Below are 52,842 nucleotides of genomic sequence, written 5' to 3'. Positions count from 1 at the left end.
GCGATGGACTCAAGAGCGCCGCGTTTAGTCAGTAAACACGCGGCATCGTTAACGACCATCGCGAGCAAGCTCGCTCCTACAGTGGATCATTCTCGCTTAACTGAACAGCATTACGGCTGTACCGGGCTTTGTGTCCGGGCAGGCCTCAGGCTGCCATATGGGTTGCGGCCCATTCCTTTTTGCAACTGGCTTTCATCGCTTCCATTTGCTCGCCGAGGTCGTCGAGCCTGGATTTTCCCAATAGTTTTTTCGCCTGAGGAAACATTTCGGTTTCCTCCTCTTCAATGTGGTGCTCCAGCAGCTCTTTGACGACCTTCACTCGCCCGGCAAATTCCGGTGTGCCCGGATCAGTCTGCTTCAGATCCGGTAATACCAGCGAGTCGACGGTGCGATGTTCTTCCTTCGCTTCGAAGTACAAGACGTCCTGCTCCTTGGTCCCTGCCGCCTTGAAGGCTGGGTAGAGGATTTCTTCTTCCAGTTTTGTATGGATGGAAATCTCCATCTCCAGCTTATCCAGGAGGTCAGTGCGTTTCTTGATCGCTTTATCAGTCGACTCGCTCAATTGAGCAAGAATGGCTTTCACGGTTTGATGATCGGCTTTGAGAAGGTCAATCGCGTTCATGTTGGCTGCCTCAGCTAGCGTGGAATTGAGCCTCAACGGGGTGTGGCATTGAGGCGTGCCGATAGCTATCGCATTTCCTGTGCCAAGGGCATCGGCCAGCCAATACGCCGGTAAACAAGGACTTGCGATCCGTGTTCTTCCACTGGGGCGTGCAGTCTGCAAGAAAGGGCGATTTGAGCATTGCAGATAGCAGAGGCGATTCACTGTAGGGGCGGGTGCAAAAGGTAGAGCGGTCTGATGACCACGCAGTTACGCGTGGTATCTGTGAGGTTATTGCTGCAAGCTGTGCATTAATGATCTGCAATCAACCTACCTTGTTCGTCAGGAGATCAGTACTCACACTGGCGGCACTTGTGTGAAGGCAGCTTCCGATTGAAGGGGAAATGACCATGGTCTCTGCGATTCGATTCAACCAGTCTGGCAATCCTGAAGTACTGAACCTGGAGTCACTGAGCGAACAATCGCCAGGACCCGGCGAAGTCTGGCTTGAGCAGGCAGCCATTGGGGTCAACTTCCTCGACGTGACTCAACGCAAGGGCGCGGTGCCCGTTGCGTTGCCATCCGGACTTGGGTTGGAGGGCGCTGGGCGTGTCGCCGTTGTGGGGGCCGGTGTCAGCAACGTGCGGGTTGGAGATCGCGTCGCTTATGCCACCGGCCCTGTTGGCTCCTATGCTTCGGCCCGGCTTTTTCCGGCTGAGCGGCTGGTCAGGATTCCGGATGCATTGTCGTTTGCTGATGCAGCAGCCGTCATGTTCAAGGGCATCACTGCGCAGTACCTGTTGAAGGCCACCTATCCCGTGGGGCAGGGCACAACCATTCTTCTCTACGGTGTAGCGGGTGGGCTGGGGGAAATTATGGTGCCGTGGGCCAAGCACTTGGGGGCGACTGTAATCGGCGTCGTTTCAAAGCCGGCCAGTGTCGAAAAAGCTCAAGCGTTGGGCTGCGATGAAGTCCTGGTGTTTGACGCTGACAACCTGGCATCGCAGGTCGCTCGTTTCACCGAGGGCAGAAAGGTCGACGTTGTCTATGACCCCATAGGGCGCGCTTCCTTCCAGGCTTCTCTGGACTGTCTGCGACCACGGGGCCTGATGGTGTCGTTTGGCGCTTCCTCCGGGGCGCCTTCAGCCGTGGAACTGTCCACGCTCAACGCCAAAGGCTCGTTGTTCCTGACACGTCCTTCGTTGGCCGCCCATACGGCGAGCGCCTCTGAGTACCAGGAGCGCGCACAGGATGTGTTGGCCGCCATAGGTGCGGGTATCATCAAGCCCCGGATCTGGGCAAGCTACTCGCTGGCTGACGCAGCACGGGCACATACCGACCTGGAGTCGGGGCGTTCATCGGGAGCGATCATTCTAAAACCATGAATATTGATGTTCTGACCAGTCAGTCCAGTGACGAGATCGCTGCGTTTCTGGCCGTTGCTTCGCAAGGCTCGTTTGTCGGGGCGGGTCGGCTATTGCAGCGACACCCGACTGTCGTCTCGAAACGACTCGCCGCCATGGAAAAGCGCCTCGGCGTTCGGCTCGTGGAGCGTTCGACCCGGCAGGTGCGAATCACTGAAGCCGGTGCCCAACTGGAGCAGCGTCTGCGCTCTGCCATCGAGCTGATGAATGAAGCGCAGCAGCAAGCGGCGAAGGGCGCCAGCGAAGTTCGAGGTACTTTGCGCCTTGCATTACCGGCAGCGATGGGACGGCGTTGGCTAGGTCCGATGCTGCCGGAGTTTCTCGAGCTTTATCCGCATGTCTCGATCCTCGCCGATTACAGTGAGCGTCTGGTGGACATCATTGATGAGGGTTTTGACGCTGCCATACGGATCGGCGAGTTGGAAGACAGCCGGTTGATCGCCAAAAAGCTGAGCGACCATCGCCGGATTCTGTGCGCTTCGCCGGCTTACATCCGAAAGCACGGAATGCCCCAAACGCCACAGGATCTGATCAAGCACAATTGCCTGCGCTTCAGTGGCCTTGCGTCTTTTCCGCAGTGGCGACTCCATCGCGGCAACGAACTTCAGACGATTACACCGAAAGGCAACCTGACAGCCAATGACAGTGAATCCTTGCTGGCGGCCGCCCGTGCTGATGCGGGAATACTAGGGGCCGGTGACTGGTTGATGAGTCGTGATATCGCGGCCGGAAGGTTGTTGCGTGTCCTTGCGGATTGGCAATTGGACACTGCCGGTGGGGTCTATCTGGTCAGGCCATCGGCCAAATTTCCCACGGCCGTGGTTGTTGCCTTCAAGCAATGGATCGAATCAAGGTTTGTTCCTGCACCGCCGTGGAGTATTTGAATCGGCTGTAGCGGTGCATATCGTACTCGAACCTCCAGCCTCGGCCTTACAGCGAAGCGTTGAGTTCGTCGATCAGGCTTTCACGATGTTTCAACGCTGAAACGGACGCCTCGCCCAGCTTGCTGGCAACGGCACTCAACAACGCCTGCGCCAGCAACATGAAGGCGCACATGCTGTTGCTGAAAAACAGGCTGTGGTTCGGCACATAGAAGCTGTGCAATGCAACCTTGGCCAGCGGCGAGCTGGATGAGTCGGTCAGCGCAATGACCCTGATCCCGTGGCGGGCAGCCACTTCGGCAGTGGCGAGCACGCTGGGGGTGTAGGGGAAGCAGCTGGACACCACCAGCACATCGCCCACATCCAGTTGCGCAAGGGCATCCGCCACACCCTGGCGACTGGAATCGAGCGCCGCCACATCCGGGCGCAACATGCCCAGGCCGTAGGACATGAAAAGCGCGAGCGAATTGAATTGGCGCATACCGTGGATCCGTACCCGGTGGGCACTGGCAAGCAATTCGACGGTCTGGACAAACACCTCGGGATCGACCTGCTCGATCATGCTGGCGATGTTTGCGCTTTCCTGGCGACCCAGGCGAGTCAACTGATTGAGGATGTCCTTGTCACCGGCATTGACCACCAGTTGCGAGGCCTGGTCACTGTAGAAATGCTTGCCTTCGGTAATCTCCCGGCGAAAGACGTCCTGCAATTTGCTGAAGCCGCCATAGCCCAGGCGTTGTGCCAGCCGGGACAGTGTCGAGGCGTTGACGTCCAGTTGCTCCGCCAGTTCACTGATCGAAGATACAGCGGTGCGTTGCGGCGACTCTATCAGTGCCATCAATACGCGTCTGGAGCTGCTGCCCAGGGCGATATCCACCTCGCGCCGTTCGATGGCTTCGAGCAATTGCTTGAGGCCATTCAAAGTGTCAGGTAATTCTGCCGGGGCAATAGTCATCAGGGGCATCCATAAGCTGTTGGGCGGTCGCCACTCGACCTTGAGTGCTTGGGAAATCGGTGTTGCGACGCGTGAAACTGGCCATTCTACCGCGCCAGGGGGCATCGCGAAGACTACCCCTGGCGTGGTTTTCACCAGAGTGCCCGGGACAGCTTTTCTCCGGGGCATCCCTGTTTTCTCATAGCGCTAACTTTTGCCGAGAGGGTTGAGTACCAAGCCCTCGATATCGGGTCGGCCGGTGCCTGGCCTGGTATGAATCCGCCACTTTACCGCGCTGGCGCTGATCAGGAAAACCCCGGTGGCCAAGGTGTTTTCATCGTCCGGATCATCGGCGGCGGTGCGGTATACAGGCAGGTGCCCGCCCGAAGTGTCGCGCAGTATACCCAAAGACAAATCGGCATCCAGATCGCCGGGTACCTGCTGCAGCTGCTGGTCAACGCATCGTTGCCGGGCGCCCGAGCTGGCGGTGATGCGTTGAGGGACCCGGTTCAGCGACGGCGCGATCAGGTGGTTGGAATGCCCGCCCGGCCTGCGCACTTCCCTGATGGCACTGCCTTCGGCGCTGGCCTCGACGCTGACGACCCGATGGCTCCCGGCCTGGCCGAACGTATGGTGAAACGCACCGGCGCGGTCGGTTCGGGTCACTATCGCAATCGCTTCCTGGAGGGTGTGGGCGTCAAGCGTCGCGCGACCCAGGATCTGTCGAGGGATACCGGCTGGAATGCTGGCTGGGCGAATGTTGTTGACGGTCGCCACCAGTCCGCGCTCGTTGACGGCCAGGGTGTGTCCAGGCAAAGAACCCGGATAGACAAAACTGCTGAACGCCAGGCCTGACTCGGGTTTGACATGGGCGAATGCGCAGCTTCCCCTGAGTTGTGGCAAGCCGTCCTCATTGTGAGCGATCAGCGTGCCGCCGCCGGCAGGACCGAACACCGTAGTGCAGCCATCCACGCTTTGCGGGTGAACGAAGTCACCCCGGCAGTTCCACATGAACACTTCATTGAACGGCAGCTGCAAGCCAGCGGCCAGTCCTTCGATTTCCCGCCAGTAACGAGGAAACGCTGTTTGCACGGCTTGACGCATCTGCGCGGCGGCTGGCGTTTGCGCCAGCGAAGCCAGGTGTTGCCAGAGTGCCAGTGGACGCAAGTGCCGATGCACGGCATCACGACCGAAGACACCGAGGCCATGACCTATCGCATGCGCGTCTCCTTCAATATGAATTTGGGGCAACGTCATGACGTCTCCTCAGGATACGTGCTGTAGAAATTCCCGCAGGCGCGGGCTGGGAGGGTTGGCGATCAGCGTGGCGGGTGGCCCGTCCTCGGCGATACGGCCCTTGTCGATAAAGATCAGTCGAGTGGCGACCTTGCGGGCAAAGTCCACTTCATGGGTGACGATCACCATGGTCATGCCTTCCTCGGCCAGCGACTTCATGACGGTGAGCACTTCATGACGCAACTCCGGGTCCAGTGCCGAAGTCGGCTCGTCGAACAGCATCAGCTTGGGCTTGACCGCCAGCGCACGGGCAATGGCCACTCGCTGTTGCTGGCCACCGGACAGTTCGGACGGGTAGTGATTGGCCCGCTCGGCGAGGCCGACTTTTGCCAGAAGCCCGGCGGCGATCGCCTCGGCTTCCGCACGGCTGGCGCCACGCACCCGCACCGGGCCGAAGGCCACGTTCTGCAGTGCGGTCATCTGCGGGAACAGGTGAAACTGCTGGAAAACCATTCCGGCTTCCTGGCGAATCAGCCGCTCATCGACCTTGGGGTTGTTGACCTCCAGCCCATCGACGATCAACTGGCCCGCGCTGATCTCCTCGAGCTTGTTGATGCAGCGCAACAGCGTCGATTTGCCTGATCCAGACGGGCCAATGATCACGACCACTTCGCCGCTGGAAATCTTCAGGTTGATGTCATGCAGCACTTGAGTACTGCCAAAGTGCTTGGAGACACCTTTGAACTCGATCATAGGATTTTCAACCTCGATTCCATGCGCCGCAGCACGTAACTCAATACCAGGGTGATGATCAGATAGATGATGGCCACCGCTGACCAGATTTCCATCGCGCGGAAATTGCCGGCAATGACTTCCTGCCCCTGGCGGGTCAGTTCAGCGACACCAATGACAATGAACAGTGAAGTGTCCTTGATGCTGACGATCCACTGGTTGCCCAGCGCCGGGATCATCCGCCGGAAGGCCAGCGGCGCAATGACGTAGCGCAGCGTGTCTCTGCCGGATAATCCCAGCGCCAGCCCGGCCTCGCGAAATCCACGGTTTATCGACAGCACCGCACCGCGGGTGATTTCGGCAATGTAGGCGCCGGAGTTGAGCATGATGGTCACCACCGCCGCGCTGAACGGATCGATGCGCACCGGCACCATCATTGGCAGGGCGAAGTAGATGAACATGACTTGCACCATGATCGGAGTGCCACGAATCAGTTCGATGAAAACGAGCGCAACACGGCTGCTGAGAAAACCGCCGTAGGCGCGGGCAAAGCCCGCGACTACGCCGATGATGGCGCCACCGATCAGACCCAGGATCGAGATCCACAAGGTCAGCTTGGCGCCCTCGAGCAGTACCGGCAGCGCATCCCAGATGGCGCTCCATTGGAAATGCATGCTGAATTCTCTTTTTTAATGAGGGGCAGGGGAGTTACTGCGGATCGGTGCCGAACCACTTGCGGTAGATCTGCGCATAGGTGCCGTTGTCACGGACCTTCTTCAGTGCCCCATTGACCTGTTCGCGCAACTCGCTGCCCTTGGGAAACGCAATGCCATATTGCTGGGCCATCATCTGTTGGCCGACGGCTTTGACCTGGCCTTCACCCGCCGTCTTGATGTAGTACAAAACGTTTGGCGTGTCGTGCATGGCGGCGTCGACGCGACCAGTGCGCAGTTCCAGGTAGGCATTGTCGATATTGGGGAACTGTCGCAGATCGCTGGCCTTCAGATTGGCCTTGGCATAGTCGGCTGCCGAGGTGCCGCTTTTCACCGCCAGGGTCTTGCCGGCGATATCCGCTTCACCCTTGATCGCGGCATTGTCGCTTTTGACCATCAGCAGGAAGCCGCTGTCGTAGTAGCCGTCGCTGAAATCGATGGCCTGTTTGCGTTCTTCCTTGATGGTGATGCCGGCCAGCGCCACATCGACGTTGTGGGTCTGCAGGGCGGGAATGATGCCGTTGAAATCCATCGGTTTGAGCTTGTAGGTGACGCCCATTTCCTTGGCGATCGCTGCCCACAGGTCGATATCGAAACCGACGTATTCGTTACCCTGTTTGAACTCGAAAGGTACGAACGCCGTGTCCGTTGCCACGAGCAGTTCCTTGCCAGCGGCAAAGCAGCCCGATGCGCCGACCAGTGCCATTACAGCCAGTGATGCCTTCAGAAGGTTTCTCATGCGTGTTTTCTCTTCAGGTGAGTACAAACCCCAGGGCAAGCCCGGGGCGGTTGGGGTAGCGGCAGTTTGTTTTTCGAGTGATCCAAGGCGATTCACTCCACTGTTTTTGTTGTAGGCCCGGCTAGCCACCTGGAGAGGAGGCGCACGAAACGTATGCTTTGATGCAAAATATACGTGCAAAAAAGATAAATGCAAATAAATTTTGCGGATGACTTTCCGCCTGCAATTGCAGGCATGTGTCCGTATTAATTGGACTTGACGGCTGAATTGGCAGCGAATGATCGGATTTGCAAGAGCAAAAAAATATTGCAATTGAATTTTATGCACATATTATTTGCGAAAATAATCCGGAGGGGATCATGAGCCACGTCTTTCATCGCAGCCTTACACAAAGCTATCCAACGGCCGTTCAAGGCGATGGCCCCTACTTGATCGACAGCGATGGTCGTCGCTACCTCGATGCCAGCGGCGGTGCCGCTGTGTCGTGCCTTGGCCATAGCGATCCCGAAGTGATTGCCGCCATTCGCAACCAGGTCGGTCAATTGGCCTATGCGCACACGTCATTTTTCACCACGCAGGTGATGGAGGACCTGGCGGATTTCCTGGTAGCGCGGGCACCTGAAGGGATTGAGTCGGTGTACTTCGTCTCGGGTGGTTCCGAAGCCGTGGAAGCGGCATTGAAACTGGCCCGCCAGTATTTCATCGAGATCGGTCAGCCGCAGCGCAAGCACTTGATCGCACGCCGCCAGAGCTATCACGGCAATACGCTCGGTGCGCTGGCCACGGGTGGTAACGCATGGCGGCGCAAGCAGTTCGAACCCTTGCTGATCAACGTCAGTCATGTCAGCCCTTGCTACGCCTACCGCGAACAGAAAACCGGAGAAACGGCCGAGGCAATGGGCATGCGCCTGGCCGCCGAACTTGAAGATGAAATTCTGCGCCTGGGTACCGAAAACGTCATGGCATTCGTCGCCGAGCCGGTGGTCGGCGCGACCTTGGGCGCCGTCGCCGCCGTGCCTGGCTATTTCAAACGCGTCCGTGATGTGTGCGACCGCCACGGCGTGTTGTTGATCCTCGATGAGGTCATGTGCGGCATGGGCCGGACCGGGACTTTGTTCGCGGCAGAGCAGGAAGGGATCACCGCGGACCTGATCACCATTGCCAAAGGGTTGGGCGCAGGTTACCAGCCGATCGGAGCTACGCTGGTGAGCAAGAAAATCCGCGATGCCATCGCCCAGGGCTCGGGGTTCTTTCAACACGGTCATACCTACATTGGCCATGCCACGGCATGCGCAGCCGCGCTGGCGGTGCAGCAGGCCATCGAGTCGCGCAACTTGTTGGCTCGCGTCAATCAGCTGGGCGAGGGACTGCGCACCCGGTTGCTCGACCGGTTGGGTAACCATCCCCATGTGGGTGACATTCGCGGGCGTGGCCTGTTCCAGGGCGTCGAACTGGTAGCTGATCGCGGCAACAAGGCGCCGTTCGATCCAGCGCTCAAGTTACACGCCAGGCTCAAGAAAGCCGCCATGGCACAAGGACTGATGTGTTACCCGATGGGTGGAACCGTCGACGGTCAGTACGGTGATCACATCCTCCTGGCCCCGCCATTCATTCTGCAAGACCATCATCTGGACGAGGTCGCCGACAAGCTCCTGCGTGCCCTGAACATTACGCTCAAAGGTCTCTGAGGAATCATCGCCATGGCTATTCAATCGCGCCTGACACCCCTTGACGAAGCACAAATGAACGAGGCCCAGCGCGCCGTTCTCAACGAAATCCTCACCGGCCCGCGCGGCAACCTCGACGGGCCTTTTCTGGCCTGGATTCACAGTCCCGAACTGGCCAACCACGCACAGCGACTGGGCGCATTCTGCCGTTATGGGACTCGCCTGGAACTGCGTTTGACCGAGCTGGCGATCCTCTACACCGCGGCATGGTGGCAATCCCAGGCCGAGTGGCAGATCCATGAACCCATCGCACGTTCTGCCGGCCTGGCCGATCCGATCATCGAAGCATTGCGTCAGCAAAGGTTCCCACCCTTCACCCGAGCAGATGAACTGCTGGTTTATCGAGTGGGCAAGTCGCTGTACGAGACACGGCGTATCGACGACCTGCTTTACGCCGACGCTGTAAAAGCGTTTGGCGAGCCGGCTGTCGTCGAACTCATTGGGGTCTTCGGTTATTACGCACTGGTGGCGATGACCCTGAACGTCTTCGCCGTACGCCGCGATAGCGATGCACCGCTTCCATTTAATGAGCCTGCAGAGGGCAGAAGTGCAGAGCAAAAAACATCGCAATGAGCCCCTCAACAACCGACCGAAGAGGCCGCCAGGTGAACGCTTTTAAGTGTCGAGCAGTATCAAGCCCGAAGCCTTTCATCGACGGTTGCCGAAGTCTGCAGCAGCGAAAACAGGTTCTTCGGATCCTGCAGCTCCGGTACCAGCTGAATATCGCTGCCAATGTTGAGCGTTCGTGCAACATCCAGCACATAGCGCAAGGCGGAATAGTCCTCGATGGCGAAGCCGACCGAGTCGAACAGGGTGACTTGCTCGGCATGCTGGCGACCTTGAGTCTGACCATCGATGACCTTCCAGAACTCGATAACCGGAGAGTCGGCGGGCACCTGCTGAATTTCCCCTTCAATTCGGCTTTGCGGCTCGTACTCAACCATGACCCGCGCACGCTCCACGATGTCCCGGTGCAGTTCAGTCTTGCCGGGGCAGTCGCCCCCCACGGCGTTGAGGTGCATCCCGGGCTCGATCATCTCAGGGGTTAAAATGGTTGCGTAGGCCTTGTCGGCCGTGACCGTGGTCACGATATCGGCACCCCGTACCGCTTCTGCGACGGTTTTGGCAACGCTCACCTGTATGGCAGGGTAGGCCCGCAGGTTGGCTACCAGTTTCGCCGTTGCCGCTGGATCGATGTCGTAGAGACTGATTTCAGTAATGCCGAGCAATGTATGAAATGCCAGAGCCTGGAACTCGCTCTGTGAGCCATTGCCGATGAGCGCCATTCGGCGACTGTCCGGTCGGGCGAGGTAGCGGGCCGCGAGCGCAGAAGTAGCAGCGGTGCGAATGGCGGTCGTCAGCGTCATTTCACTCAGTAACACAGGCTTGCCGGTGTCGACGTCTCCCAGGGCGCCGAACGCCATGACCGTCAGCATGCCATTGTGAGTGTTCTTCGGGTGTCCATTGACATACTTGAAGGCGTAGAGCGCCGCATCAGACACGGGCATCAGCTCGATGACACCCTCCGGCGAGTGGTTCGCCAGGCGCGCGCATTTTTCGAAATCCGGCCAGCGTACGTAGTCTTGACGGATGTATTCGGCCATTTCTATCAGGCAGCGAGGCAAGCCTTTTTCCCGGACGAGGAGGCTCAGATCATTGACGTCAATGTAACGGGTCATATTGGGTTCCTTTGCGCGTCTTTTTAGTGGGCCGGTCTGGACGACCTGTGGGTGGTCCATGTAGTTGCAACGGACTTATTGTCGAGGCAATGGCGAGAAGATTTCGGCCAATACCGACCCTGGATACAGCCAGAGAAGTCGAAAAACAGGGCGCGCACAGCGGAATCGGTCAGGCACCCTTTACGACTCAGCGTTATGCAGATGGAGCCTGCTTCAAAGGCATCCGCATTGACTGTGGTGCTCCCATCAAGCGGAGAAACAGTCACTTGCAGCAGACGACAGAATCGGCTGTGAAACCCCTTCGTTCAGCACAGGCACGCTGTTTGAACAGGGGGTTACGACACCAGCACCCTCCCGGCAATTGGCATTCTGGCGGTCCGTTTCAAGCACTTGTCGTTCACCGCTTGAGATGGCGTGCAACTGCGACGACTGGCTGCTTCCAGTCGATAACAACAAAAACGGCTGCGGTGAAGACCGCAAAGACTCTCTGCCCCTGTCAAAAAGTGTGGTCCGACGCAGGCGCCGGATCGCGATAAATCCAAATAATCCGGGACTCAAGAACATGAACATCAAATGGCTGACTTTGCCGGCACTCGCGTTGCTGTGCTGCACCACGGGCGCCAGTGCCAAGGAATGGAAGGAGCTGCGATTTGGCGTCAACCCAAGCTACCCACCCTTTGAATCCACCACGGCCGATGGCGGTGTACAGGGTTTTGGCGTGGATCTGGGCAATGCAATCTGTGCCGAGCTGAAGCTCACCTGCGTGTGGGTCAGCAATGATTTCGACGGGCTGATTCCGGGGCTCAAGGCCGGCAAGTTCGATGCCATCGAATCGTCGATGACCGTGACCGACGCGCGCAAAAAACAGATCGACTTTACCGATCGCCTGTACGCCGGACCGACTGCCATCGTTACCCGCAAGGATTCCGGTCTGCTGCCGACTGCCGAGTCGCTGCGCGGCAAGACCATCGGTTACATGCAGGGCACGATTCAGGAAACCTACGCCAAGGCCAAACTGGCGCCGGGCGGGGTGAAACTGCGGGCCTATCAGAATCAGGATCAGGTCTATGCCGACCTGGTGTTTGGCCGTCTCGATGCGTCGATCCAGGACAAGCTGCAAGCGCAGATGAGTTTCCTGACCTCGCCACAAGGGGCGGACTTCCAGAACAGCGAAGGCATCAGTGACCCGCTGGTACCGTCGGAAATCGCCATAGGTGTGCGCAAGGACAACGAAGAGCTCAAGGGCATGCTCAATGCCGCCATCAAGGCCCTGCACGACAAGGGCATCTACGCGCAGATCCAGCAGAAACACTTCGGTGACCTGGACCTCTACAACAACTGATCCTCGCGCCCCGGTCGCTGTGTTGCAGCGAGCGGGGCGCATCAAGACAGGTGACTGGCGTGAATTCCTTCCTGAATATTCCGGGGCTCGATCTTTCGGCCCTGCAAGGCTATGGCCCTTTGTTGCTGCACGGCACCTGGGTCACCCTCAAACTGTCGGCGCTCGCACTTGTGGTGAGCATGGCGCTGGGGCTGCTCGGCGCGGCGGCCAAGCTGTCGCCGCTGAAGCTGTTGAATCTGCCGGCGACCTTTTACACGACACTGATCCGTGGCGTGCCCGACCTGGTGTTGATGCTGCTGATCTTTTACAGCCTGCAAGGCTGGCTCAGCGCCCTGACCGAAGCCATGGGCTGGCCCTACATGGAAATCGACCCATTCGTGGCCGGCATCATCACCCTGGGTTTTATCTACGGGGCGTATTTCACCGAGACCTTTCGCGGGGCGATTCTCAGTGTGCCGCGCGGTCAGCAGGAAGCCGCCGCGTGCTTTGGCCTGAGCCGTTGGCAGCGTTTTCGTTTCGTGGTGTTCCCGCAAATGATGCGTTTCGCCTTGCCGAGCCTTGGCAACAACTGGCTGGTGCTGCTCAAGGCCACGGCGCTGGTATCGATCATCGGTTTGTCGGACCTGGTCAAAGTCGCGCAGGAGGCCGGCAAAAGTACCTTCAACATGCTTGATTTTCTGCTGTTGGCCGCCGCGCTTTACCTGCTGATCACCAGCGCTTCGAACTGTGTCTTGCGCGTGCTGGAACGGCGCTACAACCAGGGTGTACGGGGGATGGCGCGATGATCGAGTTGATTGCCGAATACTGGAAACCCTTTCTGTTCAGCGACGGCGAGACCCTCACCGGGTTGGCCATGACCCTTTGGCTGCTGGTGGCGAGCATTGCCATGGGCTTTTTCCTGTCGTTGCCCCTGGCGATCTTGCGCGTCTCGCGCTGGGGCGTCTTGCGTTGGCCGGTTCAGCTGTTTACCTACATTTTTCGCGGCACGCCGTTGTATATCCAGTTGCTGATTTGCTACAGCGGCATCTACGGCATTGCCGTGGTCCGTTCACAGCCATTGCTCGAAGCGTTTTTCCGCGATGCCATGAATTGCACCTTGCTGGCGTTTACCCTCAACACCTGCGCCTACACCGTGGAAATTTTTGCCGGAGCGATCCGCAGCATTCCCTACGGTGAAATCGAAGCGGCCCATGCCTATGGCCTCAGTGGCTGGCGCCTGTATCTGCAACTGATCCTGCCTTCGGCGCTGCGCCGCGCGCTGCCTTACTACAGCAACGAAGTGATCCTGATGTTGCACGCGACTTCGGTGGCGTTCACCGCAACGATCCCGGACATCCTGAAAATCGCCCGGGACGCCAACGCCGCGACTTTCATGACCTTTCAGGCCTTCGGTATCGCCGGTCTGCTGTACCTGGTGCTGTCGTTCGGGCTGGTGGGTGCGTTCCGCCTGGCTGAGAAACGCTGGCTGAGCTTCCTGGGCCCGGCCCACTGACTTCCATTTTTTTCCAGAGCGGCACCGATAAGTGTGCCGCTCCAGGAGTATTCGCATGTACAAACTCACCGTTGAAAATCTGTATAAACGTTTTGGTGACAACGAAGTACTCAAGGGCGTCTCGTTAAACGCGCGGGCAGGGGACGTGGTGAGCATGATCGGCGCCAGCGGCTCGGGCAAAAGCACCATGCTGCGCTGCATCAACTTTCTGGAACGGGCGGACGAAGGCGCCATTGCCCTGGATGGCGAGCGAGTCCTCACCCGCCAGGGTGTCGGTGGCATGCGTGTCGCCAACCCGAAGCAGTTGCAGCGCTTGCGCACGCGACTGGCGATGGTGTTCCAGCATTTCAACCTGTGGAGTCACCTGACCGTACTGGAGAACATCGTGCTGGCGCCGTGTCGCGTCCTGGGCATGAGTCGCAAGGCTGCCGAGGAGAGCGCGCGGGCGTATCTGGACAAGGTCGGCTTGCCGCAACGGGTGGCCGATCAGTACCCGGCGTTTCTGTCGGGCGGGCAGCAACAACGGGTGGCGATCGCCCGGGCCCTGGCGGTGGAACCGGAAATCCTGTTGTTCGACGAGCCCACCTCGGCGCTCGACCCGGAACTGGTGGGTGAAGTGCTGAAGGTGATTCAGGCACTGGCCGAAGAGGGCCGGACCATGTTGATGGTGACCCACGAAATGGGGTTTGCCCGGCAGGTCTCCAGCCAGGTGTTGTTCTTGCATCAGGGGCGGGTCGAGGAGCAGGGTGATGCTACGATACTCGACCGGCCGAACAGTGAACGTTTGCAGCAATTTCTATCGGGTCGTTTGAAGTGAGGCAAGGCGTACATGGCGGATATCCGCGATCTGTCGATCGTGCTTGATCGTATCGATCAGGCAATCATTGAAGTGTTGCGCCACGAAGGGCGCATCACCTATCAAAAGCTGTCCGAGCGCGTGCACCTGACCCCCAGGCCATGTCTGGAACGAGTGCGCAAGCTGGAACAGCTTGGGGTCATTCGCGGCTATGGTGCGATTCTCGATGAGAAGAAACTGACGCCGGGCTTGTCATTGCTGGTGCTGGTGGCGTTGTCGAACCAGAGCGGACGCGCCGCGCAAAAGGCCTTCGAAGCCAAAGTCCGCGCCTGCCCGCAGGTGCTGGAATGTCGCCTGATCAGCGGTGCGTTCGACTACAGCCTGCGCATGCGCTGCCGTGACATGGAGCATTACCGGGTGTTGACCGAAGTCTGGTTCGACGACCCGGATTTGCACATCGACAAACTGGTCAGCCACCCGGAGCTGGCGATGGTCAAGACCACCATGGAATAAGATCAAAAGATCGCAGCCTGCGGCAGCTCCTACAGAACGGCGGTGAACACGGTCCGTGTAGGAGCTGCCGAAGGCTGCGATCTTTTGCTTTCCGGCCCTCACCGAATCGGCTGAAGAGGGCATTTTCTTCAGCCGTTTTCATCAGCGCAACAGCCATTATCAACCGGGTTTTTCCCCCTTTGAAACAGACAATGAGCCTCTCTCGTCCCTCATTGAGCCTGTGCCCATGCAAACCACCAATACGGTTTTAATGATTCGTCCGACACGTTTCTCCTTCAATCAGGACACGGCGGCGAACAACCGCTTCCAGCGTCCGGCAACCGTTGCTGAAGACGTACAACTCAAGGCCCTTGCCGAGTTCGATGGCTATGTTGACGCATTGCGCCAGCACGGCGTCGAAGTCCTGGTGCACAACGATCGCGAAGCGCCGCATACCCCGGACTCGATCTTCCCCAATAACTGGTGGAGCAGCCACCCGGACGGCACCCTGGTGCTGTACCCGATGCAGGGCCACAACCGGCGTCTGGAGCGGGACAAGGGTGTACTCGACGGGTTGCTGGGCGAATACCGGGTCGAGCAGGTGCTGGACCTGTCCAGCCTTGAAGAGCAGGAGGTTTTCCTGGAGGGCACCGGCAGCATGGTCCTGGATCGGCAACAGCGGATCTGCTACGCCGGGTATTCCACCCGCACCCACGCCCGGGCACTGGATCAACTGGTCACCCATCTGGGCTATGAACTTTGTGCGTTCAACGCGGTGGACCGCCAAGGCGTGGCGATTTATCACACCAATGTGATGATGAGCGTGGGCACGCGCCTGGCCGTGGTGTGCCTGTCAGCGGTTGCTGATCCCGCCGAACGCCAGGCATTGCGTACGCGCCTGGAAGACAGCGGCAAGCAGGTGATCGCCCTGGATTGGGCGCAATTGGAATCTTTCGCCGGCAACATGCTGGAGGTACACAACGCAGCAGGCGAGCCACTGCTGGTGATGTCACGTACCGCCTGGCAATCCCTGGACGCCGATCAGCGTCGTTTGATCGAAACTCATACCACGCCGTTGCCAGTGAGCATCGACACCATCGAGCGCATCGGTGGCGGCAGCGCGCGCTGCATGCTGGCCGAGGTGTTCCTGCCAAGGCAAATGCCCACTCGGCAACAGGTGCGATGATGGTCCGCCCGGTAACGGCCGCCGGGCGAGAGGGGAAGGCGCGTTAGCCAGGGAGCCGGAGGTCCAGCCGGACCCGGTGTAGGCGAGGCCGCCGTGGTCCACGAAAGCTGGAACGTTGGCCGCTGCGGCTCGAACCGTGGCGACCTCTGCTACCTGAACTCACCCGCAGCGGTGTTTCACTCGAATGCAAATACCTTCTTCCAATCCTTTTTCATGCTGATGACCGTCCAGCCATCTCGCTTTGCCTGGCCATAAAGGGGTTGCGTGAAGGTGCCTACCTTGGTCTCGGGCAATGCTTGAGCCGGGCCATAGGCATATTCGCGCTCGGCGTCGTCGTGCAGCACCAGCATCACCAGCCGCGCGCCTTGGCCGGCCTTGGTGTATTCCAGCATCTGCTTGTCGCCGGTGGAGTTGCCGAAGGCCGCGTTTGGCTGACGGCCCGTCATCAGGTAAATGTTCTCTGGCTTGCCGGCATCGTTGTCGTTGAGCACTACTTTGGGTTGTTTGATCAACTGCGGTTTACCGTTCTTGTCGTAGACATACTCGGTTGCGCCAGCGCTACCGATGACTTGTTCCGCAGGCACGCCATAGATCTCTTCGGAATAGGTGCGAACGAAGTCCTGACCACCCCCGGTGACAATGTAGGTCTTGTAGCCATTGTCACGCAGGTACTGCATGACTTCTTTCATTGGCTGATACGTCAGTTCGGTGAAAGGACGCTTCCAGCGAGGGTCGCGGGCTTCGGCCAGCCAGGCACGAACTTGCTGCTTGAACTCATCCGTGGGCATGCCGCTGAGGGTCACCATGGCGATTTTCAGGTAGTCATCGAGGGTCAGTTTTGCCATGGCGGCACGGTCGCCCGACAGTACCGTCTTGAAGGGTTCGGCGCTGGCCAACTCCGGTTTTGCCTTGACCACCTCAGGAACGCGGCTCAGGCAATAAAACAGTTGGCTATACGCTGGATGCTCGACCCACAGCGTGCCGTCCTGGTCGAAGGTCGCGATGCGTTCGGCTGGCGAAACGAACTGGCTACCCCCTTGCTGGGTGGTCGCCTTGACGAATTCCACGATGGCTTGCTTGGCCGGCCCGTCATTCCAGGATGCCAAAGGGTCAGCCGCGAACACCGCCGTCGACGCGATCAGGCTCAGCCCGAGTACGGCGAGGGGCGCGCCATGGCGGCGTTCAACGTGCGAGCAAAGGCGCGTCGTAGTGACTGCGGAGTTCCAGGTACGCTGCGCCAGGGTCATGAGATTCATGAAGTTCACCTACGGTGGATGGATTAATCATGGGCGGTTACATGGCTGCTCACTCTGGCGATGACTACAGCAGTCAGTTCGCAATCCAGTGTAGTGGGTTTGCGAATAATTGCTGTTTCTGCACTCGGATCGAGACATTGCTCAATGCAGGAGCGGCACGGGATGGGGCATGTCCGAGAAGTACATTCCGGGGGAGTGCAACATGAGCTGATCAGCTATACACAATATTCCACCCGGCACTTCTTCAACCGATCGAGGTTGTCAATGAATTACACCCTCCCACTGACAGCGCTACTGGTCACAGTAAGTCTCTCGGGCTGTACCCGTTCATCCACCCAGTCGGTGACGCTTCCCCTGAAAGCCACACAGCAGAATGCCGGCCAGATCGCCAATACGACGCTGACCGCCGTGGACAACGAAAGTAATTTCAACTTCTACATCTCTGGCGTCCCGGCAGGAACCACTTTGCCGTTGCGCATTTACACGTTCGTCAACAGAGGCAACTGCCAGCAGCCAGGCCCGGTTGCTTACGAGATGAACGACAGGATTACCACTCAGCGTACTGCTCAGGCAGGTTGGACGTTTGAGCGTGTTGCCCCGGTCTCTGTGTCGGATCTGATGTCCGGTCAATATTCCGTTGTCGTGCGCACGACACCTGAGGATGGCAGCGTCGATCTTTTTTGCGGGGAAATCGCACAAGCGGCTCGGTGAACGTTTTCGTTGATCGTTCAGCCAAGCGTCGCCAACGTGACTGTCGCGTACGCAAGTGCCGCTGATGTTCAGCGGCACTTGCTCGGGTTTATGCAAGCAACTGTCGCTTCAGAACCTTGCCCACCGAACTGCGGGGCAGGGTGTCAATCATCTGCACCGACTTCACGCACTTGAAACCAGCCAGACGCAGGCGGCATGCCTCGATGATCACGGCCTCACTGGTAGCGCCTGGCGACGCGGCAACGACGAAGGCGACTGGCACCTCGCCCCATCGCTCATCAGGCTGGCCGATGACGGCGACCTCGGCGACACCTGGCAACGAGGCGATCACCGCCTCCAGTTCTGCCGGGTAGATGTTCTCGCCACCGCTGATGATCATGTCCTTGAGGCGATCCACCACGTGGAGAAATCCATGCTCGTCAATGCGACCGATGTCACCGGTTCTGTACCAACCTTTTTGAATAGCTACCTGGGTGGCTTGCGGATTACGCCAGTAGCCGGAAAACATCATCGGCCCACGACACCAGACTTCGCCGTCCAGGCCGGGGGCCAGTGGCTCCAGGCTGGACGGATCGACGATTCTGACCTCACCAAACATCAGCACCTTGCCGTGGGAGTGGGCATGGGCGAGGCCCATTTCCTGGGTCCAAAAGGTCACCGCGCCACAAAACTCGGTAATGCCGTACACCTGCTGCACCTTCACGCCGATGGCCAGGCAGTCTTCGATCAGCCTGAGGGGAACTGCCGAGGCGCCGCAGGTCACGGAAACCAGGCTGCTGCTATCGACTTCCTGTTTTTTTGCCAGGGCCAACAATGCCTGAAGCATCACCGGCACCGTCATCAAGCTGGTGATGCGCTCGCGAGCGATCACCTCCCAGACTTGTGTGGGGTCGAAGTCAGGCAGCAGCACCGTGGTGCAACCTTTGAACACGTTGGTCAGCATGGGGGAAAGACCGCCGATATGGAACATCGGCGCGATCAGTAGAAAGCGGTGGTCCTGATTCCATTCCAGGGTGGCGCTGTTGCTTTGCGCGGTCCAGATTAACGCTGCGTGGGAGAGCAACGCACCCTTGGGTTTTCCGGTAGTGCCCGAGGTGTACATGATCACCGCCGGGGCATCGCCGCCGCGGCCCAGCAACAGCGGCGCGTCCAGGCTGGTATCGGCAGTGATGCGCTCGTAGGCGCCTGGCGCTTGTCCGGTACCTTTGTTGATCAGAATCAGACCTGGTCGGTCAGCTACCAATTGCCGGACGGTGGGTGCGAACGCGTCCTCGAACAGCAGCGCTGCCGGTTCGCTGTCGGCCAGGATGTAGCTCAGCTCGGGCGCCTGAAGGCGCCAGTTGAGTACCACCAACGTGGCGCCGGCCTTCGCTACGGCAAACAGCGCGCAGGCGAGAAACTCGCTGTTCTTTGAATAGACCGCCACGCGATCGTCTTCGGCCACGCCCTGTGCAACCAGATAATTGGCCAGGCGATTACAGCGTGCGTCGAACTGGGCGAAGGTCCATCTTCCCGTGGGTGAAACCAGCGCTTCTCGGTCTGGCGTCAAGTCGGCGCGCTGTGCCAGCAACCGTCCTAAATGTACGCTCATGGGGTTCTCCTTTTTTATTGTTATGGCTAGGGGGCCAACTCAGAGACGGGGCATGGCGCGTTCGATCAAGGTGCTCAGCGGTGCATTGGAATCGAGGCTGCCAAAGGCGAATCCACATTCGTTGCCCAGGCGTGCCCGGCAGAAGATGTCGGCAATCTCGTTATTGCCTGACTTGAGCAGCAGCCCGGCCTGGATTGCCAGCGCGGTGCGCTCCACCACCAGACGGCTTCGGGCCTCGAGGTTGCCAATGTCCTGGAATGCGTTGTGCAACCACTGCAGGTGGCTGTCGTACAGCGGGTGCAGGCCTGCGGCGTTTTGCAGTTCGGCAAACAAGGCCTCACTGACCGCCGGGTCTTTGTGCAACGAGCGCAGCACATCCAGGCATTGCACGTTACCGCTGCCTTCCCAGATGGAATTCAAAGGTGCCTGGCGGTACAGGCGCGGCAGGATGTTTTCTTCGACAAAGCCAATCCCGCCCAGACATTCCTGGGCCTCGTTGACGAACGCCGGGGTGCGTTTGCAAATCCAGTACTTGCCGATGGCCGTGGCGATACGAGCGAAGGCCGCTTCCTGCGGATCGTTCGGCGAGGCATCCACGGCACGGGCGATACGCATCGTGAAGGCCACGGCAGCTTCACTCTCCAGCGCCAGATCGGCCAGGACGTTACGCATCAGCGGTTGTTCGATCAGCACATGGCCGAAGGCATGTCGTTGGCTGACGTGGTTAAGCGCTTGCACCAGGGCCTGGCGCATCAATGCCGAAGAGGCAATCACGCAGTCCAGACGGGTCAGCGCGACCATCTCCAGAATGGTCGCCACCCCGCGACCTTCAGCACCGACCAGATAGGCCGTGGCGCCCTGGAACTCCACTTCGGAGGAGGCATTGCTCCAGTCGCCCAACTTGTCTTTCAGACGCTGGATGCGCACGGCATTGAGCGAGCCATCAGGCAGGATTCGCGGCATCAGAAAACAGCTCACGCGCCCATCGAGCTGGGCAAGTACCAGGTGCGCATCGCACATGGGGGCAGAGAAAAAGAACTTGTGACCGACCAGTTTGAAGCTGCCATCGGCCTGAGGGTGGGCCTGGGTGGTATTGCTGCGTACATCCGAGCCACCCTGTTTTTCGGTCATGCCCATGCCCATGGTGCAGGCGCGTTTTTGCTCGACGGGTAGGGGACGTGGGTCGTAGTCCCGGGCGGTCAGTTTGGGGATCCAGATTTTTGCCAGCTCAGGGGTGTTCAACAGCGCCGGAATGGCGGCGTGGGTCATGGTCAACGGGCAGCAGGTGCCTGCATCTGCCTGGCCATTGAGATACAACAAGGCCGCGCGCACCACATGGGCTCCGGGTTGCCCCGAGTGGTTCCACGAAAAACTGTGTACCTCGCCGCGCATCGCGTTGAGCATCAGCTGGTGGTAGGCGGGATGGAATTGCACTTCGTCAATGCGCCGGCCATAGCGATCGAAGGCATGGAGCACGGGTTTGTTGCGATTGGCCAGCTCGCCCAGCTCCATTTGCTCGCCGCCACTCATGGCGCCATGGGCCGATAACTGTGCCTGTGCCCAGTCGCCGCCGTTCACTCGCACCGCTTCGCGCAGTGGGACATCACTGTCCCAGGCGTTGTAAGCTGGCAACGGCTGCGGCTGATTGAAAACTTCGTGGGTTGAAAACGGGGTGTCGATCTTTGGCTGGGTTGCGGCAGACATGAGTGGGTTTCTCCGTGATAGGTCCGGAGAAAATTACACTTAATGTATTTTTTATGTCAATCACTGTAATTTACGATCATTCATCAGGTGCGTGCCGAATCGTGCCTGGAAGGGAGGACTGATTCTTGTTGGAACCCGCTTCAGACGAGCTCGAAAACCCGACGCCAACGCCGCGTCAGTTGATCCTCAAATTGCTCCTGGTTGTCGAAGGTGGTGAGCTGGATGTCACCAGCGCCGTGCGCGCCTGCGCTTTGTTCGGTCTGTCTGCGAACAACACACGGGTTGCCCTTGCCCGGTTGCAGAGCGCCGAACTGATCGAAACTGTCGTGCGCGGCGCCTACCGTCTTGGCCAGGCCGGCAGAGCGCTGGGCGAAGAGATAGGCGCCTGGCGCCAGGCCGAAACGCGTCTGCGCGAGTGGGATGGCAGTTGGGCGGTGGCGCTTACGGCGGCCCTGGGCCGCAGCGATCGCAAAGCATTGCGTGCCCGAGAGCGCGCATTCGGATTGGTGGGCTTGCGCGAGCTGGATGACGGATTGTTTATCCGCCCTGACAACCTGGTCGGCGGAGTGGCGCACACACGCGAACGCCTGCTGTCACTGGGCGTGGAAAACTCGACGGCGGTGTTCCAGGCGCAGCAGTTCGATCCGCAGCGAGACGCCCGGGCCCGTTTGCTGTGGGACGCCAGTGAGTTGCAGAAAACCTACAGCGACGGCCAACGCACGCTGCAGGCGTCGATGGCGCGCTTGGCCGGCATGCCGATTGAGGACGCTGCCCGTGAGTCGTATGTACTGGGGGACCAGGCCATGCGCCAGATCGTGTTCGACCCGATGCTTCCTGAGCCTTTGGTGGACTCCGCGCACCGTCGTTCATTCCGCGAGCTGGTCAAGCGATATGACGATGTCGGCCACCAGATCTGGCGCGACTTTCTCGCCCAGGGTAGATGAAACCCGGACGATGGTTTCGCTTGCCGGCTGCAGCGATGGCAGGTCGACAAACACGCTTCGGACGGTGTCTGTCCTTTGCCTGGCTGAACTGAAGCATGCGAGTAACAGAACCGACACCGGAATCGGTGTGAGAAGTGCCTGCCAGGGACGGCAGGGCTTCGCTGTTGTCGATCCAAGGTTTGTCACCTGGCCGTGACTCGTGAGTTCGCCAAACTGTCCCACCAACAACAGCAATCGATAATGCCCCGAAAAATCCGGCACCTGGCTCGGCTGGGCATTCATCGCAAGCGGCAAAAACAACTCCAACATGGCCATACAACATGCACCCGTTACGACAAAGCCTGCACAACGAACTACACGCGCGCCCGTCACTGTATTTCGATGAGCCGGCCCATGTGTTTCATCTGGCCTTCCTCGGCAGCGATCAGGCGTGCAATGCATTCCTTGAACAATGCTGCCCAGGCACCCTCGACCTGAATGCCGCCCAAGGCATTACCCAACTCGATGGCCATGCACTGAAATGGGAGCGCCATGCCGAGTTTTTCACCCTGACACTGGTGGTCACTTCATCCTCTGATGACCTGTCCTGGACAACGCTGCCCGAGGTGCTGGCGTCAAAGGTCGAAGTGCATTTGCCGGCCCTGATCAACTCGGTGCAGATTGTCGTGCGTGGTGAAACCGGCCTGGATCTGTCCCGGTACGGCTTCAAGGATCCGAGCGGTTCGTGCGTGGGCGGTGGCGATGCCATGGTCTGGAGTGATTTTCGCCTGAGCGAGGAGGGCAACAACCACATGTTGTTCGTCAACCGGCGCCTGAATGCCTACCGCCAGGGCCGGATGATACGCCGCCTGCTGGAAATCGAGACCTACAGGATGATGGCCTCGTTATCCTTGACCATGGCCAAGGACTTGAGCGCGCAGCTCGATGTTTTCGACAAGACCCTGGTCACCCTTTCCGAACGCAACGCCGACCCGCACGGCAGTAATGCAAAAGCCCTGCTTGCGGATATTTCCAACCTGTCTGCGCAAGTGGTGAGCAGCGCGGCGAAAACCCGGCACCGCTTCAGTGCCACGCAAGCCTATGCGCAATTGGTGTTCGAACGTCTGGGTGAGCTGCGGGAAAGTCACGTCGGTGATTGCCAACGCCTGGGCGTATTTATCGAGCGCCGCTTCAAACCTACCGTCAGGTACTGCACCGCCACCGAACAGCGCCTGGAGCACCTGGCCGAAAGCGTGGCCAACCTGGGCGATCTGTTACAAGCACGGGTTCAGGTGGAAATGGAGGAACAGAACTCGGAAATCCTGAAAAGCCTGAATGCCCGCGCCGATGCCCAGATCAAGATCCAGCGCGCAGTGGAGGGGTTGTCGATTATTGCCATTACCTACTACTTGCTCAGTTTGCTCAAGCTGGGTTACTCAGGGGTGCACCTGCTTGGCGTTGAGGTGTCCCCGCGAGAGGCCATGCTGGTCATTGCGCCGCTCGCGATCGGTATTCTTGCGTTGATTGTGCTGCGTATCAGGAAAGTTAAGGAGCATTGAGGTGATGGGCTGCGATGTTGTTGCGGCGTCTTTTCCACCTGTACATGGCGGCCGCCGGCAAAGGGGTGAAGCTTCGACGGGATTGTAGGAGGCAGTGTGTATGACCCGGGGAGGGTGCATGCACCAATGTCCCCTATGAACTGCGTATCGTTTGCAAATGTTTCTCTCCGTCAGCATTTCATTTTACATTCCAAAACCACGTTGCAGAGGAGGGGCGCACCTACGGCACACTTCGGTGGGCAGGTCGTTTTTTTCGCTGATGCTAGCCAAGCATTAATGAAATGCTGCCGAGGAGAAACATCAGGAGGATACCTACGAGCTTGACTAAAAAGCTCAGCCCTCGGTGACCTCCGTACAGCGCTCGCATCCCTTCAGTATTGTTACGGGTCGTGAGGTGCAGCAGTCCGCCCAAGACACAAACAATCACTATGTGCAACAACGGTTCGGTCAAGTTACTGCCATCCGGCACGTAGGCAGGTTGCCCTGCGCTGACCCACCATTTGACTGCTTGAAATAGGCCATATCCGTAGATGGCAAACCACATCCCCCATCCCGACGTATTGACGACAAAGAAAAGGCAGTGCGGCATGCTGATATCGGGAAACCATCTCCTCAGCAGCTGGATCGCAGCGCAGTGGAATCCCCAACGTAGAACGCTGATGATGTATAGCAAGAGTGCGGTCGAAGCAGTCACTAACACCCAGGTCATATTCTTGAGGCGACCGACGATCTTCAATGCCTCGGCAACCGACACTCCAGACCCAACAGAATTTCCATAGGCCCACTCCAGGCTGAAGCCGGCCACGGCCGCCCACACCCCGGCAACAACTAAAGGCAATCCCCAGAGCCCCTTCAGCCGCAAATGGATCGGCCTCCTGGCAGGGGTGAAATCCAACGGTTTTACAACGACTGGAGCAATCAGGAGCAGGGCGTATTTACTTACCTTATGGTCGCGAATTTTAGACCAAGCGAATCTTAAAACGGATGACGACATTATTACCTCGGGCGGGAAAAGTGGCGGAGTTACATCCCTAAAATCACTGTGCAGGGGTAGGCCTCGGGCGGCGTGGCGCATTACTGGGTGCTACTAGTTCAAGCATTCCCCCTTTTGCCGCAGCTAAGCATTCTTTGAGCTTATCTATACTCATGACCTCGGCGCCACGATGTACCACTGCATGGCAGTTCGGGCACAGCGGTATCAAATCGGTTATTGGGTCGAGCTTGTATTCAGCGCCGATCGTGCTCAGGGGTACGATGTGATGAACATGGATAAGCCCTTTGGCGATCTCGCCATAGACCGAGCCGAAGTCAAATTTACAAGCTGCGCACACGGCCTTGTGATGCCGAATGCATGCTTCCCGGGCCTGAGCATTGCGCTCGTATGCGTTGACCCTTACCTCTCGCAGTGCCCCCTCTAGGTAGAGCTCTGGCTGATTGACCTCTTCGGGGATCGCAGGCATGGGTGGCTCTTCACACGCATACCATTGACCTTTCTGCTGAAGTAGCCATTTGCGAGTGATAAATCGTTCAAATTCTTTGATCTTTGCAGGGCCTACGCCGTCCTCGTCCTGGCGTTCGTCCGAGTGCGTAATCTTGAACGTATGAAGCTCGTATTCCTGTTCGGCGACTAACCTGAGATGCTCGACACTCTGCGCGTAGCCATTGTTGCGACGCCCATTCTCAATCTCCCAACCCTCGCAGAGTATGAGTGTACGGTCGCCGTTCATATGAGTGTCCCAAGCGCCGAATATGACCTTGCGCTCTTGGTGATTCACAAACGACCAGCTCCAAGTCCAGTTTTTACACGTGGCGCCCAAGGATTCGATAAATGCTTTTCGGCTGGGGTAGTAAGGAATGCTCATGCGAAGTCCTGCGCGTTAGGTTGTCTGGTGGAGTAGTGAAAGTAGGGGGGTACAGCAGAACATGACAGAGTCGACAACGTACCGCTTCGCTTATAGCATCAGGCAACACGGCCATCAAAGCGCCATGTAGCAGCAACTGCATGGCCCAAAAGAGTCCATGTAGGCCGTACTCGACTGGCAGACGATAGTTTCGGCCAATTGGCGCTCCGGCCGAGAGCCGCGTAGCTTGGTTGAGATTGATCACCATCAACCTCCTTTTAGCATCGAGCTTCTGGGCGGCCAGGGTGTTTGCAAAGGCTCGATCAAAGTGCTTTAAGCGCGATGTCTGAAAACCGGTGCCTTGCCGCATAAGGAGCGGCAATGGAAATGGAAAAATTGGTTTGGGTCGATGATGAAGCGACGGCAGTACTCAGTGAGCTGGGTAGATTCGCTGCGGCAGTATTGTATGCACGATGCTTGAGCTTGAGCTGGACGTAGATGAATGGAACGAGCTTGGGCAGTGGCGCCGCCTGATCATCCTGCACAAGTAGCGGCACGTGCTGACCGGAAGAGAAACGGCTCTGAACCAAACTCACTGGAAGGTCCTCATTTGAAGGCTCGCCATGAACATTTGGTACATGGACCGTCGAGAGAGCAGACGTCGGAAACGGTTTTGTCGAATCAATGGTTCAAGCTGCTCATGACCATCTCTCACATAACATCGCATTTAACATAATATACATTATGCGTACTCATAGGTATTCCACACAGGCTGTCTCCCAGGTACATTTCAACCTCCAGCCACATCCCTCGACCACTGTGAGGATCATCTAAAAAATATAAAAACGCATTTAAAAACTATAATCCTCAGCAAATCAACAAGATGGGCTACACCATATTCAGGGTTCGTTAATTTTCCCGGTGGTAGCTTAGCGCCCACTGATTCAGAGCTTCCATCGATTTCATTTGTTGTTTACCACTGGACGCGTCTAAATCAACTGTCTTCGATCCAACGGCAGACAATTGAGCGCCAACATTTAAAAATTAGACAGAGTCGCTAATCGACATTTAAAAATTATAGTGGACTACAGGTCGCATAACGGCTCTAGCACGGCAGTTTCAGCGGTCACCCATCCACGCGGCGGCCTACGTAAATCCTGGACTTTCACCAAGGCTAGGAAGGCGCAGATTTTTACGTAGCACTAGACCTTAGTAGAAGAAAAATTTCAGCGGATAGCCGAGGTTTCACTTGCTGGTGAACTACTAATCGCCGAATGGCAAAGGCCTTCTGGAGTACGTGGTCAGGGCAATAAGGCAGATGTGGATATCGAGATTGAGGAGCGTCTGCGCGATCCCCTACTGCAATTGCTCAAATGTGATTTTTGGGGGGGAGGAAACGGGGCATGTATTAACCGGGCACCCGTGGTGCTGGGTAATCGATCCAAACGGCGGCACAAGCGATTTTTTAAAAGGCGTCAAAGGCTCATCAATTTCTGTCGGCCTACTACGACATTCGATCCCAGTTCTAGGTGTGGTTTACGCGCCGATAACAGAAGACCGTGGTAAGGACTGCCTCGCTTGGGCTGAGGGTATGCCTTACCTATTTCGTAATGGCCAGCCGGTGGACGTAGATCTTAGCCAAAGAGATTTAGAGGTTGGAGCTTTGGAGGGGCACCAATCGCCTGTATGAAGTTACTTCATCGAAATTGGTCAGAGCTATCAAATTGTTGGCAAGCACTTTGAGTGTGGTTCTTGGGGGCGATGGTCAGCTAAATGCGGTCTGTTTGTAGAGTTTAGTTAAGATCATGACCATAACTCAACTAAACAACCATTTAGTTGAGTTATATACTTTGCCAACGCAGAAACGAGCACCCTACTGCTAGCTGAGTGGTGTTCTTCAAGCACTACCCCCACCTTAAAAGGTGGTGTTTCCATCGCCGGGATGGCCAAGAGTTGGGAACTGTCCGGCTTGGTGTCTACATCAAACCGATAAAAAAGCGTCGATATATCAAGTTCGGTACCAGCCTGTTGATTGTCAGCGACTTGCAGTTTTCGTAGGTGCAGGTTCTATTTTTGGCGGTGCGGGCGGTCACCCTCCTCGGCTAAATGGTCTGCCCCTACTTTTTACTTGCAAGGCAGGGCTGGCTGGCGACGGCGCAGGTATATTCAGCATTGATGTGACTGACACACTGCTCTCGCGAGCAGGCTCTCCCACAATGGTCCGCGCTCCCTGTAGGCGCTGACGAGTAGGCTGCAATCTTTGGATTCTTAAAGTGCAAGATCAAAGGATCGCAGCCTTCGTCAGCGCCTGCAGCAATCTCAGAGCAGCGCCACGACCGCTTCGCCCACCAGTTTCTCTTCACCATACTGGTTCGAGCAACGGATGTTCAGGCGTACGCGCTTCTCACCGTTTTCTTCGAATTTTTCCGTGATTTTGCCGGTGCAGGTCGGCACATGGCCCAGGTGCGTGATGCCGGTGAAGCGAATGGACAGGCTGCGCACTTGCTGCTGGGGAACCCATTGCGTCAGCAAACGGCCGAGGTACGCGGCCGACAACATGCCGTGGGCGAAGACATCAGGCATGCGTGCCTTGCGGGCGAAGTCGATATCGATATGAATCGGGTTATGGTCGCCCGAAGCGCCGCCGTAGAGCGCCAGCGTGGTGCGGTTGACCGGCTGCAGTTTGAGCAACTCGATGTCATCGCCAACCTGGATATCGGAATATTGAACGGTGGTCATCGTTGGCTCCTTAACGCTGTACGAGGGATGAACGGATGTCGGCGATGTGCTCGCCATCCTGGTTGGTCACACGGGATTCCATGACCACGAATTGCAAGGCGCCGCCTTTCTTCTCGTAGACGTCCGAAATGCAGCCGTCAAAAGTCAGCACGTCACCGGCAAAGGCCAGCTTGTGGTAGACGAAGGACTGCTCGGCATGCAGTATCCGACCGAGATCAAAGTCCACCAGCTTGAGGAACTTCGTCAGGTCGCGGCCCTCGCCTTCCAGGCATTTGAGGAACGTCGGGGGCACCGGCATTGCTTTGTGACCGGCCGCCCTGGCGGCGTCTTCGTGTGTATAGACCGGGTCCGTTTCGCCAATGGCTTTGGCGAAAAAGCGCAGGCGGCCCTTCTCCACATCGACGCTGAATTTATCGAGCTTGTGCCCGATCAGGCTCTTGTCTGCCATGTTCTAACTCCTCTTTTTGTTGTGAATGCCCGTTCGGGCACGCGTATGAAAAGGCTCAGTTGCGACCGTACAGGGTCACGACGCAGGCGCCGCCCAGCCCCAGGTTGTGCTGCAAGGCGATGTTCAAGCCCTCGACCTGACGCTTGTCGGCCGAGCCGCGTAGTTGATGGGTCAGCTCGTAGCACTGCGCCAGACCGGTGGCACCCAGTGGATGCCCTTTGGAAAGCAGGCCACCGGAAGGGTTGGTGACCACCTGGCCGCCGTAGGTGTTGTCGCCGTCGACCACAAATTGTTCGCCGCCGCCCACCGGGCACAATCCAAGGGCTTCGTAGGTCAGCAGTTCGTTCTGGGCAAAGCAGTCATGCAGTTCGACCGCACGAATGTCCTGTGGCCCTATGCCCGCTTGTTCGTAGACCAGTTGCGCGCCACGCTGGGTCATGTGAAAACCTGCATAGGCAATCATCGAAGGGGGATCGAAGGACTCCACCGGATCGGTGACCATCGACTGGGCCAGGATCACTACGTCGCTGCGCAGGCCATGTTTGCGGGCGAAGGCGGGTGAACAGATAATCGCCGCCGCGGCTCCGCAGGTCGGTGGGCATGCCATCAGGCGGGTCATGACGCCGGGCCACATGACCTTGTCGTTCATCACGTCCTGGGTGGTCAGGACGCTCTTGAACAGCGCCAATGGATTGTTGGCTGCGTGGCGACTGGCTTTGGCGCGGATGGCTGCAAACGTCTCCATCCGGGTGCCGTATTTCTGCATATGCTCGCGACCGGCACCGCCGAATGTGCGCAATGCGCGGGGCAAATCCGCGACGTCTTCGGTCAGCCCATTGAGCAACGGATGAAACCGTGCGCGGGGTTCCGGTCGGTCGTCCCAGTGCGACTTGAGTGCGCCCGCCTGCATTTGCTCGAAGCCCAGAGCCAGCACGCAATCGGCCTGACCGCTTTGCACCGCGGCGCGCGCCAGATACAGGGCTGTAGAGCCGGTCGAGCAGTTGTTGTTGACGTTGACGATCGGGATCGCCGTGCGGCCGACTTCGTAGAGGGCGGTTTGACCACAGGTGGAGTCACCGTAGACATAACCGGCGAATGCCATTTGCACCTGGTCATAACTGATGCCGGCGTCCTTCAAGGCCAGGCGTACGGCATCGGCGCCCATTTCGGTGTAGCTCGGGCTTGCGCCCGGTTTGGAGAAGGGAACCATGCCGACACCGGCCACTACGACTTTTTCACTCATCGATGAATTTCCTGTGACATCCACGTTCGTTGCCGTACCTGCCGGCCGTTGGTTTCTGGAAATCATCTTGATCGGTGAACAGCCGCGCTTCGACCGTCGAAGGTATGAAGTTGCGGAGGCATCGAAAGGTGTTCGAAGGAACGTCGAGCAGGAGTACTCCCGCTGCGCCTCCCTTCGAACGCCGGGGGATCTACTCCGGAACATCATCCGTTCGGCGCTTACCGGCAATGCCCATCGTCCATAGGATTGAGGCAATCCCAGCCCCCTCACCTACCGAGGATTGAAATGAGCGAATACAGACCATCGTGGCTTACCGAAGACCTGGCGATCTTCCAGGAATCGGTTCGGCGTTTTGCCGCCGAAGAACTTGTCCCCCATGAAGAGCGTTGGGCAAAGCAACAGTACGTCGACCGTGATGCCTGGTTGAAGGCCGGCGAAATGGGTTTGCTGTGCCCGGCGATACCCGAGGAGTACGGCGGCAGCGGTGGCAGTCACGCGCATAACGCGATTATCGGCTACGAGCTGGCGCGGGCCATTGCTACCAGCATGGGTACCAATGTGCACAGCGCGATCATTGCCCACTACATCCTGCGTTACGCCAGCGAAGCGCAGAAACAGCGCTGGCTGCCGAAAATGGCCACCGGTGAATTGGTGGCCGCCATTGCCATGACCGAACCGGGCGCCGGTACCGATCTGCAGAACATCAAGACCAAGGCCATCCGTGACGGCGATCACTACGTGATCAACGGCTCGAAAACCTTCATCACCAATGGCTACCACGCCGACCTGGTGCTGCTGGTGTGCAAGACCGACCCAAGCCTTGGCGCCAAGGGCATGTCGATCATTGTGCTGGAGGTCAAGGACCTGCCGGGCTACCGCCGTGGCCGCATCCTCGAGAAGATTGGCCAGAAAGGCCAGGACACCTCTGAACTGTTCTTCGATGACGTTCGCGTTCCGGTGGCCAACCTGCTTGGCCCGGAAGAAGGCAAAGGCTTCGTGCAACTGATGCAGCAACTGCCCGAAGAGCGCATGTTCATCGCCATGAATGCCTTGGGTGCCATGGAACGTGCGGTCGAGGAAACCATCAAGTACACCGGTGATCGCAAGCTGTTCAACAAACCCTTGCTGGAGATGCAGAACACTCGCTTCAAGTTGGCCGAGATGCAGACCACGGTGACCATTGCGCGCACGTTCATTCACGATTGCCTGGACAAGATGATCAGGCACGAACTGGACGCAACGACCGCCGCCATGGCCAAGTGGTGGGCATCGACGCAAGCCTGCCAGATCATCGACGAGTGCCTGCAGTTGCACGGCGGCTACGGTTACATGCTGGAATACCCGATCGCCAGGCTGTACATCAATGCCCGACCGATGCGTATTTATGGCGGCTCCAACGAGGTAATGAAAGAGCTGATCGCCCGTACGCTGTAAGCGCAGGGCCCCGGTCGCGTGAGCGGCCGGGGCGAATCGACATCAGGCCTCGGGTAATCCTTGCGGCCATAACAGCTTCGCCGCATCGCCGTCTTCGCGATAGGCATGACAGGTGCCTATCACCCAGGAGCGCACCGCAACCACCTGTTCGGTACCGCTGGCTCGGCCCTGACTGGCTGCTGTCCTGTAGGCGGAGAACATGGTTTGCATCGCGGTGGACGCCATGCGTTCAAGCAACTCGGTCAGGTGGGTGCAGCCGATCGATCCTCCGACGATTGCCTTCATGTTCTTTTTGAAACCCGCCGCAATCTTCAATCCCCGCAACCGCGAATAGACTACCGACGCTTCAGCACAGAACGGAGTGGCTCCGGTGGCGGTGGTCGCTTCAATGTTCTGGATCACCATGTCGGCATCCAGGGTCATCACCAGACGCATGTCATGAATGGTGCCGCCATGGGGTACGTGGTGAAACGGCAGGTCGGTGGCTTCGTTGGTCAGATCCTGCAAACGCCCTTCTATATCAAACACGCCATCGCTGCGCTGATAACCCTTGCAGACGATTTCACGGGTATGCAGCAATGTGCGGGTCATTGAATCCTGGGGCATGGCAGACATCTGGGGACTCCTTCAACTACGCCGGCGTCGTTACGCCGCGCTTTCAACGAAACAGTGGATTTGGAATGTCACAGTGCGAGGGCGATGGTCTCGTGCATGACCTTGCCCATTCCCGTTTCCTCGGCGAATGAGTGAGGGTACGCGTACGATGACAACGGGCCGAAAGTGCGCAGACGAGTGAGTTCTTCGCTGCATTTTTGCAGCGTTTCACTGGCATACAGATTGGCGATGGCCGCCTGCTCTGCGCCAAGCGGATGCCGGATGCGAATGTCCAGGTAGTGATCGACCAGTACACGCAAGGCGACAGCACGCGCCTTGATGGCGGCCAGCTTGAAGCGCGTGTATTGCAGGTCCCATCGGGCGTAACCCTGGTCATTGGGTTGCTGCACATGGGTGAGCGTCTGGTCCAGTTCGTGTTCGAGTTGACGGGCGGCAAAGGTCGCCAACAACAGGCGCTCCTCACCCAACGCCTGATTCAGGTAATCCATGCCCTTGCCGGCCTTGCCAAGCAGATTGCCCAAGGGCACACGCACGTTGTCGAAGTACAATTTCGCGGCACCCTGGTTCTCTTCATTGGGGCTGGCCGGTGTGCGGCGAATGCCGCAGCGGTCCGCCTCCACCAGGATCAGGCTCGCACCCGTGGCGCCGCTGGCGGCCTCGGTACGGCAGGCGAGCAGCAACAGATCGGCACCCATGCCATTGACGACACGAACCTTGCTGCCGTTGATCACATAATGATCGCCGTCGCGTACCGCATTGGTCTGGAGGGTCCTGGATTTTGCACTGGGCTCTGTCACCGCCATTGCAAGGATCGTTTCGCCGCTGCAAACGCCCGGCAGCCACCGGCGCTTCTGTTCGCTGCAAGCCTGTTGGGCAATACAGGGCGCGATAATGTTGGCATGCAGGGGCATTGCCCGGTCATTGATCCCGACCCGGGCGAGTTCCTCGGTAAACACCGCGGCATGACCGAAATCACCTGCGCCACCGAATTCCTTCGGCAATACCTTGCCCAGCAGCCCTTCTGTACCCGCCTTGAGCCAGATCTGGCGACCGATGTCTGCGACAGGTCCGGAGCGAGCCTTGCCCGGCAGGTATTCGCACTCAAGAAAGCGGCGCACGCTGGCGCGGAAGACTTCGTGGTCGTCGCCGAAAATATTGCGCTGAACGTCCATTCCTCACCTTTTGCCACAGTTCAATGCCCTATAGGCGAGACAGCTCGCCCCATGGTGAATCTTGCATGAGAGCCGATGCATCGAGCGCCCCCCTCATCGGGTGGGCTCATAAGGCTGATGCCTGGTGATGCCACGACCTGGAACACGCCGGGACTTGCGGCCTGGACCCTCGACAGATCCTTCGCGATCAATGGGCAACCGGTGTTGTAGCGGGAGTTTGCAGGCTCATCATCGCCTTTTTCACCGCAAGGCTCTGGTAATTGATATTCCCGACATTCAGGTTCACGCCTTCCTGGAACGGGTACTGGGACAAGGTGCCAAGGAAGGCTTTGACCCTGGCCTGAACCGGCACGAACAACCAAGCCTGGTCGGCCGCCCAGCGTAACGCCATCGGCGATTCCTTGCGTGCGGTCTGAAAAGGATCGGCGTACAGATTGGTCAGCTCCGGCACATTTCTGATCGTGCGTACTGCACTGCCGAATCCCCCTTCCATTTGCGCAAAGCTGAGCTTCCATTCTTTCCAGCGAATGGCGTCCAGATCACCCCCCATACTGAAATAGAAATATTCTTCGCGAGGGCTGTCCCTGGACTCGCCTTTGAAAAACGGCAGGAAGTTGTACCCGTCAAGGTGCACGCGAAATGGCTTGCCGTTGAGTTTGGTCCCATTGGCCAGTTCGGCGACCAGATTCGGGGCTCCTGCCGCCGCAGCCAGTGTCGGCATCCAGTCGTTATGTGCAATCAGATTGTTGAGACGAGTCCCGGGTTTCAACGCCTTGGGCCACTTCACCAGCAGCGGTATGCGATGCCCACCCTCGTTGGAGGTGCCCTTCTCGCCTGCGAAGGGTGAAGTTCCGCCATCTGGCCAACTGAACTTCTGGGCGCCGTTGTCAGTGGTGTAGATGACGATGGTATTGTCGGCGATACCCAGGTCATCGAGCTTCTTGAGCAGTTGGCCAACCTGACCATCATGCTCGACCATACCGTCCGGATACAGGCCAACGCCGGTCTTGCCCTCGGATTCGGCCTTCAAGTGAGTCCAGATGTGCATGCGGGTGGCATTGAACCAGACAAAAAATGGCTTGTCGGCTTTGTGGGCCTTGTCGATGAAGTTTCCTGTCGCCTGTACCAGTTCGTCGTCAATGGTTTCCATGCGCTTGCGGGTCAACGGCCCGGTGTCTTCGATCTTGCCGTCTGCATAGGCGTGGATCACTCCGCGCGGGCCGTAATTTTTGCGGAACTGCGGATCCTTGGGGTAGTAGTAGGTTTCCGGTTCTTCCTCGGCATTCATGTGGTACAGATTGCCGAAAAACTCATCGAAGCCATGATGGGTCGGAAGGTGCTTGTCCCGATCGCCCAAGTGGTTCTTGCCGAACTGGCCGGTGGTGTAGCCCTGCTGCTTCATCACGTCGCCAATGGTAGGCGCCCAATCCGGAATACCGTGCTCGGAGCCAGGCATGCCGACTGTCAGCAAGCCGGTGCGGAACGGGTGCTGGCCAAGGGCGAAAGCAGCGCGCCCCGCGGTACAGGACTGCTCTCCGTAAGCGTGGGTGAACAGCACGCCTTCCTTGGCGATTCGATCAATGTTCGGAGTTTCGTAACCCATCATGCCCTGGTTGTAGGCACTGATATTGAACTGGCCGATGTCGTCGCCGAAGATGACCAGGACATTCGGTTTGTCGGCTGCGCCGGCACCCAACGATAAGCCTGAGACTGACATGGCAAGGACAATACATAGCAGAAACCGGTACATCGAAGTCCCCGTGAGGGTCATGACACGTACTCCATTGTTGTTGTTTCAAGGTCTATAGGGCTGACGAAACGAATGCTGTAACCGGGGAAAGTGGCGCGACGACGCACAACACCAAAAGGTAAAAGGGCTGCCCGAAGGGAGGCAGCCCTTACATCCTGGGGTGAGTCCATTTCACTGCCAGGCGTGCTGAACCGCTATCGAACCCCTGCGTTGCGCAGTGCCGCCGGCGTGAATTCGGAAATGCTGTTGTGCTGATCGAACTTGATGGCATGGCCAGTCTCGTTGGCCAGGTTCATCGCCAGATAGCGACCGGCGACCAGGTCATACAACGTAACGGCAGCCCAGATATTGGTGCCATTTTCGTAGTCGTTGTAGGAGTGACCTTCGGCCACGCGCCAGAGCTGACCACGGCCATCGTAGTGATCCACGCCGACCAGCGCCCAGGTGTCTTCGTCGAAATACATATGGCGCTTGCCATAGATGTTGCGTTGACCTGGCTTGAGCGTGGCGACCACCTCCCACACCCGATGCAACTCGTAGCGCGTCAGGCTCTGGTTGATGTGGCCGGGTTTGACGATGTCGGCATACTTGAGTTTTGGCGACTGCAAGCCGTATTCATTGTACGGAATGTACATTTCCTTCTTGCCGATCAACTTCCAGTCGTATCGATCGGGTGCGCCGTTGAACATGTCACCGTTATCGGCGGTACGCAGCCCGTCGGAAGCGGTACCCGGTCCATCATAGGAAACCTGCGGTGCACGACGCACCCGGCGCTGGCCCGCACTGTAGACCCAGGCCATGCGTGGCTCCTTCAACTGGTCTACGGTCTCATGCAGCAGCGTCACGGCACCGGCCAATCGTGCCGGCCCCATCACTTGCTGCTTGTAATAAAACAGAATGTTCGAGGTATCTGTGGATTGTGCATCGGCGAGGTATTGCGGAAAGGCGGCTTCATCCTTGAGTTCGACAGCGGTGTAATCACCGTTTACTTGAGGGGTAACCTGAACGTGATTGCGTGAGAAGTTCGTACCGCGATAACGGGTCATGTGGTTCCACACCACTTCGATGCCGTTCTTCGGGATCGGGAACGCATAAACCCGCGACTGCTCGAAGGACCTCAAACTGTTGCCTTCATCAGCCGACTCGGTGGTCAGTGCACTCTTTTTTGCAGCATCGTAGATCGCTTGTGGCGCCGATGCCGTGCGGTGAGTCGGGTAGACCGGAATCGTGTAGCTCTGCGGGTAGCGCTTGAACATCGCCAACTGGCCGATACTCAATTTGTCCTTGTATTGTTCGGCAGTGGCCGCGGTGATGACCAGCAAGGGTTTCTCACCTTCGAACGGATCGCTCAGGTAGCCATTGCTGTCAACCTTGGCTGCACCGGGCTTCAGGCCGCCGGTCCAGGCGGGAATGCTGCCACTGGCGTTGCCCGGTTTTTCTGCGCCCAACGGCGTCAGGGTGGTGCCCAGGCGGGCGGCTTCTTCTGGCGATACAGCGGCCATCGCACAGAAGGACAGAAAGGACAGCGCGATGGCGCCGGCCGGCAATATTGTTGTTATTTTCATTGCTTGCTCCTCTTTATAGGGACGCGAGAGTTAGAAGTTCACACCGAAACTGAGTGCAACGTAGTCACGGTCACCGTTGGTGTTGAAATGCCCACCGAAATAGTCGGTGTAACTCAAGCTGGCGGTATAAGTGTTCCTGTAGTCGGCATCGACACCGATGCTGACTGCCTTGAGCCCTTCCTCGAAGTTGGGACCGAAGCCGTTGACGTCATGAGACCAGGCAAGGTTTGGCGACAAGTTGATGCCGGCCAGGATGTTGGCGTAATCCAACTTCGCACGTGCGCGGTAACCCCATGAACTCGTGGTGTAGAATCCGTTGTTGTTGCACTCCTGCTGTGGGTTGGAAGCGTTTGGCGTACCAACGCCAGAACCGACACACGCCGCATTGAGAGCTCCGGGAAACTCGCCAGCGCCGAAGATTGTCGAACGACCGTAACGCACGTCACTGCCATCGCTCGGACCTAGTCCGTTGATTCGGTTGTAACCCACCTCTCCCACCAGCGTCAGACGGTCCGCGCCGACCACCTGGTCAAAGAACTGCGTCGCACTGACCTGCGTCTGCAACACAGGCATGCGTTTGTAACCATCGAAAGATTCGCCCAGTGCACCTGTTGGCACCGGCGAGATATTCACGCCCGGTGCAGCCTGCTGGTTGATGGCTGCCAGGTTGAGATCTCCACCGTTGAGCTGCAAAGGCATGTTGGGTCTGTAGCTGATCTCGCCACCCACCGCGGTACCATTGAGGTTGGTCGAAAAACTAAGACCGTAAAGGCGGATATCTTCCGGATAATCGACAAACAATCGTGCGGTACGAATACGTGCAAGCTGATTGGCAGCCGCCCCGGCCGCCCCTCCCGCGTTGCTGAACGCCAACGGAGTTTTGACTGCGCTGAGGTAAGGATTGCGACTGTGATAATTCATCGCGTAGAAGCCGAACTCGGTATCGTTGACTTCCGGCACAAACCAGCGCAACGCCACACCCCACTGACCACTGTCCCGGGCGTCATGATCACTGGCCTTGGGGATGTAGGCGTCATCGGTACCGGCATTTATCCGACCACCGCCCAAGGCGACGATATTGCCGGTATTTTTTGCCACGCCCGGCGCCAGGTCAGGTCCGGCGAGTACCGCGCGATCGTTGCAACCTTGAGGCACCACGTCGCTGCCGAAAAAGGTGCCGCAGTTGTCGACGACGGTTTGGTCCCATTCAAGCTGGTAGAAGGCTTCAGCGGTCAGGTTCTCGCCTAGCCCCTGAGACAGGTAGAACAGGTTGACCGGAATCAGCCCTTCCTTGACTTCGGCGCCCGGACGACGCAAGGCCGCCACGTCGATCGGGTTGATGCTGTTGATCGAGTTGCCGATGAAGGTGCTTTCGCCCCAGCTCACGACCTGTTTACCCAACCTGACGTTGCCTGGCTGTGTACCCAGCGTGTAATTGTGATAAACGAAGGAGTCGAGGAACATCGCCCCCGACGACTTGGCCGCACGGTCACGCCCGCTGTCGTCGATATCGTAGAACGGCCGGTGCTCGTCCATCAGCTCGAAGTCGTACCAATACTTGCCCCGTACGAAAGCCCCGCTGTCGCCATACTTGAGATCAAGGTCGTGAACGCCCTTGAAGATTTTCGAGAAGGTTTCACCCGACTTGAAATTAAGGCGATTGTCATCGGACGTACGAGCCGATGCGTTGCCTTGCACACCCTGGCTGTTGAAGTTGGATATGAAATCAGGGTCGGGCGAACGTGTCGCCCAACTGGCCCCGATGGACAGCGATGTGTCGAACTGCCCTTGAATTTCGCCAATATTGAAGCCCACGGCATTGGCCTGCGTACTCAAGGCCAGGGCGATGGCTGAAGCCAGAAGAGGCGGCTTCAAGACTTGACGGTCTACTACGACGGGGGTGATGGACATGCAAATCTCCGTTCTATTTGTTATTGGCAGATCTATTCATCACTTCTGCGCACAAGCGGGAGCCTGCATGCGTCTCGCGGCCAGTCCCGAGGCATTGTTGAAGGCATGCCCTGAACGACTTCGACGGCTCATCCTAGGAAAGTCAAAACAGCCCTTCGACCGCCGAAGGGATGAAACTGGGGGAGGAACCACCGAGCGTTCAAAAGGGGGAGTCGCAGGAGTACACCGTATTCAAGGCGCACGGACGCGCAACGGGGTTGCGCGCTGTGTCAATGGGTAATGGCGGGTAGGGTCAGGACTGTTTGATGGGTTGAGCGGCAGATTGATCGCGCATCCGGGCGATGGCGTCATCCCTGTCCTCGACACCAAGCTTGGTGAAGATGTTCTTCAGGTGCCACTTCACCGTCTCAGGCGAGATCCCCAGCATTCGCGCGATTTTTTTATTGGTCAGCCCCGGTGCAAGCAGCTCGAGGATTTCCGTTTCTCTGTCACTGAGCCTGGCAATCGGGTTTAGCGCAGCAACCGCCTGACCTGCCGTCGTGCCCGCCGCCAGCAATCGTTCGAGATAAAAGGCGAGCACCGGGTCCAGGCGATCGTCACCAAGCACCGACTGGAGCAGGGCAAGCGCATTTGGCGAGGCGTCCAGCAAGCTGCGCAACAACCCCGCGCGATGCCCCTGGCGCAAGGCTTCGATTATGTGCATGCGCGCGAGTTCCTCATGTCCCCTGCCCTGCTCGGCAACAGCCAACTGCAGCCGCAGGCAAGCCACTCGCCTCCAGCGTCGTTGTGCTGAGCACAATGCGATCAACGAGCTGATCTGTTCGGCGGCTTCGCTGAAGTCCTTCTTGTGCAGTAACAGATCCACCCGCGCCAACTGGTGAAGGACGTGTACCTGCGGTACCTGGCCTGTGTTATCGCCGTGGCGTTTGCCGGCCAGCTCTTCGATGCGTAAAAGGAGGACTTCTGCCTGTGGTGTTCGGCCACGTGCCAGCATCTGGCGCATGCGCACCAGCAAGGCAGTTGTCAGGATCCTCTGCAGATTGAAGCGCATGGCGTAGCTTTCCAGGCGATCCAGCAGCGCTGCGGCTTCGTCATGGCGCCCGGCGTGCCAATACGCGGCATTGAGCGTCAACAACCCGTGCAGCACGGTGTCGGGAATCGATACCCGCTCCAGAATCTTCAGCAGCGGTTCGAGCAACTGGCAAATGCCACGGTTATCGTTGAGTTCGTATAAAACGACCGCGAGCAACCCCGAAGCCATGCAGGTGACCATGATGAAACCCCGCCCCTGTTGGCCGGTCTCCTGCAGCACCTCGCGAAAAATATGCTCGGCCTGGCTGATGCGGCCTTCCAGTGTCAGGGTCATTCCACTGATGCAACGCCCGAAAAGGCTACGACGCCGCGCTCCGCGAGGATGCCCCTCCCTGTCAAGTAACTGTCGAGCCAATTCGTACTCGCCCTGACTCATGTATGACCAGGCCAGCAGATTGCGCCGACTGTCCCGGACAAAATCATTGCAATCGCCGCCAATGGCTTGCAACTGTGGCGTCAATGCCAGCAACGCCTCGGTATCATCGCGGTACAGTGCCGAGCCTGCATGCAACAGGGTCAAGGAATAGCGCTGATCGGTATCGAGCAAGTGCTGATTGGCACGCAGGCAAGCCAGACTCGTGGTCAACCCGGCGAAATCGAGGCTGTACAACTGCAGGTGCGCCGAGATGACAAGCAAGCCGAAACGCGTTTCGACCTCTTGCACCGGCAACTCCCGCAGCAAGCCGGCCAAATGCCCGAGATCACCATTGGACAACAGGTCATAGGCACAGCCTTCGATAATGCCGGCTGCGGTAGGTGCATCGGCAGCCTGCACCGCATGACGCACAGCCTCATCCACATGCCCCTGTTCGTTGAACCAGTCTCGCGCCAGGGCATGCAAGGACGCCTGGTGATCCGCAGCCTGATTGTCCAGACGCACTTTCAGCACTTCGCGCAACAAGGGATGCAAGCGGTACCAGGTTTCGCGGTCATGACTGTTGACCTGAGTGATGAACAGGTTGCCCATCTCGATACGGTAGAGCTGATTCATGATCCGTGGCGTTGCCTGCCGTTGCCCCATGAGCGTGGCGCACAGCGAGGCGCAAAAACGGTTGCAGATCGAGGCACTGGTCAACAGGTGCAAGTCTTCCTCAGGCAGGCGCACGAGGATTTCACGCTCAAAGTAACTGGCGAACCCGAGCGCGTCACGAACCTCCACGGGCGAATAGGTCGTGGCCCGCCTGTTCTTCAGGTCCAGGGCAAACAGCTGCAAGCCGGCAACCCAGCCATCGGTAAGCGCATGCAAAACCTGGGCATCATGCTTCGTCAGGCCAGACAACTCCTCGCACAGGAATCGCTCTGATTCAGCAGCACTGAAGCGAAGATCCTGCAGATCAAATTCCTTGAGCAAGTCCTGACTGCGTAAACGGGACAATACCTGCGGGATCGGCACGACAAACCGAGAGGCCAGGACCACGTGCAGCCGTGCCGGTGCGTAGTCAAGCATCCAGTGCAGCAGCTGCAAGGTCCTGGGGGCTTGCAAGTGATGCGCGTCATCGAGCATCAGCACGATTTCCCTGGGATGTTGGCCAATGTTCTGCACCAGCGTAATGGCCCAGTGTTCGAGACTCATTGCGTCGTTGTCATGATCGAGCAAGGGTGTTGCGCCGCGCACCAGGTCCGGGTCGACTTCAGAGAGACTCGCCAGCAGACACTCGGTAAACCGTGCGACTTCATTGTCCTCGGGGGCCAGGGATAACCAGGCGACATCAAAGTTCAGTGGCATCAATTCACGCCGCCAGGCCAGCAAGGCGCTGGTCTTGCCACAGCCCGCCGGCCCCTGTATCACGACGCAACGGTGCCGCCTGGCCTCAAGCAAGCGCGCCATCAATGCCTCGCGCGGCATCAGTTTGCGCATTCCTCGTGGCGGCAGAACCTTGATATTGGTCAGTGGCCGAATGAGGATGGGTGGGCAGAGCGTGAGATTTTCCATTTTTGTCTTTATTGAAAATGCAAAAAAGGCCGGGGACGATCTGGTACTCGTCCCCGGCCGTAAAACCGTTTACTGATCGAACACAATCACCGAACGCGCCATTTCGCCACGACGCAGTTCATCGAACGCTTCGTTGATCTGGTTCAGCTTGATGCGCTGGGAGATCATCTCGTCGAGCTTGAGCCGGCCTTGCATGTAGAAATCGGTCAGGCGCGGCAGGTCGACCGGAAAGCGGTTGGAGCCCATGAACGAGCCCTGGATACGGCGCTCGTGCAACAGTTGAAATGGGTCCAGCTCCAGTTTTACGCCGGGCTTGATCATGCCGATGACCGTCGCCGTACCGCCCCGGGCGAGCATGGCGAAGGCCTGCTCGGCGGTCTGCTTGAGGCCGATGCACTCGAAGGAGAAATGCACCCCTCCACGGGTCAGCTCCAGCACCTGCTGGACCGCGTCGCCGTCCTTGGCATTGACCACGTCCGTGGCACCAAACATTTTCGCCAGTTCCAGTTTCGAGTCGAGCATGTCGATGGCGATAATCCGGCCGGCGCCCGCGAGCGCTGCGCCGTTGATGGTGGCCAGGCCGATGCCGCCGCAGCCGATGACCGCAACGGTTTCCCCGGGACGCACCTTGGCCGTGTTGAATACGGCACCGGTACCGGTGGTTACCGCACAGCCCAGCAATGCCGCGCGATCCAGTGGCATGTCACGCCGAATCGCAACCAATGCGTTTTCGTGCACCAGCATTTGCTCGGCATAGGCCGACAGGTTGACGAACTGCGTCATCGGCTTCTGCACGTAAGTCAAACGCGGTTCTTCATCGGCGCCACGCTTGGTTTCCGGCGATACGCACAAGGACAAGTGGCCGGTAACGCAGTGCTCGCAATGGCCGCAGAAGGCGGACAGGCAGGTCACCACATGGTCGCCAGGCTTGACAGTGTGAACCTCGGAACCGACCTGTTCGACGATGCCTGATGCCTCGTGCCCCAGCACAACCGGTGCCGGAAAAGGGTAAGCCCCGTCGACGAAATGAAGGTCCGAGTGGCAAACACCGACGGCGACGGTTCTGACCAGGACCTCACGGGGGCCCGGTTTGCTGATAGTGACTTCTTCGATGCTCAGCGGGGTGCCAACTTTGTGGAATACGGCAGCTTTCATGATTTACCTCAACGAATGGGTCGCAACGGTTTCAGCGAGCAATCAGCTGGCTGACGATTTGCCGCATGGGCTCGGTGTACGGCGCACGCATCAGGTCCGGGCCATCGGCTGCACGCAGCACCGCCTTGGCATGGCTGAACGTGCGGAATCCATCAAAGCCGTGGTAGCAGCCCATGCCACTGGCACCCACGCCGCCAAAGGGCAACGTCTCGACACCGGCATGGCGAAGTACGTCGTTCAGGCACACGCCGCCAGAACAGGTACGGTCGAGCACCCTGGCTTCTTCAGCCGCATCGCTGCCGAAGTAATAAAGACCGAGTGGGCGTGGGCGCGAATTGATGAAGGCCACGGCATCTTCGATGTGCCTGTAGGGCTTGATCGGTAGCAGCGGGCCGAAGATTTCGTCCTGCATGACCTGCAGGTCATCGGCTGGATTGCGCAGCAGGGTCGGAACGATTTTGTGGTGCGCCTGCCCGCAGAAATCCTCGGCCGCAGGGTTCAGTTCGATCAGCTCGACGCCGCTGGAGCGCGCCTCGCTCAAATACCCTTGCAGGCGTTCGAAATGGCGTGCATTGATGATCGAGGTGTAATCGGGGTTGTCGAGCAGTGTCGGGAACAGCGTTGCGACGGTTTCCCTGGCCATGCCGATAAAATCCTCGACCGATTCTTCCGGTACCAGGACATAGTCCGGCGCCAGGCAGATCTGCCCTGCGTTATGCAGCTTGCCGGTGAGGATCTTCATCACCGCCGCCTGCAGATCCGCCGAGCGGGAAATGATGGTCGGTGACTTGCCACCCAGCTCGAGAGTGACGGGCACCAGATTCTCCGCGGCGGCCCGCATGACCTGCTTGCCGATGCTGGACGCACCGGTGAACAGCAGATGGTCGAAGGGCTGCTCACAAAAGGCCTGGCCCACCTGCGGACCACCCGTGAACACCGCCACCTCGTCCTCGGCATATACCGAGCGGATCATCCCGGCGATCAGCTCGGACGTACGCGGGTTGAATTCCGATAGCTTGATCATCACCCGATTGCCCGCCGCCAGGGCGCCGGCAAGGCCCGAGAAGACCATGGTCAGCGGGAAGTTCCAGGCGGTGACGATGCCGACCACGCCCAGTGGCTGATACTGGACCCAGGCCTGCCCCCTGTCTGTCTCGCGGGACTCTGCCTGCATCCAGCCGGCAACCTTGGCCTTGGTGTATTTCAACGACGCCAGAGGGCTGAGCACATCGAAGACACGGGAGAAGTCTTTGCTGCGATGTCCGAAGTCGGCTGCCAGCGCTTCGACGATATCGTGCTGATGATCCACCAGCAGGCCAATCGCACGATCGATCAGCTCGCACCGCTGTTGCGCGCTCCAGGGTTCGTTGCTCAGGTAGGCGGCACGCTGTTTGTCCAGCACCGCTAGAATATCGGCATTACTCAGACTCATGGGGTTCTCCTGGTCCAAGCGCAGCGCCGTTGATGGGCGCGCGAATTATTTTTGTAGTTGTGGACAGCGATACTAGGAAGGCTGGCGCCGTCAGGCGACACCCGAAGGGAGGAATGTAACGATGGTCCAAAAGAACCACTGGCGGGCGTAGTCACCGGGCAAATGCCCGCGCGACAAGGGCCGGGTCATCGACCGGCGGGCAGACGTCACCCTCAGCGATGCGCGGGGGGCTATCCTCTATTCAACCGGTTGGCCGTAGCGTGTATCGTGCCGCGAAATATTCAGGTCAATTCAGTCGGAAGTTCAGTCAATGCCCAATCAAAGGGATACAGCCCCCAGCTCCGAAAGCACGGACGCTACGATCTGTGCAGTGACTTCAATTGACGCGACAACAGCGTGCAGCCGTGTTGCAGTCAATAAATTCTCCGCCCCTCTGGATGCCGTCAGTCACCTCAAACGCAGCGTTTTACTGTCACAGATCGAGCGCGCTACCCAGGCCCGTCTGATCCTGCTGTGCGCCCCGGCCGGCTACGGAAAAACCACGTTGCTGCTGCAATACAGAGAACATTGCCTGGCCGCTGGGCGGCAGGTGCTGTGGTGCAATCTCGATGTGGCGGACAACGATTTGCAGCGCTTCGTGCAGCTGATTGCCAGCGCCATGGAAACGCTTTTGCCCACAGTGCAGGATGAACCCCCTTCTCAGGGCCCTGACTCACAGCCCATCTCCCGGCTACTCGAAAGACTGGCCCGACATGACCGGCCATTGACGTTGCTGCTGGACGAGTTCGAAGAGATCGATAACCCTGCGGTGACGGACTTCGTGCAGCAACTGCTGAAGGTCTTGCCCGCGACGGTGACCCTTGCCATCACCACCCGCCGGTTGCCGAAACTGGACCTGGGTCGCTTGCGCGCCAGAGGGCATTTGCTGGAGATATCGCTGGATTCGTTGCGCTTCACACTGGACGAAACCAGCCATTACATCCGCGACAAATGCTCACTGGCCCTTCCCGATACCGACATTGCCGCGCTCTACACGAAAACCGAGGGCTGGATTACTGCTATTTATCTGGCGACGCTTTCCATGCACTGGCGCAAAGACTATTCAGCGTTCATTTCCAACCTTTCAGGTTCCAACCTGGAAATGGCAGAACTGCTGGCTGAGGACATCCTTTCACGCCAGAGTCCGCAGTGCCGTCAGTTTCTGCTTCAAACCAGCCTCCTCGATCAGTTCAGCGCACCGTTATGCGATGCGTTGACGGGCAAGAACAACAGTGAGGAAATGATTCTCCAACTGGAACAGAACAATCTGTTCATCGCGCCCGTGGACGACGAGCGTCAATGGTTTCGTTACCACAGCATCTTTGCCAGTTTCTTGCGACACATGCTGGACCGTGAATATCCTGGGATGTCCCGGGAGCTGCATCTGGACGCGGCGCGCTGGTATTTCGCGGAACACCGTGCCGCCGATGCCATCGAGCATCTGTTGTCGGCCAAAGACTACGTGGAGGCAGCCACGCAACTGGTCAACCTGTTCACCGAGCTGGTGGAAACCGATCTGTCGCGCCTGATGTTGCGCTGGGTCGAGCAGATACCCGAAGCGGTACTGGATCGCTTCCCCACCTTGCGTCTTGCCTACGCCTGGGCGCTGATCCACGCGCGCCGCCACCAGGATGCAATGAAGGTCATCGAGCAGGCTGCGCCCAGCCAGGAAGCGGAATCCCTGCGCTGCATGTTACTGACGCTGACCGACCATCTGGAACAGGGCTACCAGGCCGGCCGCGCGCAACTGGCTCGTTTGTCTGCCGATGAGGATTACCAGTACCGCATGGTGGCATTTGCATTGGCGGTCAGCATGATCGGCACCGGTCGCTACGATGAGGCCAGACGGCTGCTCGTGGCGATCCCGCAACGCCCTCGCCAGCACCCTTCCACGTACCTTCTGACCGTCGTTGATTGCCTGTCGGCGGTACTTGATCTTATTCAGGGCCAGCTCGACACGGCCTTTACGCGCTTGCAGGCGGCCGCCGCGAGGCCGCCTGAAACCCTCAAGGGCGTTACCCCGGTCGGATACCCGTCGCTGGAAGTGACTTTGGGCCAGGCGCTTTACGAGAAAAATCGCCTTGATGAGGCCGCGTATCGCTTGAACAAGGTTTTTGCATACACCAAGGACAACAGCTCGCGCGACACCTTGATCCTCAACCGCGTCTTGCTGGCCCGCATTGCGTACCTGCAGGGTGACAACGAAAGCTGGAAACGCAACCTGGCCGATCTCGAGCAACTGGGCCAATTGGCGGACTGCCCACGCATCATCTGCTCGGCGTGGCTAGAGCGTGCCCGCATCGCCACCCTGGAAGGTCGCCTCGACACGGCAGAACACGCCCTGCGTACGATCGAGCAACTGAGTGACTGGTTCGATCCCGCCCTGATGATGCATGGCAACGATGTCGATACCCCATTCGTGGCACGGCATCGACTCTACATCGCCCAGCGAGACGATCGCGGGTTGTCGGCGCTGCCGCCAGCCATCACCGAAGCACAGCACCGCCATCATCATCGACGCGCCCTGAAGTTGCGCGTGCTTTACGCCTTGGCACTCAATGAACAGGGGCAAAGAGATGCTGCCCTGGCAGAGTTGACGGTGGCATTGCGTGTCGCCAGCCATCCTGGATTCTTGCGCCTGTTTTTCGATGAGGGGCCGAAGATGAGTGCACTGCTCGAGCGCTGGTCCGTGACCTTTCATGGCCAGGGTGCTGCGCTCGGTATCGAGCCGGAATTTCTCAATGAATTACTGGCTGAGATTACCAACCCTCGCGTCATGACAGAGTCCGACGTTGAGGACGTTTCATCGGCATTGAGCGTTCGAGAACTTCAGGTGCTGCGTCTGCTGGCCCTCGGTTATCGCAATCGCGAGATCGCCGAAAGGATCTTCATCTCCGAACTGACGGTCAAATCGCACCTGCGCAAGATCAACACCAAACTCGGTGCCCGCAGCCGTACCGAGGCTGTTTCCATTGCGCGCTCCAGCGGCCTGCTCGATTGATCGAGTTGACGCGCACCGACCCGATCGCGGATGAACGCATCCGTCCTGTAGGAGCTGCCGCAGGCTGCGATCTTTTGATGTTGCTTTAAAAAATCAAAAGATCGCAGCCTCGTTTCACTCGACAGCTCCTACAGGGATCGAACTCGGTGCCCGCAGCCGTACCGAGGTTGTTTCCATTGCACGCGCCAGCGGCCTGCTCGATTGATCTGGTTGATGCTCACGGATGAACGCATCTGCCCTGTAGGAGCTGCCGCAGGCTGCGATCTTTTGATGTTGCTTTAAAAAATCAAAAGATCGCAGCCTCGTTTCACGAGACAGCTCCTACAGGGGTACGCTTGTGTAAAAGGACAAAAAACCGGGCACCAAGGCCCGGGAAGAAGGGGTAAACCGCGAATCAGATCGTTAGGGTCATGTGTTTCTTCAGTTAGCGTGGGCCACCCGCGCAGAACAGCACCTGACCGGAGCAGAAGTTCGATTCCGGCAAGCAGAACAACACCACCGAACCGGCCGCTTCTTCCGGAGTTCCAGGACGTCCCAGCGGGATACCATTTTTGGCCCGTGCCACCAGTTCTTCGCTGATGCCAACCTTGATCGTGCGTCCTTCGATGTCGACGGTCGCCGCCTCAGCACCTGTGTAAGGGACGGTCAAACGCGTTTCGATGTGACCGAAAGCGATGGCGTTGACGTTGACCTTCAACCGGCCCCACTCCTTGGACAAGGTCTTGGTCAGGCCCAACACGCCGGCCTTGGCGGAAGAGTAGTTACTCTGGCCGACGTTGCCGTTAGCCGCACCGGAAGAAATGTTGACGATCTTGCGAAACACTTCGCGGCCTTCACTCGCTTCCTTCTTGGCCAGCGCACTGATCACCGGCTGGGCGGCGCGCAGGATCCGGAACGGTGCGGTGAGGTGGCAATCGACAATGGCGTACCACTGCTCATCGCTCATCTTCTGGATCACATTGTCCCAGGTGTAACCGGCGTTGTTGACGATGATATCGATGCCGCCAAAGCTGTCGACGGCGGTCTTGACGAAGTGCTCCGCGAAGTCGGGCGTCGTCACGCTGCCGACGCAGGCAACCGCTTCGCCGCCACTGGCACGAATTTCTGCGACCACTTCTTCAGCGGGTGCAGCATCGAGGTCATTGACCACGACACGAGCGCCATAAGCGGACAACTGCAGGGCAACGCTGCGGCCAATGCCACGACCGGAACCGGTTACCAATGCGACTTTACCTTCGAGCTTTCTCATTGATGCTTCCCTTGAATACTTCAGACTGAAAGGGTGTGCACCTGTGGCAGGTGCACTTGCGGGGTTAACCGCGACCGTAAAGGGTCACGACGCAGGCGCCGCCCAGGCCGAGGTTGTGTTGCAAGGCATGGTGCAGGCCTTCGACCTGACGCTCCTGGGCGGTGCCACGCACTTGGTGCGTCAACTCGTAGCACTGCGCCAGACCGGTGGCGCCCAGCGGGTGGCCCTTGGAAAGCAGACCGCCCGACGGGTTGGTCACCACCTGGCCGCCGTAGGTGTTGTCGCCGTCCAGCACGAATTTCTCCGCACCGCCGACCGGGCACAAGCCCAGCGACTCGTAGGTCAGCAGTTCGTTGTGCGCGAAGCAGTCGTGCATTTCCGCCACACGAATATCCTGCGGCCCCACGCCAGCCGCTTCGTAGACCTGATGGGCCGCGCGCTGGGCCATGTCGAAGCCGACCATCTGGATCATCGACTTCGGCTCGAAGGACACGGCACTATCGGTGGTCATCGATTGGGCCAGAATCACCACATCGGTACGCAGGCCATGCTTCCTGGCGAAAGCCTGGGAGCAAATGATCGCAGCCGCCGCGCCACAAGTAGGCGGACAGGCCATCAGGCGCGTCATCACGCCTGGCCAGATCACCTGGTCATTCATCACGTCTTCAGTGGTGACGACTTTGCGGAACATCGCCAGCGGGTTGTTGGCGGCGTGGCGACTGGCCTTGGCGCGGATCGCGGCGAAGGTGCTCATCCGGGTGCCGTACTGTTGCATGTGCTCGCGTCCTGCGCCGCCGAACATTTGCAATGCACCGGGAATATCGCTGACGTCGCTGGCCAGGGCATCGACGACCGCCTGGGCTTTTTGCATCGGCCGTGGGCGGTCGGTCCAGTTGCCTTTCAAGGCACCGGGTTGCATTTGCTCGAAACCGAGGGCGATGGCGCATTCGACCGCGCCGCTTTCGACGGCCTGCCGGGCCAGGAACAGCGCACTGGAACCGGTCGAGCAGTTGTTGTTGACGTTGACCACCGGAACACCGCTGAGCCCGACTTCATAGAGAGCAGCCTGGCCACAGGTGGAATCGCCGTAGACATAACCGACATAGGCCTGCTGGATCAGGTCATAGCTCATGCCTGCGTCTTTGAGGGCCAGGCGTACGGCTTGCGAGCCCATTTCGATGTAAGTGCCACTGGTACCCGGCTTGACGAAAGGGATCATGCCGACACCGGCAACGTACGGTTTTTGCGACATCGTTCGTGTACTCCATGTTCGATGGACAGATTTCGCGTGAGCGAGGCGTGGCGGCCTCGACTGGCTGGAAGCAGTCGAGGTGCAGGTTTTTTCTGGTTGATCAGGAATCAGGACACGGCACGTGGGTGCTTGTCCCAGAACCGCGCGCGCAGTTCGTTCTTCAAGACTTTGCCCACGCTGGACAGTGGCAACGCGTCGACGAAGGTCACGCTGCGCGGGCACTTGTAGCCGGCAATGCGTTCGCGACAGTGGTCGATGACCGCTTCGGTGCTGAGCTGGGCGCCGGGCTTGAGGATGATTTCCGCGTGTACGGTTTCACCCCACTTCTGGCAAGGAATGCCAATCACCGCGCACTGGGCGACAGCCGGATGGCTGGAGATCGCACTTTCCACTTCGGCCGAGTAGATGTTCTCCCCACCGCTGACGATCATGTCCTTGAGCCTGTCGCAGACGAAGATGAAGCCGTCTTGATCCATGTAGCCGCCATCGCCGGTGTGCATCCAGCCGCCGCGCAGGGCCTCGGCCGTCGCTTCGGGATTTTTCCAGTAACCGAGCATGATGTTCGGACCGCGTACGCAGATCTCGCCAACGGTGCCGCGGGGGACTTCCCGATCCTCGGCATCGACGATGCGCACTTCCACGCAACAGACCGGCAGTCCGGCGGAATACATCTTGCCGCTGGCCTGGTGTTCGGCCGAGTGGTACGCCGCACCCAGTTGGGTCGCCATGGGTGACAGTTCGGTCATCCCGTAGCCTTGGGTAAAGCCTGCACACTGGAAGGCCAGGCGGGCGCGATCAAGCAGTGCCGGGGTGATGGGGGAAGCGCCGTAGCTGACGGTGCGCAACGAAGCGAGGTCGAGCTTTTGCGCTTGCGGGTGGCTGTCTCGCCAGTCCAGAACCATCTGGATCATGGTCGGTGCCAACAGAATCTCGTTGATTTTTTCTCTGTCGATGGCTTCCAGCACGCCCTGGGCGGTGAAGGAAGGCAACACCACATGAGTACCGCCAGTGATGAACAAAGCTGTCATCGCAGCAAAATCAGCCAAATGGAACATTGGCATCGAGTGCAGAAAAACCGTATCCCAGCCAAACCGCCCGCCAATCAGGGAGGCTGTTGCCGAAAAGTACAAATTGTTGTGACTGAGCATCACGCCCTTTGGAAACCCGGTCGTACCGCCGGTGTAGAAAATCCCCAGGAGCGAATCGCCGCCGCGGTGTGCGTCCTCCACCGGCTCCGCCCCCTCGATCAACGCCTCATAGCCCAACATGCCTTCGGGCGTTTCGCCGTCACCGGCATAGATCAGTTGGCGAACGGTTTTGGCCTCGGCAAGAATTCTCGTACCCAGGTCCTTGAAGTTGTCATCGACGATGAGTAATTCGGTTTCAGAGTCATCCAGCGAGTAGATGATTTCTGCCGGGCTCCAGCGAAAATTGACCGGGTTCACCACGGCATCCGCCCAAGGCACCGCCAGGTTGTATTCGATGTAGCGCCTGGAGTTGAGCGACAACATGGCCACACGGTCACCGCTTTTGACGCCAAGGGATTTCAATGCGCCGGCGAATCGGGCGACCCGTTCTCCCAGCTCGGCATAAGTGAGGCATCGATCCGGGCTGCGGATCGCGATGGCGTTCGGGCGGCACTGCAGATGCCGGTGCAAACCTTGGGTGATGTACATGCGAAACTCCGATCTACTTATTATTAGCGGGTTGAATCACAGCGACTGTCGCAAAAACCTGGTTGCCGCCCGTGGCCTTCCCTGGCCATACACAGGCGACGAATTACAGTGACCGCGCGACCACCTCGCGCTGGATCTCGTTGGAGCCGCCGTAGATCCGTGCCACCCGGGCGTCCGCCCACATGCGACCGATCGGGTACTCGTTCATGTAGCCATAGCCACCGAACAGTTGCAGGCAGCGGTCGAGCACTTCGCTTTGACGCTCGGTGAGCCAGAACTTGCCCATCGAGGCCAGCGTGGTGTCGAGCGTGCCGTCGATCCAGCGACCGACAATCAGGTCGGCAAATGTCCTGGCGGCCAGGACCGTGGCCTTGACGTCCGCCAATACAAAGCGACTGTTCTGGAATTCGATCACCGGTTTACCGAACGTCATGCGCTCCTTGGTGTATTCCAGGGTCAGGCGCAGGGCACGTTCCATCACGGCGACGGCACTCAAGCCAATTTGCGCGCGCTCGTAGGGCAGTTGGCTCATCAGGGTGTAGAAGCCTTTGCCCTCTACACCACCGAGCAGGCAATCTTCCGGTACTTCAACGTTGTCGAAGAACATCTCGGAGGTGTCCTGGGCATGCATGCCGATCTTGCTCAGCAGCTTGCCGCGCTGGAAACCCGGACGTGTGGTATCGACCATGAACAGCGAAACACCTTTGGCGCCCTCGCCCGCGTCAGTCTTGGCAATGACCAGCACCATGTCGCAGGTCTGGCCGTTGCTGATGAATGTTTTGGCGCCGTTGATGACGTAGTGGTCGCCTTTTTTCACTGCACGGGTGCGCACTGACTGCAAGTCGGAACCTGCGCCCGGCTCGGTCATGGCGATGGCACAGATGATTTCGCCGGAACCGATCTTCGGCAGCCAATGCTTTTTCTGCGCTTCGGTGCCCGACTCCAGAATGTAGTGCGCCACAATGTGGCTAAGGCCAGTGCCCAGGCCACCCCCATTGGCCGCCATGGTTTCGATCACGCAAGCGTAGTGCCCGATATGGCCACCGGCACCACCGTACTCTTCGGCCACGTCGGGCAGGATCAACCCCAGCTCGCCAGCCTTGAGCCAGGCGCTGCGATCAGCGTAATGCTGCTCGCGCCACTTCAGTTCGTTAGGCTCGATGTACTCTTTGGCAAAGCGCTGGACCATGCCGCTGAACTCTTCCAGGTCATCGGTTTTCCAGGGCGAACGGTAATTTTCCAACATGGCATATCCCTTGAGCGCCAAGGCTGATCGCCCCGCTCATGAATGTCGAAGTTGATTGCGATTGCACACCCGCCGATAACATCGAAGCGGGCATGCACACGCATTGCTTAGAAGTTGGAGCCAGGTCCGCCACCGCAGTACAGGGTCTGACCGGAAACGAAGTTGGATTCCGGCAGGCACATCAGCACCACTGCGCCGGCGGCCTCTTCGGGTTTGCCCGGGCGGCCCAGAGGGATCGTACGGCTGGCACCGTCAACCATGGCTTGCTGGACGCCGACCTTGATTTCGCGGCCTTCGATGGTCACAGTCTTGCTGTCATCGCCCGCCAGCG

At 58.5% G+C, this 52,842-nt stretch carries 46 protein-coding genes (1 of these 46 cut by a window edge); 16 read left to right on the top strand and 30 right to left on the bottom strand.

Going from position 1 to position 52,842, the window contains the following annotated elements:
- Positions 1-145: 145 nt before the first annotated feature.
- Positions 146-622 (bottom strand): PA2171 family ribosome-binding persister protein, encoded by a 477-nt coding sequence (locus tag AC07YV_RS14570; RefSeq protein WP_102700420.1) that lies wholly within the window; start codon positions 620-622, stop codon positions 146-148.
- A gap of 389 nt (positions 623-1,011) precedes the next feature.
- Here AC07YV_RS14570 and AC07YV_RS14565 point away from each other — a divergent pair, with 389 nt between their 5' ends.
- Positions 1,012-1,986 carry a quinone oxidoreductase family protein gene (locus AC07YV_RS14565; RefSeq protein ID WP_102700423.1) on the top strand — a complete coding sequence of 325 codons (975 nt, stop codon included), beginning with the start codon at positions 1,012-1,014 and terminating at the stop codon, positions 1,984-1,986.
- The gene (locus AC07YV_RS14560) at positions 1,983-2,909 is read left to right on the top strand and encodes a LysR family transcriptional regulator (protein ID WP_102700419.1); all 927 of its coding nucleotides are present in this window, start codon (positions 1,983-1,985) and stop codon (positions 2,907-2,909) included. The genes AC07YV_RS14565 and AC07YV_RS14560 overlap by 4 nt, the downstream gene beginning before the upstream one ends.
- A gap of 46 nt (positions 2,910-2,955) precedes the next feature.
- On the opposite strand, the gene AC07YV_RS14555 is transcribed toward AC07YV_RS14560, so the two are convergent.
- From AC07YV_RS14555 to glnH, 5 genes are all read right to left on the bottom strand, one after another.
- The gene (locus tag AC07YV_RS14555; RefSeq protein ID WP_102700418.1) at positions 2,956-3,861 is read right to left on the bottom strand and encodes a MurR/RpiR family transcriptional regulator; all 906 of its coding nucleotides are present in this window, start codon (positions 3,859-3,861) and stop codon (positions 2,956-2,958) included.
- Positions 3,862-4,047: 186 nt separating this feature from the next.
- A complete protein-coding gene (locus AC07YV_RS14550; protein ID WP_102700417.1) occupies positions 4,048-5,097 on the bottom strand; it encodes a C45 family autoproteolytic acyltransferase/hydrolase in 1,050 nt (349 codons plus the stop codon).
- A gap of 9 nt (positions 5,098-5,106) precedes the next feature.
- The gene (glnQ, locus tag AC07YV_RS14545) at positions 5,107-5,829 is read right to left on the bottom strand and encodes a glutamine ABC transporter ATP-binding protein GlnQ (RefSeq protein WP_102700416.1); all 723 of its coding nucleotides are present in this window, start codon (positions 5,827-5,829) and stop codon (positions 5,107-5,109) included.
- On the bottom strand, positions 5,826-6,482 hold the full coding sequence (gene glnP, locus AC07YV_RS14540; RefSeq protein ID WP_102700415.1) for a glutamine ABC transporter permease GlnP: 657 nt from the start codon (positions 6,480-6,482) through the stop codon (positions 5,826-5,828). The genes glnQ and glnP overlap by 4 nt, the downstream gene beginning before the upstream one ends.
- Before the next feature lie 34 nt (positions 6,483-6,516).
- Positions 6,517-7,260, bottom strand: coding sequence for a glutamine ABC transporter substrate-binding protein GlnH (glnH, locus tag AC07YV_RS14535; protein WP_102700414.1), 744 nt, complete (start codon positions 7,258-7,260; stop codon positions 6,517-6,519).
- Positions 7,261-7,619: 359 nt separating this feature from the next.
- On the opposite strand from glnH, the gene AC07YV_RS14530 reads away from it, so the two are divergent.
- Together AC07YV_RS14530 and AC07YV_RS14525 are read left to right on the top strand one after the other, a co-directional pair.
- Complete coding sequence (locus tag AC07YV_RS14530; protein WP_102700413.1) at positions 7,620-8,948, top strand: aspartate aminotransferase family protein; 1,329 nt, start codon at positions 7,620-7,622, stop codon at positions 8,946-8,948.
- A gap of 12 nt (positions 8,949-8,960) precedes the next feature.
- Complete coding sequence (locus AC07YV_RS14525; protein ID WP_102700412.1) at positions 8,961-9,560, top strand: carboxymuconolactone decarboxylase family protein; 600 nt, start codon at positions 8,961-8,963, stop codon at positions 9,558-9,560.
- A gap of 59 nt (positions 9,561-9,619) precedes the next feature.
- Here AC07YV_RS14525 and ocd read toward each other — a convergent pair whose 3' ends face one another.
- Positions 9,620-10,666, bottom strand: coding sequence for an ornithine cyclodeaminase (gene ocd, locus AC07YV_RS14520; protein WP_102700411.1), 1,047 nt, complete (start codon positions 10,664-10,666; stop codon positions 9,620-9,622).
- A 562-nt stretch (positions 10,667-11,228) separates the two neighbouring features.
- On the opposite strand from ocd, the gene AC07YV_RS14515 reads away from it, so the two are divergent.
- The 6 genes from AC07YV_RS14515 (at position 11,229) to ctlX (ending at position 15,974) form a co-directional block, all read left to right on the top strand.
- On the top strand, positions 11,229-12,008 hold the full coding sequence (locus AC07YV_RS14515; RefSeq protein ID WP_102700410.1) for a transporter substrate-binding domain-containing protein: 780 nt from the start codon (positions 11,229-11,231) through the stop codon (positions 12,006-12,008).
- 59 nt (positions 12,009-12,067) lie between these two features.
- Entirely contained in the window at positions 12,068-12,793 is a 726-nt protein-coding gene (locus AC07YV_RS14510) for an ABC transporter permease (RefSeq protein ID WP_102700409.1), read from the top strand.
- Positions 12,790-13,500 (top strand): ABC transporter permease, encoded by a 711-nt coding sequence (locus AC07YV_RS14505; RefSeq protein WP_102700408.1) that lies wholly within the window; start codon positions 12,790-12,792, stop codon positions 13,498-13,500. The genes AC07YV_RS14510 and AC07YV_RS14505 overlap by 4 nt, the downstream gene beginning before the upstream one ends.
- Positions 13,501-13,555: 55 nt before the next feature.
- The gene (locus AC07YV_RS14500; RefSeq protein WP_007986657.1) at positions 13,556-14,317 is read left to right on the top strand and encodes an ABC transporter ATP-binding protein; all 762 of its coding nucleotides are present in this window, start codon (positions 13,556-13,558) and stop codon (positions 14,315-14,317) included.
- Between the two features lie 12 nt (positions 14,318-14,329).
- The gene (locus AC07YV_RS14495) at positions 14,330-14,809 is read left to right on the top strand and encodes an Lrp/AsnC family transcriptional regulator (protein WP_007974731.1); all 480 of its coding nucleotides are present in this window, start codon (positions 14,330-14,332) and stop codon (positions 14,807-14,809) included.
- A gap of 226 nt (positions 14,810-15,035) precedes the next feature.
- Positions 15,036-15,974, top strand: coding sequence for a citrulline utilization hydrolase CtlX (gene ctlX / locus AC07YV_RS14490; protein ID WP_102700407.1), 939 nt, complete (start codon positions 15,036-15,038; stop codon positions 15,972-15,974).
- A 176-nt stretch (positions 15,975-16,150) separates the two neighbouring features.
- Here ctlX and AC07YV_RS14485 read toward each other — a convergent pair whose 3' ends face one another.
- The gene (locus AC07YV_RS14485) at positions 16,151-17,230 is read right to left on the bottom strand and encodes an HAD family hydrolase (protein WP_102700406.1); all 1,080 of its coding nucleotides are present in this window, start codon (positions 17,228-17,230) and stop codon (positions 16,151-16,153) included.
- 264 nt (positions 17,231-17,494) lie between these two features.
- Here AC07YV_RS14485 and AC07YV_RS14480 point away from each other — a divergent pair, with 264 nt between their 5' ends.
- On the top strand, positions 17,495-17,941 hold the full coding sequence (locus AC07YV_RS14480) for a hypothetical protein (protein ID WP_102700422.1): 447 nt from the start codon (positions 17,495-17,497) through the stop codon (positions 17,939-17,941).
- An 88-nt stretch (positions 17,942-18,029) separates the two neighbouring features.
- On the opposite strand, the gene menE is transcribed toward AC07YV_RS14480, so the two are convergent.
- A complete protein-coding gene (gene menE, locus AC07YV_RS14475) occupies positions 18,030-19,532 on the bottom strand; it encodes an o-succinylbenzoate--CoA ligase (RefSeq protein ID WP_102700405.1) in 1,503 nt (500 codons plus the stop codon).
- 39 nt (positions 19,533-19,571) lie between these two features.
- On the bottom strand, positions 19,572-21,236 hold the full coding sequence (locus tag AC07YV_RS14470) for an isovaleryl-CoA dehydrogenase (protein WP_102700404.1): 1,665 nt from the start codon (positions 21,234-21,236) through the stop codon (positions 19,572-19,574).
- A 128-nt stretch (positions 21,237-21,364) separates the two neighbouring features.
- On the opposite strand from AC07YV_RS14470, the gene AC07YV_RS14465 reads away from it, so the two are divergent.
- On the top strand, positions 21,365-22,180 hold the full coding sequence (locus tag AC07YV_RS14465) for a PaaX family transcriptional regulator C-terminal domain-containing protein (protein ID WP_494990320.1): 816 nt from the start codon (positions 21,365-21,367) through the stop codon (positions 22,178-22,180).
- Here the strand turns inward: AC07YV_RS14465 and AC07YV_RS14460 are convergent.
- Positions 22,103-22,495 carry a hypothetical protein gene (locus tag AC07YV_RS14460; protein WP_146025375.1) on the bottom strand — a complete coding sequence of 131 codons (393 nt, stop codon included), beginning with the start codon at positions 22,493-22,495 and terminating at the stop codon, positions 22,103-22,105. The genes AC07YV_RS14465 and AC07YV_RS14460 overlap by 78 nt on opposite strands.
- Before the next feature lie 5 nt (positions 22,496-22,500).
- On the opposite strand from AC07YV_RS14460, the gene AC07YV_RS14455 reads away from it, so the two are divergent.
- The gene (locus AC07YV_RS14455; protein ID WP_102700402.1) at positions 22,501-23,718 is read left to right on the top strand and encodes a DUF3422 domain-containing protein; all 1,218 of its coding nucleotides are present in this window, start codon (positions 22,501-22,503) and stop codon (positions 23,716-23,718) included.
- A 262-nt stretch (positions 23,719-23,980) separates the two neighbouring features.
- Here the strand turns inward: AC07YV_RS14455 and AC07YV_RS14450 are convergent, their stop codons facing one another.
- The 3 genes from AC07YV_RS14450 to AC07YV_RS14440 all read right to left on the bottom strand — a co-directional run bounded on the left by AC07YV_RS14450 (position 23,981) and on the right by AC07YV_RS14440 (position 26,155).
- On the bottom strand, positions 23,981-24,712 hold the full coding sequence (locus AC07YV_RS14450; protein ID WP_146025374.1) for a hypothetical protein: 732 nt from the start codon (positions 24,710-24,712) through the stop codon (positions 23,981-23,983).
- A 43-nt stretch (positions 24,713-24,755) separates the two neighbouring features.
- Positions 24,756-25,580 (bottom strand): HNH endonuclease, encoded by an 825-nt coding sequence (locus tag AC07YV_RS14445; protein ID WP_102700400.1) that lies wholly within the window; start codon positions 25,578-25,580, stop codon positions 24,756-24,758.
- A 302-nt stretch (positions 25,581-25,882) separates the two neighbouring features.
- Positions 25,883-26,155, bottom strand: a complete 273-nt coding sequence (locus AC07YV_RS14440; protein WP_102700399.1) for a hypothetical protein — start codon at positions 26,153-26,155, stop codon at positions 25,883-25,885.
- 722 nt (positions 26,156-26,877) lie between these two features.
- Here AC07YV_RS14440 and AC07YV_RS14435 point away from each other — a divergent pair.
- Positions 26,878-27,249 (top strand): inositol monophosphatase family protein, encoded by a 372-nt coding sequence (locus AC07YV_RS14435; RefSeq protein WP_494990319.1) that lies wholly within the window; start codon positions 26,878-26,880, stop codon positions 27,247-27,249.
- A gap of 629 nt (positions 27,250-27,878) precedes the next feature.
- On the opposite strand, the gene AC07YV_RS14430 is transcribed toward AC07YV_RS14435, so the two are convergent.
- Genes AC07YV_RS14430 through AC07YV_RS14420 form a run of 3 tightly spaced genes read right to left on the bottom strand, consistent with a single transcriptional unit; the run spans position 27,879 to position 29,989 of the window.
- Positions 27,879-28,298, bottom strand: coding sequence for a MaoC family dehydratase (locus AC07YV_RS14430; RefSeq protein WP_102700398.1), 420 nt, complete (start codon positions 28,296-28,298; stop codon positions 27,879-27,881).
- Positions 28,299-28,308: 10 nt separating this feature from the next.
- Entirely contained in the window at positions 28,309-28,746 is a 438-nt protein-coding gene (locus AC07YV_RS14425; RefSeq protein WP_102700397.1) for a MaoC family dehydratase N-terminal domain-containing protein, read from the bottom strand.
- 55 nt (positions 28,747-28,801) lie between these two features.
- Positions 28,802-29,989 (bottom strand): lipid-transfer protein, encoded by a 1,188-nt coding sequence (locus tag AC07YV_RS14420; RefSeq protein WP_102700396.1) that lies wholly within the window; start codon positions 29,987-29,989, stop codon positions 28,802-28,804.
- A 285-nt stretch (positions 29,990-30,274) separates the two neighbouring features.
- Here AC07YV_RS14420 and AC07YV_RS14415 point away from each other — a divergent pair, with 285 nt between their 5' ends.
- Positions 30,275-31,423, top strand: a complete 1,149-nt coding sequence (locus AC07YV_RS14415) for an acyl-CoA dehydrogenase family protein (protein ID WP_102700395.1) — start codon at positions 30,275-30,277, stop codon at positions 31,421-31,423.
- Between the two features lie 42 nt (positions 31,424-31,465).
- On the opposite strand, the gene AC07YV_RS14410 is transcribed toward AC07YV_RS14415, so the two are convergent.
- The 8 genes from AC07YV_RS14410 to AC07YV_RS14375 form a co-directional block, all read right to left on the bottom strand.
- On the bottom strand, positions 31,466-32,038 hold the full coding sequence (locus tag AC07YV_RS14410; RefSeq protein WP_102700394.1) for a DUF2889 domain-containing protein: 573 nt from the start codon (positions 32,036-32,038) through the stop codon (positions 31,466-31,468).
- A 68-nt stretch (positions 32,039-32,106) separates the two neighbouring features.
- The gene (locus tag AC07YV_RS14405) at positions 32,107-33,210 is read right to left on the bottom strand and encodes an acyl-CoA dehydrogenase family protein (RefSeq protein ID WP_102700393.1); all 1,104 of its coding nucleotides are present in this window, start codon (positions 33,208-33,210) and stop codon (positions 32,107-32,109) included.
- Between the two features lie 187 nt (positions 33,211-33,397).
- A complete protein-coding gene (locus tag AC07YV_RS14400) occupies positions 33,398-34,927 on the bottom strand; it encodes an arylsulfatase (protein WP_494990318.1) in 1,530 nt (509 codons plus the stop codon).
- A 227-nt stretch (positions 34,928-35,154) separates the two neighbouring features.
- Positions 35,155-36,525, bottom strand: a complete 1,371-nt coding sequence (locus AC07YV_RS14395; protein WP_102700392.1) for a DUF1329 domain-containing protein — start codon at positions 36,523-36,525, stop codon at positions 35,155-35,157.
- 30 nt (positions 36,526-36,555) lie between these two features.
- Positions 36,556-38,436, bottom strand: coding sequence for a DUF1302 domain-containing protein (locus tag AC07YV_RS14390; RefSeq protein ID WP_102700391.1), 1,881 nt, complete (start codon positions 38,434-38,436; stop codon positions 36,556-36,558).
- 292 nt (positions 38,437-38,728) lie between these two features.
- Positions 38,729-41,386, bottom strand: coding sequence for a LuxR C-terminal-related transcriptional regulator (locus AC07YV_RS14385; protein ID WP_494990317.1), 2,658 nt, complete (start codon positions 41,384-41,386; stop codon positions 38,729-38,731).
- 144 nt (positions 41,387-41,530) lie between these two features.
- Entirely contained in the window at positions 41,531-42,616 is a 1,086-nt protein-coding gene (locus tag AC07YV_RS14380) for a Zn-dependent alcohol dehydrogenase (protein WP_102700389.1), read from the bottom strand.
- A 31-nt stretch (positions 42,617-42,647) separates the two neighbouring features.
- Entirely contained in the window at positions 42,648-44,048 is a 1,401-nt protein-coding gene (locus AC07YV_RS14375) for a coniferyl aldehyde dehydrogenase (protein WP_102700388.1), read from the bottom strand.
- 370 nt (positions 44,049-44,418) lie between these two features.
- On the opposite strand from AC07YV_RS14375, the gene AC07YV_RS14370 reads away from it, so the two are divergent.
- Positions 44,419-47,088, top strand: coding sequence for a winged helix-turn-helix domain-containing protein (locus tag AC07YV_RS14370; protein ID WP_494990316.1), 2,670 nt, complete (start codon positions 44,419-44,421; stop codon positions 47,086-47,088).
- A 424-nt stretch (positions 47,089-47,512) separates the two neighbouring features.
- Here AC07YV_RS14370 and AC07YV_RS14365 read toward each other — a convergent pair whose 3' ends face one another.
- The 5 genes from AC07YV_RS14365 to AC07YV_RS14345 all read right to left on the bottom strand — a co-directional run.
- Positions 47,513-48,337 (bottom strand): SDR family NAD(P)-dependent oxidoreductase, encoded by an 825-nt coding sequence (locus tag AC07YV_RS14365; RefSeq protein WP_102700386.1) that lies wholly within the window; start codon positions 48,335-48,337, stop codon positions 47,513-47,515.
- Between the two features lie 64 nt (positions 48,338-48,401).
- Positions 48,402-49,589 (bottom strand): lipid-transfer protein, encoded by a 1,188-nt coding sequence (locus AC07YV_RS14360; protein ID WP_102700385.1) that lies wholly within the window; start codon positions 49,587-49,589, stop codon positions 48,402-48,404.
- Positions 49,590-49,696: 107 nt separating this feature from the next.
- Entirely contained in the window at positions 49,697-51,265 is a 1,569-nt protein-coding gene (locus AC07YV_RS14355; RefSeq protein WP_102700384.1) for a long-chain-fatty-acid--CoA ligase, read from the bottom strand.
- A gap of 103 nt (positions 51,266-51,368) precedes the next feature.
- Complete coding sequence (locus AC07YV_RS14350) at positions 51,369-52,511, bottom strand: acyl-CoA dehydrogenase family protein (RefSeq protein ID WP_102700383.1); 1,143 nt, start codon at positions 52,509-52,511, stop codon at positions 51,369-51,371.
- 107 nt (positions 52,512-52,618) lie between these two features.
- On the bottom strand, positions 52,619-52,842 hold the 3' end of the coding sequence (locus AC07YV_RS14345; RefSeq protein WP_102700382.1) for an SDR family NAD(P)-dependent oxidoreductase. The gene runs 610 nt beyond the window's last position; 224 of the gene's 834 nt are visible here — the last part of the coding sequence; its start codon lies beyond the right edge, outside the window — the gene reads right to left on this strand; the stop codon is at positions 52,619-52,621.

Source organism: Pseudomonas sp. GW456-E7 (assembly GCF_059424105.1).
The sequence above is the reverse complement of the archived record's forward strand: the minus strand, read 5'-3'. Positions and strand labels throughout refer to the sequence as shown.

What these genes read in the sequence shown, in the direction of transcription:
- AC07YV_RS14570 (WP_102700420.1), bottom strand. Translation starts at nt 622, where the DNA reads ATGAACGCGATTGACCTTCTCAAAGCCGATCATCAAACCGTGAAAGCC.
- AC07YV_RS14565 (WP_102700423.1), top strand. Translation starts at nt 1,012, where the DNA reads ATGGTCTCTGCGATTCGATTCAACCAGTCTGGCAATCCTGAAGTACTG.
- AC07YV_RS14560 (WP_102700419.1), top strand. Translation starts at nt 1,983, where the DNA reads ATGAATATTGATGTTCTGACCAGTCAGTCCAGTGACGAGATCGCTGCG.
- AC07YV_RS14555 (WP_102700418.1), bottom strand. Translation starts at nt 3,861, where the DNA reads ATGACTATTGCCCCGGCAGAATTACCTGACACTTTGAATGGCCTCAAG.
- AC07YV_RS14550 (WP_102700417.1), bottom strand. Translation starts at nt 5,097, where the DNA reads ATGACGTTGCCCCAAATTCATATTGAAGGAGACGCGCATGCGATAGGT.
- glnQ (WP_102700416.1), bottom strand. Translation starts at nt 5,829, where the DNA reads ATGATCGAGTTCAAAGGTGTCTCCAAGCACTTTGGCAGTACTCAAGTG.
- glnP (WP_102700415.1), bottom strand. Translation starts at nt 6,482, where the DNA reads ATGCATTTCCAATGGAGCGCCATCTGGGATGCGCTGCCGGTACTGCTC.
- glnH (WP_102700414.1), bottom strand. Translation starts at nt 7,260, where the DNA reads ATGAGAAACCTTCTGAAGGCATCACTGGCTGTAATGGCACTGGTCGGC.
- AC07YV_RS14530 (WP_102700413.1), top strand. Translation starts at nt 7,620, where the DNA reads ATGAGCCACGTCTTTCATCGCAGCCTTACACAAAGCTATCCAACGGCC.
- AC07YV_RS14525 (WP_102700412.1), top strand. Translation starts at nt 8,961, where the DNA reads ATGGCTATTCAATCGCGCCTGACACCCCTTGACGAAGCACAAATGAAC.
- ocd (WP_102700411.1), bottom strand. Translation starts at nt 10,666, where the DNA reads ATGACCCGTTACATTGACGTCAATGATCTGAGCCTCCTCGTCCGGGAA.
- AC07YV_RS14515 (WP_102700410.1), top strand. Translation starts at nt 11,229, where the DNA reads ATGAACATCAAATGGCTGACTTTGCCGGCACTCGCGTTGCTGTGCTGC.
- AC07YV_RS14505 (WP_102700408.1), top strand. Translation starts at nt 12,790, where the DNA reads ATGATCGAGTTGATTGCCGAATACTGGAAACCCTTTCTGTTCAGCGAC.
- AC07YV_RS14500 (WP_007986657.1), top strand. Translation starts at nt 13,556, where the DNA reads ATGTACAAACTCACCGTTGAAAATCTGTATAAACGTTTTGGTGACAAC.
- AC07YV_RS14495 (WP_007974731.1), top strand. Translation starts at nt 14,330, where the DNA reads ATGGCGGATATCCGCGATCTGTCGATCGTGCTTGATCGTATCGATCAG.
- ctlX (WP_102700407.1), top strand. Translation starts at nt 15,036, where the DNA reads ATGCAAACCACCAATACGGTTTTAATGATTCGTCCGACACGTTTCTCC.
- AC07YV_RS14485 (WP_102700406.1), bottom strand. Translation starts at nt 17,230, where the DNA reads ATGAATCTCATGACCCTGGCGCAGCGTACCTGGAACTCCGCAGTCACT.
- AC07YV_RS14480 (WP_102700422.1), top strand. Translation starts at nt 17,495, where the DNA reads ATGAATTACACCCTCCCACTGACAGCGCTACTGGTCACAGTAAGTCTC.
- menE (WP_102700405.1), bottom strand. Translation starts at nt 19,532, where the DNA reads ATGAGCGTACATTTAGGACGGTTGCTGGCACAGCGCGCCGACTTGACG.
- AC07YV_RS14470 (WP_102700404.1), bottom strand. Translation starts at nt 21,236, where the DNA reads ATGTCTGCCGCAACCCAGCCAAAGATCGACACCCCGTTTTCAACCCAC.
- AC07YV_RS14460 (WP_146025375.1), bottom strand. Translation starts at nt 22,495, where the DNA reads ATGGCCATGTTGGAGTTGTTTTTGCCGCTTGCGATGAATGCCCAGCCG.
- AC07YV_RS14455 (WP_102700402.1), top strand. Translation starts at nt 22,501, where the DNA reads ATGCACCCGTTACGACAAAGCCTGCACAACGAACTACACGCGCGCCCG.
- AC07YV_RS14450 (WP_146025374.1), bottom strand. Translation starts at nt 24,712, where the DNA reads ATGTCGTCATCCGTTTTAAGATTCGCTTGGTCTAAAATTCGCGACCAT.
- AC07YV_RS14445 (WP_102700400.1), bottom strand. Translation starts at nt 25,580, where the DNA reads ATGAGCATTCCTTACTACCCCAGCCGAAAAGCATTTATCGAATCCTTG.
- AC07YV_RS14435 (WP_494990319.1), top strand. Translation starts at nt 26,878, where the DNA reads ATGTGGATATCGAGATTGAGGAGCGTCTGCGCGATCCCCTACTGCAAT.
- AC07YV_RS14430 (WP_102700398.1), bottom strand. Translation starts at nt 28,298, where the DNA reads ATGACCACCGTTCAATATTCCGATATCCAGGTTGGCGATGACATCGAG.
- AC07YV_RS14425 (WP_102700397.1), bottom strand. Translation starts at nt 28,746, where the DNA reads ATGGCAGACAAGAGCCTGATCGGGCACAAGCTCGATAAATTCAGCGTC.
- AC07YV_RS14420 (WP_102700396.1), bottom strand. Translation starts at nt 29,989, where the DNA reads ATGAGTGAAAAAGTCGTAGTGGCCGGTGTCGGCATGGTTCCCTTCTCC.
- AC07YV_RS14415 (WP_102700395.1), top strand. Translation starts at nt 30,275, where the DNA reads ATGAGCGAATACAGACCATCGTGGCTTACCGAAGACCTGGCGATCTTC.
- AC07YV_RS14410 (WP_102700394.1), bottom strand. Translation starts at nt 32,038, where the DNA reads ATGTCTGCCATGCCCCAGGATTCAATGACCCGCACATTGCTGCATACC.
- AC07YV_RS14405 (WP_102700393.1), bottom strand. Translation starts at nt 33,210, where the DNA reads ATGGACGTTCAGCGCAATATTTTCGGCGACGACCACGAAGTCTTCCGC.
- AC07YV_RS14400 (WP_494990318.1), bottom strand. Translation starts at nt 34,927, where the DNA reads ATGTCAGTCTCAGGCTTATCGTTGGGTGCCGGCGCAGCCGACAAACCG.
- AC07YV_RS14395 (WP_102700392.1), bottom strand. Translation starts at nt 36,525, where the DNA reads ATGAAAATAACAACAATATTGCCGGCCGGCGCCATCGCGCTGTCCTTT.
- AC07YV_RS14390 (WP_102700391.1), bottom strand. Translation starts at nt 38,436, where the DNA reads ATGTCCATCACCCCCGTCGTAGTAGACCGTCAAGTCTTGAAGCCGCCT.
- AC07YV_RS14385 (WP_494990317.1), bottom strand. Translation starts at nt 41,386, where the DNA reads ATGCGCAAACTGATGCCGCGCGAGGCATTGATGGCGCGCTTGCTTGAG.
- AC07YV_RS14380 (WP_102700389.1), bottom strand. Translation starts at nt 42,616, where the DNA reads ATGAAAGCTGCCGTATTCCACAAAGTTGGCACCCCGCTGAGCATCGAA.
- AC07YV_RS14375 (WP_102700388.1), bottom strand. Translation starts at nt 44,048, where the DNA reads ATGAGTCTGAGTAATGCCGATATTCTAGCGGTGCTGGACAAACAGCGT.
- AC07YV_RS14365 (WP_102700386.1), bottom strand. Translation starts at nt 48,337, where the DNA reads ATGAGAAAGCTCGAAGGTAAAGTCGCATTGGTAACCGGTTCCGGTCGT.
- AC07YV_RS14360 (WP_102700385.1), bottom strand. Translation starts at nt 49,589, where the DNA reads ATGTCGCAAAAACCGTACGTTGCCGGTGTCGGCATGATCCCTTTCGTC.
- AC07YV_RS14355 (WP_102700384.1), bottom strand. Translation starts at nt 51,265, where the DNA reads ATGTACATCACCCAAGGTTTGCACCGGCATCTGCAGTGCCGCCCGAAC.
- AC07YV_RS14350 (WP_102700383.1), bottom strand. Translation starts at nt 52,511, where the DNA reads ATGTTGGAAAATTACCGTTCGCCCTGGAAAACCGATGACCTGGAAGAG.